Origin of the sequence: Streptomyces sp. M2CJ-2, from assembly GCF_016757295.1 — a bacterium.
In the GTDB taxonomy this organism is placed as follows: Bacteria; Actinomycetota; Actinomycetes; order Streptomycetales; family Streptomycetaceae; genus Streptomyces.
Genome location: NZ_JAESIF010000059.1, coordinates 1 through 41,062, shown reverse-complemented (window position 1 = coordinate 41,062; position 41,062 = coordinate 1). Strand labels below are relative to the sequence as shown.

The 41,062-nt window shown below is 71.2% G+C and carries 39 protein-coding genes, 3 tRNA genes and 4 pseudogenes; 29 read left to right on the top strand and 17 right to left on the bottom strand.

The genetic code is table 11. The features are described from left to right. Positions 1-69: 69 nt before the first annotated feature. On the bottom strand, positions 70-1,716 hold the full coding sequence (locus JL475_RS30405) for a CDP-alcohol phosphatidyltransferase (RefSeq protein ID WP_202281185.1): 1,647 nt from the start codon (positions 1,714-1,716) through the stop codon (positions 70-72). 749 nt (positions 1,717-2,465) lie between these two features. Here JL475_RS30405 and ppdK point away from each other — a divergent pair. Next, positions 2,466-5,159 carry a pyruvate, phosphate dikinase gene (gene ppdK / locus JL475_RS30400; RefSeq protein ID WP_202281183.1) on the top strand — a complete coding sequence of 898 codons (2,694 nt, stop codon included), beginning with the start codon at positions 2,466-2,468 and terminating at the stop codon, positions 5,157-5,159. Positions 5,160-5,320: 161 nt separating this feature from the next. On the opposite strand, the gene JL475_RS30395 is transcribed toward ppdK, so the two are convergent. The 4 genes from JL475_RS30395 to JL475_RS30380 all read right to left on the bottom strand — a co-directional run bounded on the left by JL475_RS30395 (position 5,321) and on the right by JL475_RS30380 (position 10,228). Continuing rightward, positions 5,321-6,406, bottom strand: a complete 1,086-nt coding sequence (locus JL475_RS30395; RefSeq protein ID WP_307825199.1) for an SDR family oxidoreductase — start codon at positions 6,404-6,406, stop codon at positions 5,321-5,323. Beyond that, entirely contained in the window at positions 6,403-8,205 is a 1,803-nt protein-coding gene (locus tag JL475_RS30390; protein WP_202281179.1) for a thiamine pyrophosphate-requiring protein, read from the bottom strand. Before JL475_RS30390 ends, JL475_RS30395 begins: the two co-directional genes overlap by 4 nt. Positions 8,206-8,421: 216 nt before the next feature. After that, positions 8,422-8,880, bottom strand: coding sequence for an excalibur calcium-binding domain-containing protein (locus JL475_RS30385; protein WP_202281178.1), 459 nt, complete (start codon positions 8,878-8,880; stop codon positions 8,422-8,424). A 190-nt stretch (positions 8,881-9,070) separates the two neighbouring features. Beyond that, positions 9,071-10,228 (bottom strand): alkaline phosphatase PhoX, encoded by a 1,158-nt coding sequence (locus tag JL475_RS30380; RefSeq protein WP_202281177.1) that lies wholly within the window; start codon positions 10,226-10,228, stop codon positions 9,071-9,073. 203 nt (positions 10,229-10,431) lie between these two features. Between JL475_RS30380 and JL475_RS30375 the strand changes: the two genes are divergently transcribed. Next, a complete protein-coding gene (locus JL475_RS30375) occupies positions 10,432-11,361 on the top strand; it encodes an oxidoreductase (protein WP_202281176.1) in 930 nt (309 codons plus the stop codon). A gap of 33 nt (positions 11,362-11,394) precedes the next feature. Here JL475_RS30375 and JL475_RS30370 read toward each other — a convergent pair. Next, a pseudogene (locus JL475_RS30370) lies at positions 11,395-11,549 on the bottom strand (nitrite reductase (NAD(P)H) small subunit); the annotation flags it as partial. 373 nt (positions 11,550-11,922) lie between these two features. Between JL475_RS30370 and JL475_RS30365 the strand changes: the two are divergent. Then, complete coding sequence (locus JL475_RS30365; protein WP_202281175.1) at positions 11,923-12,705, top strand: sulfite exporter TauE/SafE family protein; 783 nt, start codon at positions 11,923-11,925, stop codon at positions 12,703-12,705. Between the two features lie 77 nt (positions 12,706-12,782). Here JL475_RS30365 and JL475_RS30360 read toward each other — a convergent pair whose 3' ends face one another. From JL475_RS30360 to JL475_RS30340, 5 genes and pseudogenes are all read right to left on the bottom strand, one after another. Continuing rightward, a complete protein-coding gene (locus tag JL475_RS30360) occupies positions 12,783-13,433 on the bottom strand; it encodes a class F sortase (protein ID WP_202281174.1) in 651 nt (216 codons plus the stop codon). Positions 13,434-13,548: 115 nt separating this feature from the next. Then, the gene (locus tag JL475_RS30355) at positions 13,549-14,139 is read right to left on the bottom strand and encodes a hypothetical protein (protein WP_202281173.1); all 591 of its coding nucleotides are present in this window, start codon (positions 14,137-14,139) and stop codon (positions 13,549-13,551) included. A gap of 284 nt (positions 14,140-14,423) precedes the next feature. Further along, positions 14,424-14,716, bottom strand: a pseudogene (locus tag JL475_RS30350) (nitrite reductase); the annotation flags it as partial. Positions 14,717-14,837: 121 nt separating this feature from the next. Further along, positions 14,838-15,035, bottom strand: a complete 198-nt coding sequence (locus JL475_RS30345) for a hypothetical protein (protein ID WP_202281172.1) — start codon at positions 15,033-15,035, stop codon at positions 14,838-14,840. A gap of 29 nt (positions 15,036-15,064) precedes the next feature. Then, entirely contained in the window at positions 15,065-15,790 is a 726-nt protein-coding gene (locus JL475_RS30340; protein WP_202281171.1) for a vancomycin high temperature exclusion protein, read from the bottom strand. A 350-nt stretch (positions 15,791-16,140) separates the two neighbouring features. Between JL475_RS30340 and JL475_RS30335 the strand changes: the two genes are divergently transcribed. The 4 genes and pseudogenes from JL475_RS30335 (at position 16,141) to JL475_RS30320 (ending at position 22,160) form a co-directional block, all read left to right on the top strand. Then, entirely contained in the window at positions 16,141-17,427 is a 1,287-nt protein-coding gene (locus JL475_RS30335) for a deoxyguanosinetriphosphate triphosphohydrolase (RefSeq protein WP_202281182.1), read from the top strand. Positions 17,428-17,538: 111 nt separating this feature from the next. After that, a complete protein-coding gene (locus tag JL475_RS30330) occupies positions 17,539-18,804 on the top strand; it encodes an NAD(P)/FAD-dependent oxidoreductase (protein ID WP_202281170.1) in 1,266 nt (421 codons plus the stop codon). Between the two features lie 53 nt (positions 18,805-18,857). Next, the gene (dnaG, locus tag JL475_RS30325) at positions 18,858-20,792 is read left to right on the top strand and encodes a DNA primase (protein ID WP_202281169.1); all 1,935 of its coding nucleotides are present in this window, start codon (positions 18,858-18,860) and stop codon (positions 20,790-20,792) included. A 92-nt stretch (positions 20,793-20,884) separates the two neighbouring features. Further along, a pseudogene (locus JL475_RS30320) lies at positions 20,885-22,160 on the top strand (sigma-70 family RNA polymerase sigma factor). A 188-nt stretch (positions 22,161-22,348) separates the two neighbouring features. Here the strand turns inward: JL475_RS30320 and JL475_RS30315 are convergent. The 4 genes from JL475_RS30315 to JL475_RS30300 form a co-directional block, all read right to left on the bottom strand. Continuing rightward, positions 22,349-24,292 (bottom strand): ABC transporter ATP-binding protein, encoded by a 1,944-nt coding sequence (locus tag JL475_RS30315; protein ID WP_202281167.1) that lies wholly within the window; start codon positions 24,290-24,292, stop codon positions 22,349-22,351. Further along, positions 24,292-26,025, bottom strand: coding sequence for an ABC transporter ATP-binding protein (locus JL475_RS30310; RefSeq protein WP_202281166.1), 1,734 nt, complete (start codon positions 26,023-26,025; stop codon positions 24,292-24,294). Before JL475_RS30310 ends, JL475_RS30315 begins: the two co-directional genes overlap by 1 nt. Before the next feature lie 173 nt (positions 26,026-26,198). Next, positions 26,199-27,653 carry an FGGY-family carbohydrate kinase gene (locus JL475_RS30305; protein ID WP_202281165.1) on the bottom strand — a complete coding sequence of 485 codons (1,455 nt, stop codon included), beginning with the start codon at positions 27,651-27,653 and terminating at the stop codon, positions 26,199-26,201. Positions 27,654-27,714: 61 nt separating this feature from the next. Continuing rightward, positions 27,715-28,020 (bottom strand): YtxH domain-containing protein, encoded by a 306-nt coding sequence (locus tag JL475_RS30300; protein WP_202281164.1) that lies wholly within the window; start codon positions 28,018-28,020, stop codon positions 27,715-27,717. Between the two features lie 180 nt (positions 28,021-28,200). Between JL475_RS30300 and JL475_RS30295 the strand changes: the two genes are divergently transcribed. From JL475_RS30295 to JL475_RS30285, 3 genes are all read left to right on the top strand, one after another. After that, positions 28,201-28,273, top strand: a tRNA-Asn gene (locus tag JL475_RS30295). A 5-nt stretch (positions 28,274-28,278) separates the two neighbouring features. Then, positions 28,279-28,351 (top strand) — tRNA-Asn (locus JL475_RS30290). Positions 28,352-28,538: 187 nt separating this feature from the next. After that, positions 28,539-28,615: transfer RNA gene (locus tag JL475_RS30285), tRNA-Ile, on the top strand. A 71-nt stretch (positions 28,616-28,686) separates the two neighbouring features. Here the strand turns inward: JL475_RS30285 and xerC are convergent. Both xerC and JL475_RS30275 read right to left on the bottom strand, forming a co-directional pair. Further along, positions 28,687-30,258 carry a tyrosine recombinase XerC gene (gene xerC / locus JL475_RS30280; RefSeq protein WP_202281163.1) on the bottom strand — a complete coding sequence of 524 codons (1,572 nt, stop codon included), beginning with the start codon at positions 30,256-30,258 and terminating at the stop codon, positions 28,687-28,689. A 3-nt stretch (positions 30,259-30,261) separates the two neighbouring features. After that, positions 30,262-30,996 carry a helix-turn-helix transcriptional regulator gene (locus JL475_RS30275; protein ID WP_202281162.1) on the bottom strand — a complete coding sequence of 245 codons (735 nt, stop codon included), beginning with the start codon at positions 30,994-30,996 and terminating at the stop codon, positions 30,262-30,264. A 115-nt stretch (positions 30,997-31,111) separates the two neighbouring features. On the opposite strand from JL475_RS30275, the gene JL475_RS30270 reads away from it, so the two are divergent. The 19 genes and pseudogenes from JL475_RS30270 to JL475_RS30180 all read left to right on the top strand — a co-directional run. Next, positions 31,112-31,330, top strand: coding sequence for a helix-turn-helix domain-containing protein (locus tag JL475_RS30270; RefSeq protein WP_307825198.1), 219 nt, complete (start codon positions 31,112-31,114; stop codon positions 31,328-31,330). Then, positions 31,327-31,650 (top strand): DNA-binding protein, encoded by a 324-nt coding sequence (locus JL475_RS40450; RefSeq protein ID WP_307825197.1) that lies wholly within the window; start codon positions 31,327-31,329, stop codon positions 31,648-31,650. The genes JL475_RS30270 and JL475_RS40450 overlap by 4 nt, the downstream gene beginning before the upstream one ends. Positions 31,651-31,797: 147 nt before the next feature. Next, entirely contained in the window at positions 31,798-32,049 is a 252-nt protein-coding gene (locus tag JL475_RS30260) for a hypothetical protein (RefSeq protein ID WP_202281161.1), read from the top strand. A 149-nt stretch (positions 32,050-32,198) separates the two neighbouring features. Beyond that, on the top strand, positions 32,199-32,372 hold the full coding sequence (locus tag JL475_RS30255) for a hypothetical protein (RefSeq protein WP_202281160.1): 174 nt from the start codon (positions 32,199-32,201) through the stop codon (positions 32,370-32,372). Next, positions 32,369-32,623, top strand: a complete 255-nt coding sequence (locus JL475_RS30250; protein WP_202281159.1) for a hypothetical protein — start codon at positions 32,369-32,371, stop codon at positions 32,621-32,623. Before JL475_RS30255 ends, JL475_RS30250 begins: the two co-directional genes overlap by 4 nt. Before the next feature lie 85 nt (positions 32,624-32,708). After that, positions 32,709-33,563 carry a toprim domain-containing protein gene (locus tag JL475_RS30245; protein WP_202281158.1) on the top strand — a complete coding sequence of 285 codons (855 nt, stop codon included), beginning with the start codon at positions 32,709-32,711 and terminating at the stop codon, positions 33,561-33,563. Further along, the gene (locus JL475_RS30240) at positions 33,560-34,906 is read left to right on the top strand and encodes a hypothetical protein (protein ID WP_202281157.1); all 1,347 of its coding nucleotides are present in this window, start codon (positions 33,560-33,562) and stop codon (positions 34,904-34,906) included. Before JL475_RS30245 ends, JL475_RS30240 begins: the two co-directional genes overlap by 4 nt. 221 nt (positions 34,907-35,127) lie before the next feature. Beyond that, positions 35,128-35,349, top strand: coding sequence for a hypothetical protein (locus JL475_RS30235; protein WP_202281187.1), 222 nt, complete (start codon positions 35,128-35,130; stop codon positions 35,347-35,349). Beyond that, positions 35,346-35,687: a hypothetical protein gene (locus JL475_RS30230; protein WP_202281156.1), complete on the top strand. Its 342-nt coding sequence runs from the start codon at positions 35,346-35,348 to the stop codon at positions 35,685-35,687. Before JL475_RS30235 ends, JL475_RS30230 begins: the two co-directional genes overlap by 4 nt. A gap of 113 nt (positions 35,688-35,800) precedes the next feature. Continuing rightward, on the top strand, positions 35,801-36,322 hold the full coding sequence (locus JL475_RS30225) for a single-stranded DNA-binding protein (RefSeq protein WP_202281155.1): 522 nt from the start codon (positions 35,801-35,803) through the stop codon (positions 36,320-36,322). A 19-nt stretch (positions 36,323-36,341) separates the two neighbouring features. Further along, a complete protein-coding gene (locus JL475_RS30220; protein ID WP_202281154.1) occupies positions 36,342-36,542 on the top strand; it encodes a hypothetical protein in 201 nt (66 codons plus the stop codon). Beyond that, a complete protein-coding gene (locus JL475_RS30215) occupies positions 36,539-37,183 on the top strand; it encodes a hypothetical protein (RefSeq protein WP_202281153.1) in 645 nt (214 codons plus the stop codon). Before JL475_RS30220 ends, JL475_RS30215 begins: the two co-directional genes overlap by 4 nt. Positions 37,184-37,553: 370 nt before the next feature. Continuing rightward, on the top strand, positions 37,554-37,877 hold the full coding sequence (locus JL475_RS30210) for a hypothetical protein (protein WP_237408707.1): 324 nt from the start codon (positions 37,554-37,556) through the stop codon (positions 37,875-37,877). After that, positions 37,874-38,281, top strand: a complete 408-nt coding sequence (locus JL475_RS30205) for a hypothetical protein (protein WP_202281152.1) — start codon at positions 37,874-37,876, stop codon at positions 38,279-38,281. Before JL475_RS30210 ends, JL475_RS30205 begins: the two co-directional genes overlap by 4 nt. Then, positions 38,278-39,381 (top strand): hypothetical protein, encoded by a 1,104-nt coding sequence (locus tag JL475_RS30200; RefSeq protein WP_202281151.1) that lies wholly within the window; start codon positions 38,278-38,280, stop codon positions 39,379-39,381. Before JL475_RS30205 ends, JL475_RS30200 begins: the two co-directional genes overlap by 4 nt. Continuing rightward, positions 39,381-39,557, top strand: coding sequence for a hypothetical protein (locus JL475_RS30195; protein ID WP_202281150.1), 177 nt, complete (start codon positions 39,381-39,383; stop codon positions 39,555-39,557). Before JL475_RS30200 ends, JL475_RS30195 begins: the two co-directional genes overlap by 1 nt. Further along, positions 39,554-39,868, top strand: a complete 315-nt coding sequence (locus tag JL475_RS30190; RefSeq protein WP_202281149.1) for a hypothetical protein — start codon at positions 39,554-39,556, stop codon at positions 39,866-39,868. The genes JL475_RS30195 and JL475_RS30190 overlap by 4 nt, the downstream gene beginning before the upstream one ends. Before the next feature lie 2 nt (positions 39,869-39,870). After that, the gene (locus JL475_RS30185; RefSeq protein WP_202281148.1) at positions 39,871-40,047 is read left to right on the top strand and encodes a hypothetical protein; all 177 of its coding nucleotides are present in this window, start codon (positions 39,871-39,873) and stop codon (positions 40,045-40,047) included. Positions 40,048-40,129: 82 nt separating this feature from the next. Next, positions 40,130-41,062 (top strand): annotated as a pseudogene (locus JL475_RS30180) (ATP-binding protein); the annotation flags it as partial.

Below are 41,062 nucleotides of genomic sequence, written 5' to 3'. Positions count from 1 at the left end.
GGGACGCCCCGCACCACCGACCCGCACACTACGCCGCCGTTTTATTTACTTCCTTTGAGGAACGCAGCACTAGGGGTGCGGGACGGAGCCGTAGGCCTTCAGGAAACGGTCACGGAACGCGTCCATCTTCCACACGGGGGGGTCCTCGGCCGGCCGGAGGCCCTCCGTCCAGTTCCAGTCGGCGATCTTCTCCAGCACCTTCGGGTCCTTGGCGACGAGCGTCACCGGCACGTCCCGGCTCGCCCGCAGGCCGCTGACCCGGGCGAGGGGCTGGTGGTCGCCGAGGAAGACGAGGACGGTGTCGTCGGTGCCGTAGCGCTCCAGCCACCGGGTGAGGGCGGTCACCGAGTACGTGACCGACCTGCCGTACTCCTGACGGGACTTGGTGGCGTCCGTCATCAGGCTGCCGGGTTCCTTCCCCGCCTTCTGGATGGGGCCGAAGACGGAGCCGTCGCCGAGTTCGTCCCAGCCGACCATCTCGGGGAGGGGCGCCCAGGGCTGGTGGCTGGAGGTCAGGATGATCTCCGCCATCAGGTTCTTGCCCCGGTCGCGCTCCTTGCCGTGCTCCAGGCGCTGGAAGGCTTCGAGGGTGTACTGGTCCGGCATCGTCGACCAGCTGAACTTCGGCCCCTGGTAACCCAGTTGGAAGGCGTTGTAGACCTTCTCGAGGCCGAACCACTTCGCCTCGGGCCAGTTCTTCTGGACACCCGGCATGATGCCGACGGTGTCCCACGCCCCGGACTTCCCGAACGCCTTGGTGAGGGTGAGGCGGTCGTTCGCGGTGGCGGTGCGGTAGCGCTGCTGGTTGTCGATCCACAGGCCGGACAACGCCGTCGAGTGGCCGAGCCAGCTGCTGCCGCCGAACGTCGCCGACGTCAGCCAGCCGCTGCGGGCCCGGTACCCCGCCTTCGCGAGGGTCTCGGTGCCGGTGTCGAGGGTGCGGGTGACGCCGGGGGCGATCACCGGGTCCTCCAGGGCGGTGCGGCCGTAGCTCTCGATGAACGTGATGAGCACGTCCTTGCCGCGCAGGTCGGGCAGGAGCCCGCCGGGAGGTGTGGCCGCGAAGACGTCGGAACGCGCCACCTTCTCGAACTCCGCCTCGTCGCGCAGCGTGTCCACCACGCGCCGGGCCTGCGCCTTCGCCGCCGCGGAGGCCCGGTCCGAGGCGATCGGCGCACCGAGGACCTGCAGGCCGAGGGCGGTGCAGGTGATCCACACGGTGCCCGCGACGAGGGCGCCCCGGGCGGCCCGCGCGCGGTGCCGGGCCAGCAGCTCGCTCAGCCGGACGGCGGCCAGCGCCATCACGACCACCAGGAACAGGGCGAGGGCGACCGCGCCGACGGTGGCGGCCGTGGCGGTCGCGGGGCCCATCGAGTCCCCGACATAGGCCTGGGCGTCGTCGAGCAGCCCCCAGTCGAGGACCAGGTTGAAGCCCCGGCCCAGGTATTCGTTGAACCCGATGTCCAGCAGGTTCAGCACGGTCAGCACGGCGAGGCCGACCCCGTACAGCGCGGCCGCGACGATCCGGGGCCGGCGCGGCAGGGCGGGGAGCAGCGCGGCCCCGATGATCGCCTCGGCCGGTATCCGGGCGAACCGGTCGAGGCGCAGGGCGTCGGCGGTGTCGGGCAGCAGGAGGGCGCCGACGACCAGCAGGGCGGCGAGGACGTGCAGGGTCCGGCGGGCGGCGCGCGCGGCGCGGGGGTGCCGGTCGCGCAGAGCGGCGTAGCGGTTGCGGAAGGAGTGAAAGGCACGGAAGGCGCGGAGGGCGCGGAGGGTGCGGAGGGCTGGAGGGGTGGGGCGGGTCTCCTCCCTCTGCTTCTCGTCCCCTCGTTGCTCTTCGGTGGTCCGTGTCGGCCGGCGCAGGCGTGTGAAGACAGGCACCCGGAGGTCCTTCCGTGCAAAACCCGGTGAGGAGGCGGACCCGGCGTGGGGGTCCGGATCCGCCGCAGTTCCGTACGGGCGTGCCGACCGGTTCGTTCAACGGTCCGTCTCCCCGTGGGGACCGGAGGTACGGGAGACGTCCGCATGGTGAAATCCCGGCGACTGCGGCAGCGTGATTCTCGCCACCCTTGATAAGGGGTCCGCTCAAATGAGCGGATCATGAGTGGCTGCATTTCTCAAAGGGCGGCACCCAGTGCCACCCTTTGATCGTTCATCGAGCGAAATCAGACGTGCCGATCGTTGCTCAGGTGAGCGCGTAGAGCGCCCCAATCCGGAATCGCCACGTTCAAGAAGTGAACACATGAGGCGGCAATTTCTTGCCGAACCTTGACTTGTCTTTGACTTTTGATCCAGTGGCGGCGGAGGGGTCCCAGCCGCATGGTGGACGTGTGGACGTACCCATACGCCTTTGATCTGGGTATGTTCCTGCTCGTCAGGGCAGCCACCGCGTCCTCGAGGAGTCGAGACCCGTGTCGGAAAACAAAGATCTCCATGGAGCCCAGCAGGGCGGGAGCGTTGAGGGCGTGAAGTTCGTCTACGACTTCACCGAGGGCAACAAGGACCTCAAGGACCTGCTCGGCGGGAAAGGTGCGAACCTCGCCGAGATGACCAATCTGGGTCTTCCCGTCCCTCCCGGCTTCACCATCACCACGGAGGCCTGCAAGGTCTACCTGGACAGCGGTGAGGAGCCGGCGGCACTGCGTGACGAGGTGAGCGCGCACCTCGACGCACTCGAAGCGGCGATGGGCAAGAAGCTCGGCCAGCCCGACAACCCCCTCCTGGTGTCGGTCCGCTCCGGGGCGAAGTTCTCCATGCCCGGCATGATGGACACCGTCCTGAACATCGGCCTCTCCGACAAGTCCGTACAGGGTCTGGCCAAGCAGGCCGGCGACGACCGTTTCGCCTGGGACTCCTACCGGCGTCTCATCCAGATGTTCGGCAAGACCGTCCTCGGCGTCGACGGCGACCTCTTCGAGGACGCGCTGGAGGCGGCGAAGACGGCCAAGAAGGTCACGGTCGACACCGAGCTGGAGGCCGCCGACCTCAAGAAGCTGGTCACCAAGTTCAAGAAGATCGTCAAGACCGAGGCCGGCCGGGACTTCCCGCAGGACCCGCGCGAGCAGATGGACCTCGCCATCCACGCGGTCTTCGACTCCTGGAACACCGACCGGGCCAAGCTCTACCGCCGCCAGGAGCGCATCCCGCACGACCTGGGCACGGCCGTCAACGTCTGCTCCATGGTCTTCGGCAACCTCGGCCCGGACTCCGGCACCGGCGTGGCCTTCACCCGTGACCCCGCCTCCGGCCAGCAGGGCGTCTACGGCGACTACCTGCAGAACGCGCAGGGCGAGGACGTGGTCGCGGGCATCCGCAACACCGTGCCGCTCGCCGATCTGGAGCAGATCGACAAGAAGTCGTACGACCAGCTGATGCAGATCATGGAGACGCTGGAGAACCACTACAAGGATCTCTGCGACATCGAGTTCACCATCGAGCGCGGCCAGCTGTGGATGCTCCAGACCCGCGTCGGCAAGCGCACCGCGGGCGCGGCCTTCCGGATCGCCACCCAGCTCGTGGACCAGGGCCTGATCGACGAGGCCGAGGCGCTCACCCGCGTCACCGGCGCCCAGCTCGCCCAGCTGATGTTCCCGCGCTTCGACGACGAGGCGAAGGTCGAGAAGATCGGGCGCGGCATCGCGGCCTCGCCGGGCGCGGCGGTCGGCAAGGCGGTCTTCGACTCGTACACGGCCGTCAAGTGGTCCCGCTCCGGTGAGAAGGTCATCCTGGTCCGCCGCGAGACCAACCCCGACGACCTGGACGGCATGATCGCCGCCGAGGGCATCCTCACCTCCCGGGGCGGCAAGACCTCGCACGCCGCCGTCGTCGCCCGCGGCATGGGCAAGACCTGTGTGTGCGGCGCGGAGGAGCTGGAGGTCGACACCAAGCGCCGCCGGATGACCGTCCCCGGCGGGCACGTCGTCGAGGAAGGCGACCTGATCTCCATCGACGGCTCCACCGGCAAGGTCTACCTCGGTGAGGTACCCGTCGTGCCGTCCCCGGTCGTGGAGTACTTCGAGGGCCGGATGCACCCGGGCGCCGACGACGCCGACGAACTGGTCGAGGCGGTCCACCGGATGATGGCCTTCGCCGACCGCAAGCGCCGGCTGCGGGTGCGCGCCAACGCCGACAACGCCGAGGACGCGCTGCGCGCCCGCCGCTTCGGCGCCCAGGGCATCGGCCTGTGCCGCACCGAGCACATGTTCCTCGGCGACCGGCGCGAGCTGGTGGAGCGGCTGATCCTGGCCGACACCGAGGCCGAGCGCGAGGAGTGCCTCAAGGCGCTGCTGCCGCACCAGAAGCAGGACTTCGTCGAGCTGTTCGAGGCGATGGACGGCCTCCCGGTCACCGTCCGACTCCTCGACCCGCCGCTGCACGAGTTCCTGCCCGACATCACCGAGCTGTCGGTCCGCGTGGCCCTCGCCGAGTCCCGGCAGGAGCCGCACGAGAACGAACTGCGCCTGCTCCAGGCCGTGCACCGGCTGCACGAGCAGAACCCGATGCTGGGCCTGCGCGGAGTCCGCCTCGGCCTGGTCATCCCCGGCCTGTTCACCATGCAGGTGCGGGCCATCGCCGAGGCGGCGGCCGAGCGCCGGGCGGCCAAGGGCGACCCGCGCGCCGAGATCATGATTCCGCTGGTCGGCACGGTCCAGGAGCTGGAGATCGTCCGCGAGGAGGCCGACCAGGTCATCGCGGAGGTCGAGAAGACCACCGGCACGCGGCTGAAGCTCGCCATCGGCACGATGATCGAGCTGCCGCGCGCCGCCCTGACCGCCGGCCAGATCGCCGAGGCCGCCGAGTTCTTCTCCTTCGGCACCAACGACCTCACCCAGACGGTGTGGGGCTTCAGCCGGGACGACGTGGAGGCCAGCTTCTTCACGGCCTACCTGGAGAAGGGCATCTTCGGCGTCTCCCCGTTCGAGACGATCGACAAGGACGGCGTCGGCTCCCTGGTGAAGCTCGCCGCCGAGGCCGGCCGCGCCACCCGCCCCGGCCTCAAGCTCGGCGTCTGCGGCGAGCACGGCGGCGACCCGGAGTCGGTCCACTTCTTCCACCAGGTCGGCCTGGACTACGTCTCCTGCTCCCCGTTCCGCATCCCCGTCGCCCGCCTGGAGGCCGGCCGCGCCGCGGTCACCTCGAACGGCAGCGACCACCGCTGAGCCCTCTGGGGCGAGTCGAGCCCCGGAGCCGTCGCCTGTCACCCGACCACCCTCACCGATCGGCGACGGCTCCGGATCACGAAGGGAAACGGCGGCACCCGTGCGGGGGTGCCGCCGTTTCTCGTGCCTTCATGCCTTCATGCCTTCATGCCTTCATGCCTTCATGCCTTCATGCCTTCGGGGGAATACCGCCCCTCGGCCGCCGCCCTCCTCAGCAGCGGCGTGCCGCGCGGACGCCGAGAGCGACGACGGCCGCCCCCAGGGCGGTGGCGGGAGAGCCAGAACTGGAGGCTGCGCGGGTGGGCCTCGTCGTCGAAGACGCCGTGCGCGCCGTAGTCGGCCGGAGCGGTGTCGTCCGGCGGCTTCCAGAGGTTGACCGGCCGCGACGGATCGACGGGCCGGTCCGTCTGCTGCGCGTCGTAACCGGTCCGGGCCAGGTAGCGGTCCAGCAGCCCGGGGGCGAGTTTCTGCCCGAGCAGGGTGGCGACGGTGGACCCGCCGACCCAGTACTCGCGCCGCTCCGGATGGTCCGCGGCGTACAGGACCGCCTCGGCGGCGACCTCGGGCTGGTAGACGGGTGCCACGGGGCGCGGGTGCCGGGGCAGCCGGGTGAGGACCCAGCTGAACTGGGGCGTGTTGAGCCCGGGCATCTGGACCATGGTCACCCGCACCCCGCTGCGGTCGTGCAGCAGCTCGCAGCGCAGCGACTCGGTGAACCCCTGGATGGCGTGCTTGGCCCCGCAGTACACCGCCTGGAGCGGGACGCTGCGCCGGGCCAGGGCCGAACCGACCTGGACGATGGTGCCGCGATCGCGCGGCGTCATGTGCCGCAGGGCGGCCCGGGTGCCGTGCACGAAACCGAAGTAGGTCACCTCCGTGGCCCGCTTCAGCTCCTCCGGCCGGACCTCCTGGACGGGGGCGAAGACCGTCGTGAAGGCGGCGTTCACCCAGACGCCGATCGGCCCGAGTTCCTCCTCCACCCGGGCCGCGGCGGCGTCCACGGCCTGAGCGTCGGCGACGTCCACGACCAGGGGCAGTGCGCGTCCGCCCGCCTGCCGCACCTCGTCGGCCGCCCGCTGAAGGGCGTACTCGCCCCGCGCGAGCAGGGCCACGGAGCTTCCGCGCGCGCCGAAGGCCCGGGCGGTGGCCCGGCCGACCCCGCCGCTCGCCCCGGTGACGACCACGACCTCCCCGCCGCCCGTCCGGCGGCGGGGTCCACCGCGCGGGGTCCGCTGCGCGGCGCTCACTTCTTCCCCCGGCCTGGGAGGTGCTCGGCGTAGTCGGTGAGCTTCTGGCGTACGCCCTTGGTGGCGATGCCGGTGAGTTCCGGGTCGTGCAGCGCCGCCTTGGCCGCCTTCTTGGCCTGGGTCTTCATGATGTGCGGCGGGATCGGTGCGATCTCCGCGTCGACCTTGAACTCCAGGACCACGGGCCGGTCGGCGGCGAGCGCCTCGTCCCAGGCGGCACCGACCTTCTTGGGGCGGGTGCAGACGATGCCCTTGAGGCCGAGGAGTTCGGCGTAGGCGGCGTAGGGGACGTCGGGGATGGTCTGGGAGCCCGGGTACTTCGGGTCGCCGGCCATGGCGCGCTGCTCCCAGGTGACCTGGTTGAGGTCCTGGTTGTTGAACACGCAGAAGATCAGCGGGGCCGGTCCGGACAGGCGGTCCAGGTACCGCTTGACGGTGATCATCTCGTTCATGCCGTTCATCTGGAACGCGCCGTCCCCGATGAAGGCGATCACCGGCCGGTCCGGGTACGCGAAGCGCGCCGCGATCGCGTACGGCGTCCCCGGGCCCATGGTCGCCAGCGTGCCGGACAGCGAGGCCCGCATGCCGTCGCGGAGCTTGAGGTGGCGTGCCCACCAGTTGGTGCCCGAGCCGGAGTCGGCGGTCAGGATGGCGCCGTCCGGCAGCCGCGGCGAGAGTTCGGCGGCGACGGACTGGGGGTTGATGGTGTCGCCGAAGTGCTGGGCGGCCCACCGCTCGCACAGGTCGTTCCACTCGACGACGTCCTTCTCGATCTTCTTCCGCCAGGAGCGGTCCTCCTTGCGCCGGAGCAGGGGGATCAGGGCGCGCAGGGTCTCCTTGGAGTCGCCCACGAGGTGGGCGTCCATGGGGTAGCGGATGCCGATCATGCGGCCGTCGATGTCGATCTCCACGCCCCGGGCCTGCCCTTCGTCCGGCAGCCACTCCGCGTACGGGAAGCTGCTGCCGATCATGAACAGGGTGTCGCAGCCCTGGATCATGTTGTCGCTGGCCTTGCTGCCCAGCAGCCCGATGGGGCCGGTCACGAACGGCAGGTCGTCCGGCAGCACCTCACGCCCCAGCAGGGCCTTGGCCACGCCGGCGCCCAGCAGCTCCGCGGCCTCCACGACCTCGCTCTCGGCCTCCGCCGCGCCCTGGCCGACCAGCATGGCGACCTTCTTGCCGGAGTTGAGGACGTCGGCGGCCTTGCGCAGCTCCCCGGGGTCGGGGAGGACCCGGGGCCGGCTCCAGCCGACGCTGGAGAAGACCGAGCCGTGCGCCTTCGGCGGGGAGGGCATGGCGTCCTCCTCCTGCACGTCGTTCGGGATGATGATCGTGGCGACGCCCCGGGTGGTCAGCGCCGTCTTGAAGGCGCGGTCGATCACGTGCCGGACCTGGCCCGGGTGCACGACCATCTGGCAGAACTCCGAAACGTCCGCGAACAGTTGGTCGAGCGCGATCTCCTGCTGGTAGTGGGTGCCCAGCGACAGCAGCTTCTGCTGGCCGACCACCGCCACCACCGGCTGGTGGTCGAGCTTGGCGTCGTACAGACCGTTGAGCAGGTGCACCGCGCCCGGACCGGAGGTCGCCGTGCAGCAGCCGACCTCACCGGTGAACTTCGCGTGCGCGCAGGCCATGAACGCGGCCATCTCCTCGTGCCGCGCCTGGATGAACTCCGGGTCGCCGTCGGCCCGGTCGAACGCGCCGAGCAGACCGTTGATGCCGTCACCCGGATAGCCGTACACCCGCTTCACGCCCCACTCGGACAGGCGCTGGAGCACGTAGTCGGCGACTTGAGTCATGGGGGCTCTCCTGGGAGGGATGGAAGGCACTTTTGGAGTGCCTTCCCCGAAAGCCGGTGAACCGGGCGGCACTCACCCGTTCGGCCATCCACGGCAGCCGTGTGCGCACGGCCGGGGGAGACGCCCGCGGTGGTCGGACTCTCGTTCTGTTCGGAGCCCTGAGGACGCCGACGCGGCGGCGCCCCGGGCGGGGAGCCGCCGCGTCGAGGCTTCGGGTCAGTTCGTGCTGCGGCGCCTGCGGGAGGCGAGCAGGACGGCGCCGCCCGCGAGGACGACGGCCGCGCCGCCGGCCGCGAGGTACGGGGTGGCGCTGTTGCCGCCGGTCTCGGCGAGGTCGGTGCCGCCGCCCTTTTCGGTGGTGCCCTTGTCGCCGGCGTCGGAGCCGGTGGTGCCGTCGTCGTGCGAACCGCCGCCCTTGTCGTCGGCGGGGACGAAGCCCGCGGGCGCCTTGTCACAGCCGACGCCGTCGCCGTCGCGGTCCAGGTGCTTGCCGTAGTGCTCGTCGCCCACCTCGATGTCGGAGTACCCGGCGTCGTACGCCTCGGTGCAGTTCTTGAACGGGTGACTGCCCTCGTGGGCCGCGGCGGTGGTGACGGGCAGTGTGGCCAGTGCGAGCGCGGCGACGGTCACGGCGGCGGACTTGCAGGACAGGTTCACGGGGAAACTCCCAGCCATGTGCGGATATCCAGCAGCATGCCCCTGTCCGGGGCGGTCTGCCGGGTGTGAGCTGCCGACGGTAGGGGAGTGACCGGGGGAGGGTGTGGAGGTTTCGTGGACCCGTGACGCGAACGTGACGTGACCGGACGGTAGCTCTCCGCTCGTGCGGGCGCGTGCTGTGCACCGCGCCCGCACGGGCGGGAAGTGGCTAGGCGCGGAACGGGCCCTTCACCTCGTAGGTGATGCCGCCGGACGAACTGCCGCTCGTGCCGCGCTGGCTGGAGAAGTACAGGCGGGTGCCGTCCGGGGAGAAGGCCGGGCCGGTGATCTCCGAGCCGGACTGGCCGTCCACCCGGAGGAAGGGGGCCACGACGTCCTCGGGGGTGATCACGCAGATCTCCATGTTGCCGCCGTCCTCGGCCACGAAGAGGTCGCCCGAGGAGGAACCGGTGACGTTGTCGACGCCGGTCAGGGGAGCGGCGCCGCCCGGCACCAGGGAGTCGTCGTAGGCGAGTTCGATGGTCTGGGCGGACGCGTTGTACTGCCAGACGCGGTTGTCGCCCTTGGTGGTGAACCAGCAGGTGTCGTTCGCGTAGTGGCAGCCCTCGCCGCCGTTGAAGCGCTTGGCGCCGGAGACCTGGTTGCGGGTGGCGGTGGCGCCGGAGGGGTCGGGGACCCGCGCCCAGCCCACCGGGCCGCTGGTGCCGCTGCCCCCCACCAGTACCTCCAGCGTGCCGGAGGACAGGTCGCCCCACGTCGTCGGCCGGAAGCGGTAGAAGCAGCCGTCCGAGACGTCCTCGGTCAGGTAGACGACCCCGCGGACCGGGTCGGCGGCCGCCGCCTCGTGCTTGAAGCGGCCCATCGCGTCCCGGCGCACCGCCGCCTTCGTCCCCCACGGGTCGGTCTCGTAGACGTAGCCGCGGTCCACCTCCTCGCAGGACAGCCAGGTGTTCCACGGGGTGCTGCCGCCCGCGCAGTTCTGCCGGGTGCCGGACAGGATGCGGTACGCGCCCGTGACGGCGCCGGTGGCCGAGAAACGCACCGCGCCCGCGCCGCCGGACGGGTTGATCTCCGAGTTGGAGACGTAGATCCAGCCGCTGCCGTCCGCGTAACAGGCGCCGCCGTCAGGGGCGTTGTGCCAGGTGTACGAGGTGCCCGGGACCTGCTGGCCGGAACGGGCGATCACCCTGCTGGTGAACCCGGCCGGCAGCCGGATCCCGTTGGCGTCCGCCGTGCCGAGCGCACCGTACGGGCCCGTGCCGGGCTGGGCGGGCGCCGCGTACGCGGCGCTGTGCCAGAGTGCGCCGCCGAGGACCGCGCCGGTGCCGCCCATGGCGCTCGCGCGAAGGAAGGTACGACGTTCCATTGCCGCTCCCAGAGGTGTCGTGAACCGTCCTGCCGCCGGTCGGCGGCGGGGCCGTGCGGTGGGGAACCTAGGCGCATGGAATGAACATGCCATGGACGGGATCGTGCGGGGGGATGACCGGCTGCCGCGCGGCGGATGCCCGGCTCTCGTAGGCTGACCGCGGTGGTCCGTACAGGTGCGACGGTGGCGGAGGGAGTCCGGTCGTGTCCGGATGGAACGCGAACGACATTCCCGATCAGAGAGGGCGCCTGGCCGTCATCACCGGGGCCAACAGCGGGCTCGGTCTCGTCGCGGCGAGGGAACTGGCCCGTGCGGGGGCACGGGTGGTGCTCGCCTGCCGGAGCGAGGCGCGCGGCCGGGACGCCCTGAACCTGTTGCGCGGCGAGGTGCCGGGCGCCGAGGCCGAGGTGCGGCGACTGGACCTCGGGGACCTGGCCTCCGTACGGGAGTTCGCGACCGCCCTTTCGGACGAGCGGGTCGATCTGCTGCTCAACAACGCCGGGGTGATGGCGCTGCCCCACGGGACGACCGCGGACGGGTTCGAGACCCAGTTCGGGGTCAATCACCTGGGGCACTTCGCCCTCACCGGACTGCTGTTGCCGACGCTGCTCGCGGCGCCGGGCGCGCGGATCGTGACCGTGTCCAGCATGGCCCACGCGATGGCCAACATCGATGCGCGCGATCTCAACAGTGAAAGTGGCTACCGGCGTTGGGTCGCCTACGCCCGCTCCAAGTCGGCCAACCTGCTCTTCACGCACGAACTGGCCCGCAGACTGGCGGCACACGGCAGTGACGTGGTGGCGGCGGCCGCTCATCCCGGGTACGCGGCCACCAACCTCCAGATCGCGGGGCCGCGGGCCGAGGGACGCCGGACAGCCGAGCGGGTGATGCGGCTCGGCAACCGGATCGTCGCCCAGTCCGCCGAGGCCGGTGCGTTGCCCCTGCTGTACGCCGCGACCAGGCCCGGCATACGCCCCGATGCGTTCATCGGCCCCTCCTTCGCCCTGTGGCGCGGGGCGCCCGCACCGTCCTGGCGGGCACCCTGGACCCTCGACGACGCGATGGGGGAGCGGCTTTGGGCTGCCTCGGAGGAGCTGACGGGGGTGACGTACGAGGTGTCCGGTGTCCGGTGAGCCCCCGGGCCCCGACGGGCCCGTCCCGCCAGGTCAGGCTGCTTTCACCTGATGGGCCGTGACCCGGACCGTGTCGTCGTCCAGGCACCGGCCCGTCTTGAGGTCGAAGCGCTGCTTCAGGAGGGGGAGGCGGCGAAGGGGCGGCCGCGATGGGTGCCGGTCAGGCCGCGGGAGAGGACCGCCGCGCCGGCGCAGCGGACGCCGGTGTACCCGGCGAGCAGCGCGGCGAGCGCGTCGGCCTGTTCCAGGGCCGGGGCGGCGACCCCGTACACCGTGCCGGCGCGCTGCACGCAGTCGCCGATCAGCGTCACCGGCGTGCCGAGCTCGCCGAGCCGCCGGGCGAGACGTACGCCCGCGAGGCCGGCGTCGATCACCACCACACGCTCGTCCGAGGTCATGCCCCCGAGACCGCGGTGCGGGTGTCACCCGGTGACATCACCTCTGTTTCCCGCGCGGAACGCTGCCCTCAGCGGGGGCGAGGGGCGGGTGTGAGGAGGCTCAACCTCAGGAAACGCTCATCTCGATGGACGGCGCAACTATCCGGTCCATAGGGTCACGGCCATGCCCGACATCTCGCTGACCACCGTCGTCCTCCTCTGCCTCGCGGCGCTCGCCGCCGGCTGGATCGACGCCGTGGTCGGTGGCGGCGGACTGCTGCTCCTGCCGGCCCTGCTGCTGGGCCTGCCCGCCGGCACCCCGGCCGCGCACGCGCTGGGCACCAACAAGGCGGTCGCCATCGTCGGCACCACGGGCGCGGCGATCACCTACGCGCGCAAGGCCCCGGTGGACGTCCGTACCGCCGTACGCATCGGTCTCGCCGCCCTCGCCGGGTCGTCGGGCGGCGCCTTCCTCGCCGCCGGGATGAGCACCGAGGTCCTCAAACCGGTGATCATGGTGGTGCTGCTCGCCGTGGCCGCCTTCGTCATCCTCCGTCCGTCCTTCGGCACCGCGCCCGCCCCCGGCCCGGTCTCGCGCCGCCGCGTCCTCGCCGCGATCGGCTTCGGCGGCCTGGGCATCGGCTTCTACGACGGTCTCATCGGCCCCGGCACCGGCACGTTCCTCGTCCTGGCGCTCACCGCGCTGCTCCACCTCGACCTCGTCACCGCCTCCGCCACCGCGAAGATCGTCAACTGCTGCACCAACGCGGGCGCGCTGGCGATGTTCGCCTGGCAGGGCGCGGTGCTGTGGCAGCTGGCGGCCCTGATGGCCGTGTTCAACCTCGCGGGCGGCACGCTCGGCGCCCACACGGCCCTGAAGAAGGGCAGCGGCTTCGTCCGCGTCGTCCTGCTGACGGTCGTCTTCGCCCTGGTGGCGAACATGGCGTACGAACAGTGGCTGGCCTGAGGCCGCAGGGCCGCGGAACTTCAGACGGGCCGCGGAACTTCAGGCAGGGGGCCACGCGCGTCGCGCCCCGGCGTGCGTCAGTGGCCGCGGCTGCCCGTCAGGTGGGCGTAGACGACGACGTTGCCCCGGTAGCCGGTACCGCGTGACCAGCCGCCGCCGCAGGTGATGATCCGCAGTTCGGGCCGCTTCGCCGCGCCGTAGACCTGCTCGTCGGGGAAGTCCCTCGCGTCGTACACCTCCACGGCGTGCACCGTGAACACGGCGGTGCGGCCGTCCTGCCGGTCCACCTCGACGGTGCTGCCCTTGTGCAGGGCGCCCAGGGAGTAGAAGACGGCGGGGCCGTCGGCGTTGTCGACATGGCCCGCGACGATCGCGGTGCCCCGCTCGCCGGGCGTGGTGCCGGCCTCGTACCAGCCGGCCAGGTTCCTCCGCTCGGGCGGCGGCACGTCGAGGCTGCCGGTGCCGGTCAGCGAGAGGCCCGTCAGCGGCGCGTCCACGTCGATCGAGGGTATGCGGACCCTGTCCGGCGGGGAGGGCGGCAGCGCGGCGGGGCGGCCGGAGACGAGACCGACGCGCCCGGAGTGGGCCTGGGCGGCGGACGGCTGGGGCGGGGCGGGCGTCTCGGCCGCGTCGCGCAGCAGCCACAGCCCGCAGCACAGGGCGAAGACGCTCACGGAGGCTATGGCCGTGCTGCTCGGGCCGCCGGCCCGGCCGAACCTGTCGGGCATCGTGGACTGATCTCCTCGGAGTCGGCCCCGTGCCCCCCTCCGGGCCGCGAGGGGCGTCGGACCCGGAGGGGGAGGGGACATGCGGTACCGGTGGACGGGCAGCGGAGGGTGCCCGTCAGATCCCGTCGCCTCTCGCCCGGCGATGCAGGAGCCAGGTACCGCCCGCGGCGGCGACGGCGAGCGCCGCCACGCCGGCCGCGGTCTGTACGGGGTCGGCGCCCAGGGCACTGCCGACCCCCGTCTTCACACTTCCGTGCGGATACACCTGCTGGGCCGCGGACCTCAGTCTGACCACCAGGTCTCCGGTCACCCGCTGCCCGCCGGCGGAGCATTTCGCGACGATCTCGTACGTCCCCGGCTGCGCGCCCGGCGGCACCCGGAACCGGCCGATCGAGCCCCGCTCGTGCGCGCTCGGCGTCAGGGTGAAACGGCCGGCGCCCACGGCGGTGGCGTCCCCCGCGACCGTGTCGCGGTCCCCGCACGCCGCGGTGTTCACCGTCACCTGCGCGCCGGCCACGACCGAGGACGGGTACACCTCCAGGTCCCCGGACGCCGTGCCGTGGGAGTGCCCCGCCGGGGCGGCGTCCGCCTCCCCGGCGTACCCGGCGGGGGCGACGAGCAGCCCCACGGCGGCCAGAGCGAGCGCGGAGCCGGCCAGACCGGCCACACCGGGCAGGCAGGTCGGCAACCGGGCGATACCTCGCATCGATGCTCCCTCGAGCTCACGCAGGGGTCACGCCCGCAGCACCCCCATGTGCCGCCGTCAGTCGCGTCCCTGCCTGTCCGAGGTAAGTGCCACCGGGCACGGCGCGCTTCCTGAAGGAAGGTCAGGAATGCGGTGAACGGGTGTCGGGCCCGCCCGGCCGGGCCCTGCCCGCCTGCTGTTCCGGCAGGTCACCGACGTACGGTGACCCCGTCCGGGGGAAAGAAGCCGAAAGGCGCACCGCGCGCCTGTGAACGGGTGACCCGCTCACGGCGTCACCGCCTCCACCCGTACTCCGCACGCGCCCGCCCCGGCCCCTCGGAGACCCGCTCCAGCGCCTCCTCCCAGGAGGCCCCGGCACCAGCACACCCCCCTCGGACCGCACCAGCGGCGAGGCCGGCCGCACGCTCGACGACAGCACGGCGGGCGCCGTACGCCCCTTCCCGCACAGCGCCCCCCGGTTCACCGGAAAGTCCGCCCGCTCCCGCACCTCGACGGTCCCGGCCGCACCGGGCACCAGATTCATCCCGCACTGCAGCGCGCAGTACGGGCAGTGCGCGGGCGTCCCGGAACTCTCCATACCGCCCACCCCCTGCGCCCTCCGTGTTACGCCCCGCACCGCCCCCGGTCACACACCGGGTACGGCGACCTCCCCGAGACCGGGGGCGCGCGGTGAGACCGAGGGCGCGGGTGTCATCCGTTCAGACACGGCGGTCGGCGCCGGGCGTCCCGAAGATCCGGAAGCGAGCCTCGGCCGGCTCTTCCTCGGTGAAGGAGCCGTGCTCTTCCCGATGACGCACCAGGTCAGTGCCGAGCAACTGGTGTCGCAGTCGACGAGCCACCGCTTCGGCGAGTTGCTCGGTCGGAAGCGTCACCGTGATCCGCGCCGTGTCCGTCATGGCGTGGGCCTACGGCGACATGCGCGCCGTCAGTCCGCGGTTTTCGGGGCGTGGATGTCCGCCAGGGCCCGCTCCACCCCGGCCTCCTCCGGCCCGAGGAAGTACGGGTCCGGGCGGAACGCCGCGTCCGCCGCCGCCTTGCCCGCGGCGAAGATCTCCCGGACGCCCCCGTAGTACCAGGTGAGGTCGTGCCGGTCGTCGACCCCGACGCCGTACGAGGAGACTCCGGCCGCCCGGCACAGCGTGACCGCGCGGCGGATGTGGAAGCCCTGGCTGATCAGCACGGCCCGGTCCACGCCGAAGATCTTCTTCGCGCGGACGCAGGAGTCCCAGGTGTCGAAGCCCGCGTAGTCGCTGACGATCCGTGCGTCGGGCACGCCGTGCCGGGTCAGATAGGCGCGCATCGCGTCCGGCTCGTCGTACTCCTCACGGCTGTTGTCGCCGGTGACCAGGACCACCTCGATCCGGCCCGTCCGGTACAGCTCGGCCGCCGCGTTCAGCCGGCGGGCGAGATACGGCGACGGCTCCCCGTCCCACAGGCCCGCGCCGAAGACCACGGCGACGTCCGTGCGGGGCACGTCGGCGGTGGTGCGCAGCCGGCCGTCCGCGGCCGTGTGCATCCAGGTCGCCGGCAGCAGTGCCAGGACGCACGCCGCCATCCCCGCCTGCACCAGCCGCCGCCGCCCGGTACGGGTGCGCGGCAGGCGCGGTCGGCGGAACCCGCGGGTCCTCACACGGCGCAACAGGTCAAGCATCGGACGGCACCCTCCCCGGTCGGTCCTCGACCTCGGAGACGCATCGGCGCGCCCTCCGGTTCAGTCGCGCCCCGTGATCGGTTTCACGGTGGGCGAGGGAGGGGGAGCAGCGGCTCGAACGGGCTCACGCCGTGTGCGGGCCGTGCCATGGCCCTTCTCCTCCACTGCCACGACCAGGCCCGGACGGCCCCCGCCCCCGCGCCGACGAGCCTGCCCCCGGCTGCCCGACGCCGTACGGGCGTGCCCGGGCTGTCGTGCCCGCTGTCACCGCGTGGCCGTAGTGTCGAAACATGGCAGGCACCGGCACCCCCGTCCCCACCGACCCCGCAGCGCAGGAACAGACGCAGGAGATGGCGCAGGAGCGGCGGAACCACACCCCGCCCCCCGGCTACGCCCCGGCCTCGGTCGCCCGCTGGGCCGCCGAACCCGACAAGCGCCCCGGGCGTACCGCCTTCCAGCGCGACCGCGCACGCGTGCTGCACTCCGCGGCCCTGCGCCGCCTGGCCGGCAAGACCCAGGTCGTCACCCCCGGAGCGGCCAGTCCGGTCTGGGACGCCAGTCCCCGCACCCGCCTCACCCACTCCCTCGAGTGCGCCCAGGTGGGCCGCGAGCTCGGTGCCGCCCTCGGCTGCGACCCGGACCTCGTGGAGGCCGCCTGCCTCTCCCACGACCTGGGCCACCCGCCCTTCGGCCACAACGGCGAACAGGCGCTGAACGAGTTCGCCGAGGACTGCGGAGGCTTCGAGGGCAACGCCCAGTCGCTCCGCCTCCTCACCCGCATCGAACCCAAACGGTTCACCCCCGAAGGCTCCGTCGGCCTCAACCTCACCCGCGCCGCCCTCGACGCCGCCACCAAGTACCCCTGGCCCCGAGGGAGCCACCCCGCCGACCCGGCCTCCCCGAAGTTCGGCGTCTACGAGGACGACCGCCCCGTCTTCGACTGGATCCGCGAGGACGCCCCCGAAGGCCGCGTCTGCTTCGAGGCCCAGGTCATGGACTGGGCCGACGACGTGGCCTACTCGGTGCACGACGTGGAGGACGGCCTGCACGCCGGCCACATCGACCCCAACCTCCTGCACGCCGAGCCCGAGCGGCAGGCGGTCTTCGCCGTCGCCGTCGGCCGCTACACCGACCCCGGCACCGACCCGGAGGAACTCGCCGAGGCCCTCGACCGGCTCCTCGCCCAGGAGTGGTGGCCGCACGGCTACGACGGCACCGCGGTCGCCCAGGCTCGCCTCAAGGACGCCACCAGCCAGCTCATCGGCCGCTTCTGCCTCGCCGCCGAGGGCGCCACCCGGCAGCGGTTCGGCAGCGGCCGCCTCACCCGCTACGGAGCCGAGCTCGTCGTTCCCAGGGGGACCCGGATGGAGTGCGCCGTCCTCAAGGCGGTGGCCGACCGGTACGTCATGCAGCGCGCCGAGCAGGAACTGCTCCGCGCCGACCAGCGGGTCGTCGTCGCCGAACTGGCCGAGGCGCTCACCGCCCGCGCCCCCGACGGCCTGGACCCGCAGTTCCGCACGCTGTTCGCGCGGGCCCCGGACGACCGCGCCCGCAAACGGGTGATCGTCGACCAGATCGCGTCCCTCACCGACGCCTCGGCCCGCTCGCTTCACACCCGTCTGACGGGGCAGGGTTGAGGAGGAGCCCGAAGGTGGCCGTCCGTGGCCTGATCGGGTCACTCCCCCTTCCCGCACCACCCGGTGTGCGGGACGCTCACAGGTGGCGGCACCCTGAAGAGGAGGCATCACGTGGTCGACGCGGATCAGACATTCGTCATCGTCGGAGGCGGACTGGCCGGCGCGAAAGCGGCCGAAACGCTGCGAACGGAGGGCTTCACCGGCCGTGTCCTGCTGATCTGCGACGAGCGCGACCACCCGTACGAGCGGCCGCCCCTGTCCAAGGGCTACCTCCTCGGCAAGGAGGAACGCGACAGCGTCTTCGTGCACGAGCCCGCCTGGTACGCGCGCCACGACGTCGAGCTGCACCTCGGCCAGACCGTCGACGCCGTCGACCGCGCCGCGAAGACCGTCCGCTTCGGTGAGGACGGCACCACCGTCCGCTACGACAAACTGCTGCTGGCCAACGGCGCCGAGCCCCGCCGCCTGGACATCCCGGGCACCGGCCTGGCCGGCGTCCACCACCTGCGCCGCCTCGCGCACGCCGAACGCCTCAAGGGCGTCCTGGCCTCCCTCGGCCGTGACAACGGCCACCTGGTGATCGCCGGCGGCGGCTGGATCGGCCTGGAGGTCGCGGCGGCGGCCCGTGAGTACGGCGCGGAGGTCACCGTCGTGCACCGTGGGCAGACCCCGCTGCACTCGGTCCTCGGCCCCGAGCTCGGCCAGCTCTTCGCCGACCTGCACAGCGAGCACGGCGTCCGCTTCCACTTCGGCGCCACCCTCACCGAGATCACCGGGCAGGACGGCATGGTCCTCGCCGCCCGCACCGACGACGGCGAGGAGCACCCGGCGCACGCCGTCCTCGCGGCGATCGGCGCCGCCCCGCGCACCGGCCTCGCCCAGGCGGCGGGCCTGGAGATCGCCGACCGCGCGGACGGCGGCGGCATCCTGGTCGACGAGCGGCTGCGCACCTCCGACCCGGACATCCACGCGGCCGGTGACGTCGCCTCCTTCCCGCACGCCCTGTTCGGCACCCGGATGCGCGTCGAGCACTGGGCCAACGCCCGGGGCGGCGGCCCGGCCGCGGCCCGCGCGATGCTCGGCCGGGAGGTCACGTACGACAGGGTGCCGTACTTCTTCACCGACCAGTACGACCTGGGGATGGAGTACTCCGGCTGGGCACCGGCGGGCTCCTACGACCAGGTCGTGCTCCGGGGCGACTCGGGCAAGCGGGAGTTCATCGCGTTCTGGGTGAGGGAGGGCAGGGTCCTGGCCGGGATGAACGTCAACGTGTGGGACGTCACGGACCCGATCCAGCGGCTGATCCGCTCCCGGACCCCGGTGGACACGGACGCCCTGGCCGACCCGCACGTCCCGCTGGAAAGCCTCGCCCCCTGACCGGGGCGGACGCCTCGGAACCGGCTCCCGGCGGACCACCGTAGACTTCCAGCGTGGCTGGACGGATCAACGACGAGGACGTGAAGGCGGTACGGGACGCGGTCCCGATCGACGCCGTGGTGTCCGAGTACCTCCAGCTGCGCGGCGCCGGCGGCGGCAACCTCAAGGGCCTGTGCCCGTTCCACGACGAGAAGTCGCCGTCCTTCCAGGTGAGCCCGAGCAAGGGACTCTTCCACTGCTTCGGCTGCCAGGAGGGCGGCGACACCATCACGTTCGTGATGAAGGTCGACCACCTCTCCTTCTCCGAGGCGGTCGAACGCCTGGCCGCCCAGGCCGGCATCACCCTGCGCTACGAGGAGGGCGGGTACAACCCGGCCCACCAGCGCGGCGAGCGCATCCGCCTGGTCGAGGCCCACCGGATCGCCGCCGACTGGTACGTGGAGCAGCTCGCGACCTCACCCGAGGCGGACACCGGCCGCGCCTTCCTCGCCGAGCGGGGCTTCGACCAGGAGGCCGCCCGGCACTTCTCCGTCGGCTACAGCCCCCAGGGCTGGGACCACCTCACCCGCTTCCTGCGCGGCAAGGGCTTCACCGACAAGGAACTGCTGCTCTCCGGCCTGTCCCAGGAGGGCCGCCGCGGCCCCATCGACCGCTTCCGCGGCCGGCTGATGTGGCCCATCCGCGACATCGGCGGCGAGGTCGTCGGCTTCGGCGCCCGCAAGCTCTACGAGGCGGACAACGGCCCCAAGTACCTCAACACCCCCGAGACGGCGATCTACAAGAAGTCCCAGGTGCTGTACGGCATCGACCTGGCGAAGAAGGACATCGCCAAGTCGTCCCGCGCGGTCGTCGTCGAGGGCTACACCGACGTCATGGCCTGCCACCTGGCCGGCGTCACCACCGCCATCGCGACCTGCGGCACCGCCTTCGGCAACGACCACATCAAGATCCTGCGCCGGCTGCTGATGGACAACGGCTCGGCCCGGGTGATCTTCACCTTCGACGGTGACGCGGCCGGCCAGAAGGCGGCCCTGCGCGCCTTCGAGGACGACCAGAAGTTCGCCGCCGAGACCTACATCGCCATCGCGCCCGACGGCATGGACCCCTGCGACCTGCGCCTCGCCAAGGGCGACGACGCGGTCGCCGACCTCGCCGAACCCCGCACCCCGCTCTTCGAGTTCGCGCTCCGCCACATCGTGAGCCGCTACGACCTGGACACCCCGGCCGGCCGCGCCGCCGCCCTCGACGAGGCCGCGCCGATCGTCGCCAGGATCAAGAACAGCGGCGCCCAGCACGAGGTCGCCGTCCAGCTCGCCGGCATGCTCGGCATCCTCGACACCCAGTTCGTGGTCAAGCGGGTGGCGCAGCTCGCCCGCTGGGCCCGCGACCGCGGCGGCAAGGGCCCCGCCGCCCCCGACCGGCAGCAGCGCGGCGGCGGGGGCCCGCAGCAGTACGCCTCCGGCCCGGCGCCCGCGCTCCCGCGGGGCCCCGCCCTCAACCTCCGCAACCCCGTCTTCGCCACCGAACGGGAACTGCTCAAGCTCGCCCTCCAGCACCCCGCGCTGGTCTCCCCGGCCTTCGACGCCTACGGCGTCGACGAGTTCACCGCCCCGGTCTACGCGGCCGTGCGCCAGGCCGTCCTGGAGGCGGGCGGCGCGGAGTACGGCGCCCAGGACCCGCAGGAGTACCTGATCCGGGTCCGCGACGCCGCCCCCGACGACACCGTCCGCGCCATGGTCACCGAACTCGCCGTCGAGGCGATCATGCTGCACCGGGGCGTCAAGGAGGTCGACGAGAACTACGCGGGCGCCCAGCTGGTCACCGTCCGCCGCCGAGCCGTCGAGCGCCGCGTCCGCGAGATCGCCGGCCGGCTGACCCGCCTCGCCTCCCAGGGCGACCCCGCCGAACTGGCCTCCGTGCAGAACGAACTGTGGGTCCTCCAGCAGTACGACCAGTCCCTGCGGGAACACGGAGCGGCGGCCCTGTAGGCGGGATGTGACCGCCGGGTCACCGCGTGAACGCAAAAAGTCATCGCACGCCCCTCGTGGGGACGATGTGTCGTACCCCACACTGGGGTGCGGTGCCTGAGTCCTCGGAGCGCGGCCGACCCGTCCTCGACGGGTCCGGGACCCCCGCGGCCCCGCTCATCGCGTACGGGACGGACAGCGGCGAGGCCGCCGACTCCGCTCCCGAAGTACCGCTGCCGCCCTCCCCGGCAGCGATCATCCTGGAGGTCGCCCCCCGTGCAGACCCAGATCCAGAGCCTCACCCAGACCCACACGAGCACGGTCGGCGCGCGGCCGGAGGCGGACGTCCTGGTGGCCATGCCCGCGCAGAGCCGGGCCGCGCACCACCCCGAGACGGAGCCCGAACCGCCGTCCGCGGCGCTCGGGCCGGCCGAGCACGTCGAGCCGGCCCCGCCGCCGGCCCGCGCCGAGTCCGGCAGCCCCTCCTCGGACCTGTTCCGCCAGTACCTGCGGGAGATCGGCCGCATCCCCCTGCTCACCGCGGCCGAGGAGGTCGAACTCGCCCGCCGCGTCGAGGCCGGGCTGTTCGCCGAGGAGAAGCTGCGCCGCACCCCCGACCTGGACAGCAGGCTCGCCCTCGACCTGGACCGGCTCGTCGTCATGGGCCGGATGGCCAAGCGGCGGCTGATCGAGGCCAACCTGCGGCTCGTCGTCTCCGTCGCCAAACGGTACGTGGGCCGCGGGCTGACCATGCTGGACCTGGTGCAGGAGGGCAACCTCGGCCTGATCCGGGCCGTGGAGAAGTTCGACTACGCGCGCGGCTACAAGTTCTCCACCTACGCCACCTGGTGGATCCGCCAGGCCATGTCCCGCGCGCTGGCCGACCAGGCCCGCACCATCCGCGTCCCCGTGCACGTCGTCGAGCTCATCAACCGCGTCGTCCGCGTCCAGCGGCGCATGCTGCAGGAACGCGGCTACGAACCGACCGCGAACGAGGTCGCCGACCACCTCGACCTGGCCCCCGAGCGGGTCGGCGAGGTGCTGCGGCTCGCCCAGGAACCGGTCTCCCTGCACGCCCCGGTGGGCGAGGAGGACGACGTGGCCCTCGGCGACCTCATCGAGGACGGCGACGCCGCGAGCCCCGTCGAGTCGGCCGCGTTCCTGCTGCTCAAGGAGCACCTGGAGGCGGTCCTGTCGACGCTGGGGGAGCGGGAGCGGAAGGTCGTGCAGCTGCGGTACGGGCTGGTCGACGGCCGCCCCCGCACCCTGGAGGAGATAGGCCGCATCTTCGGCGTGACGCGGGAACGCATACGCCAGATCGAGTCCAAGACCCTCAACAAACTGAGGGACCACGCCTTCGCCGACCAGCTGCGCGGCTACCTGGACTGACTTTTCCCGCCCCCGCCGCCCCTTTCCTTTCCCGTCCCCTGGGGCTGCGCCCCAGACCCCCTTTGGCCCTACGGGCCTCGTCCTCAAGCGCCGGACGGGCTGAAATCAGCCTCTCCGGCGTTTGAGGAGCGGGGTCTGGGGCGCAGCCCCAGGTCGGGAAGGGAAGGGGCGGCGGGGGCGAAAGAAGCTCAGTCGACCTCCGCGACCGCCTGCGCGAACTGGGCCTTGTACAGCCGGGCGTACGCCCCGTCCGCGGTCAGCAGCTCCTGATGCGAGCCCTGCTCCACGATCGCGCCGTTCTCCATGACGAGGATCGTGTCCGCGTCCCGGATCGTGGAGAGCCGGTGCGCGATGACGAACGACGTACGCCCGTGCGCCAGTTTGGCCATCGCCTTCTGGATCAGCACCTCGGTACGGGTGTCCACGGAACTCGTCGCCTCGTCCAGCACCAGGATCACCGGATCGGACAGGAACGCCCGCGCGATGGTGATGAGCTGCTTCTCACCCGCGCTGACCCCACCGCCCTCGGCGCCCTCGGCCCCCTCGTCGGCGAGCACCGTGTCGTACCCGTCGGGCAGGGTACGGATGAACCGGTCGGCGTGGGCCGCCCGCGCCGCCTCCTCGATCTCACCGCGGGTGACCTCGCGTGCGGCCCCGTAAGCGATGTTCTCCGCGATGGTGCCGCCGAACAGCCAGGTGTCCTGGAGCACCATGCCGATCCCGGCGCGCAGTTCGTCCCGGGACATGCGCGCTATGTCGACGCCGTCGAGCGTGATGCGCCCGCCGGACACCTCGTAGAACCGCATCAGCAGGTTGACCAGCGTCGTCTTTCCGGCGCCGGTCGGGCCGACGATGGCCACCGTCTGCCCCGGCTCGACCGTCAGCGACAGGTCCTCGATCAGCGGCTTCTCGGGGTCGTAGCGGAACGCCACGTGCTCCAGCGCCACCCGCCCGCGCGGCTCGGCCGGCCGCTCGGCCGGCGAGACGTCGGCCGACTGCTCCTCGGCGTCGAGCAGTTCGAAGACCCGCTCGGCCGACGCGACCCCCGACTGCACCAGGTTCGCCATCGAGGCGACCTGCGTCAGCGGCATCGAGAACTGCCGCGAGTACTGGATGAACGCCTGCACGTCACCGATGGACAGCGAACCCGACGCGACCCGCAGCCCGCCGACGACCGCCACCAGCACGTAGTTGAGGTTCGACACGAACATCATCAGCGGCTGCATGATGCCGCTGTTGAACTGCGCCTTGAAACCGGCCTCGTACAGCGCGTCGTTCTGCTCGGCGAACTGCTTCGCCGACTCCTCCTGCCGCCCGAACACCTTCACCAGGGTGTGCCCGGTGTACATCTCCTCGATGTGCGCGTTGAGCGTTCCGGTCGTACGCCACTGCTGCACGAAGTGCGGCTGCGACCGCTTGCCCACGCGGGTGGCGACCACGAACGACAGCGGCACGGTGACCAGCGCGACCAGCGCCAGGATCCAGGAGACGTAGAACATCATCACCAGCACACCGACGATGGTCAGCACCGAGTTGATCAGCTGGCCCATCGTCTGCTGGAGCGTCTGCCCGAGGTTGTCGATGTCGTTGGTCGCCCGGCTCAGCACCTCACCGCGCTGCCGCTTGTCGAAGTACGACAGCGGCAGCCGCGACAGCTTCGCCTGCACGTCCTCGCGCATCCGGTACATGGTGCGGTTCACGGCCCCGTTCACCAACCGCGTCGCGACCGCCATCAGCAGACCGGCGACCCCGAACACCGCCAGCGCGAGCCCGAGGACACCGCCCACGGCGGTGAAGTCGATGCCGTGGCCCGGGGTGAAGTCGGTGCCGCGGAGCATGTCGGCGACATCGCCCTCACCGCGTGCCCGCATCGCGTCGAGCACCTGCTCCTTGGTGGCCCCGGACGGCATGTCCCGTCCGACGACGCCCTCGAAGACCAGGTCGGTGGCCCGGCCGAGGATCTTCGGCCCGACCACGCTGAGGCCCACGCTCAGCACCGTGCAGGCCAGCAGCACCCAGAGGGTCAGGCGTTCCGGCTTGAACCGGGCGACGAGCCGTCTGCCCGACTCCTTGAAGTTCAGCGACTGCTGGTCGGGGCCGCCCCCGGCCATCATCCGCGCTGCTCCCGCCATCAGGCGGCCTCCGCTTCCGTCAGCTGGGAGAGCACGATCTCCCGGTAGGTCTCGTTGTCCGCCATCAGTTCGTGATGCCGGCCGGTGCCGACGATCCGGCCCTCGTCCAGGACCACGATCCGGTCGGCGTCCCGGATGGTCGCCACCCGCTGGGCGACGATCACCACCGTCGCCTCGGCGGTCTCCTCGGCCAGCGCCGCGCGCAGGGCCGCGTCGGTGGCGTAGTCGAGCGCGGAGAAGGAGTCGTCGAAGAGGTAGATCTCCGGGCGCCGCACCAGCGTCCGCGCGATCGCCAGGCGCTGGCGCTGACCGCCGGACACATTGGTCCCGCCCTGTGCGATCGGCGCGTCGAGCCCGCCCTCCAGCCGCTCGACGAACTCCTTGGCCTGCGCCACCTCCAGCGCGTGCCACAGCTCCGCGTCGGTGGCGTCCGGATCGCCGTACCGCAGGTTGGTCGCCACCGTCCCCGCGAACAGGTACGGCTTCTGCGGCACCATCCCCACCGTCCTCGCCAGCAGCGCCGGGTCGAGGTCCGCGACGGGCACGCCGTCCACCAGCACCTCGCCCTCGGTCGCGTCGAACAGCCGGGGGACCAGCCCGAGCAGGGTGGACTTGCCGCTGCCGGTCGAACCGATGACGGCGGTGACCTCACCGGGACGGGCCACCAGGTCGACCGACTTCAGCACCGGCTCCTCGGCCCCCGGGTAGGAGAAACCCCCGCCCCGGATCTCCAGATGACCGTGCCGGCGCAGCTCGGTGACGGGCGCGGCGGGCGGCACCACGCTCGAGGAGGTGTCCAGCACCTCCTGGATGCGCTCCGCGCACACCTCGGCCCGCGGCACCATCATGAACATGAAGGTGGCCATCATCACCGACATGACGATCTGCATCAGATAGGCGAGGAACGCGGTCAGATCACCGATCTGCATCCCGCCGCTGTCGATCCGGTGCGCACCGAACCACACCACCGCGATCGACGACAGGTTCACCACCGTCATCACCACGGGGAACATCAGCGCCAGCAGATTGCCGGCGCCCAGCGACACCTCGGTCAGCTCGGCGTTGGCCTTCTCGAACCGCCGCTGCTCGTACGCGTCCCGGACGAACGCCCGGATCACCCGGTTGCCGGTGATCTGCTCGCGCAGCACCCGGTTCACCGTGTCGAGCCGCTCCTGCATGGCCCGGAACAGCGGACGCAGCCGCCGCACGATCAGCGTCACGCAGATCCCCAGCACCGGCACCACCCCCACCAGCACCCCGGACAGCGGCACGTCCAGACCGAGCGCCAACACGATGCCGCCCACGCACATGATCGGCGCCGACACCATCAGGGTGAACGACATCAGCACCAGCATCTGCACCTGCTGGACGTCGTTCGTCGTGCGGGTGATCAGCGAGGGCGCGCCGAAGTGACCGAGCTCACGCGCGGAGAACGACTGCACCCGGTCGAACACGGCCCCCCGCACGTCCCGTCCCAGGGCCGCGGCGGTCCGGGCGCCGTAGTACACAGCACCGATGTTGCAGACGACTTGCGTCAGCGAGATGCCGATCATCAGGGCACCGGCGGACAGGATGTAACCGGTGTCCCCCTCGACGACACCGTCGTCGATGATGTCGGCGTTGAGGGTGGGCAGGTAGAGCGTGGCGCAGGTCTGCAGGAACTGCAGCAGCACCAGGAGGACGATGGGTCTCTTGTACGGCCTGAGGAAGGTCCGTAGAAGTCTTATGAGCACGCTGAATCTCTCGGCTGGCCGGCGGGAGCGATCGGTTGCCCCTGGCCCCTATCGTCGGACACCCCACCGGCGTTACCTCAAGTGAATTTAATCCGCCACGCGCGCTCCTGACGCGAACCTCCTGACGCGAACCTCCTGACGTGGGCCTCCTGACGTGGACCTCCGGCCCGTGGTCAGGTCCGGAACGCCCCCGGGTGGGTCTGCTCGCGCACCGACACGAACTGCTGGCGCACCGCCTGCCCCACCGCCAGGTCCTCGCCGGGCTCCAGCACCTGCGCCGCCGCGCCCTGCCAGAGCGGCGGCGTACGCGGGTCGAGGGTGCCCTGGGACACCCCGAGCGCCCAGGCCGCCTGCCGGGCGGCGCCGATCGCCGCGTAGTCCGCGGGCTGCGGCACCACCACCTGCGCCCCGAACAGCGAGGGCGCCGCCGCCTGCACCGCGGGCAGTTCCGCGGCCTGCCCCAGCAGGAACACCCGCCGGACCTCCACACCCCGGCCCCGCATCACGTCCAGCGCGTCCGCGAGCCCGCACAGCATGCCCTCGAACGCGGCCCGCGCCAGGTGCTCCGGCTTCATCGACTCCCGCCGCAGCCCCGACAGGGTCCCGGCGGTGTGCGGCAGGTTCGGCGTCCGCTCACCCTCCAGGTAGGGCAGCAGCACCAGCCCGTGCGAACCCGGTGTCGACTTCATCGCCAGGTCGGACAGACTCTCCAGATCGGGCAGCCCGAGCAGCTCCGCCGTCCCGCGCAGGGTCCGCACGGCGTTCAGCGTGGTGACGACCGGCAGATGCATCCCGGTGGCGTCCGCCAGCGCGGTGATCATGCCGTTGGGGTCGTAGAGGGCCTCGGGGTGGACGGCCATGACGGACCCGGAGGCACCCAGCGAGACGACCGCGTCGCCCAGCCCGATCCCGAGCCCGAACGCCGCCGCCATCGTCTCCCCGGTGCCGGCCGAGATCAGCAGCCCCTCCGGCGTCGCGCCGGCGGCCTCGGCCGGGCCGATCACCTCCGGCAGCATGGTCTGGTGCCCGAGCGCCAGCTCCACGAGGTCGGGCCGGTAACCGCCGGTCGCCGCCGCCCAGTAGCCGGTGCCGGAGGCCCCGCCCCGGTCGGTGGTCCGGCGCACCGGACGGCCGAGGAGCTGCCACACCAGCCAGTCGTGCGCCTGCAGCAGCACGGCGGTGCGTGCCGCGTTCTCGGGCTCGGTACGGGCCAGCCAGCGCAGCTTGGTCACCGGGTGCGCGGCCTGCGGCACACACCCCACCGCCTGCGCCCACGCCTCCCGGCCGCCCAGCGCGTCGATCAGATCGGCCGCGGCGACCTGGGTCCGCTTGTCGGCGCCGACCATGGCGGGCCGCACGGTGTTGCCCTGGGAGTCCAGCGGCACCAGCGCGTTCGCCTGCGCGGAGACCCCGATGGCCTGCACGCCCTCCAGCAGCCCGCCGCCCGCCGCCTCGCCCAGCGAGTACAGCCAGGCCTGCGGGTCGACGTCGGACGGACGGCCCGTGCCCTGGGGGTTCTCCACCGGATGCGGCGCGTACCCCTGTTTGAGCACGGTTCCGGTGTCCGCGTCACAGACGACGATACGAGTGAAATCGGGCGCACTGTCCAACCCGGCGACTATCCCCATGGCCGAAATTCTGCCGTACCCGGCGACATCACGACTCAGGACCCGTGTCGCACCGCGGACCCTAGGTGTTGCTGGTGCCCCAGTCGTCCTCGCCGGCGCCCTGCGCGGTGCGCTCGCGCAGGGTGCGCACCCGCTGCGCCACCGAGTCGGGCATCCGGTCCCCGACCTTGTCGCTCACCGCGTGGTACGCCTTGCCCGCGAGGTCGCGGCCCTGCTGCGCCGCGGTCTCCGCGGTGTTGCGCACGGCGGGGTTCTGCGCGATCTGCCGTGCGGACTTCTTCAACTGCTCGTAGCGTTCGCGCCCGGCCCTCGTGCCCAGCACGTAACCCAGGACGACTCCGGCGACGAACGTGAGCCGGTAACGCATGGCGGCCACCCTTCCCTCGTGTAGGACTGTGTGCGGGACGGCACAGGTCTTCGGTGCGGCGACAGTGCCGAGGAGTACCGATTGGCAAAGCACCCCCCTGCTTGCGCTAATGTATGTGTCGCAGCGAGCGCGCGCCCTCTGGCGAATACCCAGGGAGGTGCGTTCGATGCAACGAGGCATTCCTCCGTAGCTCAATTGGCAGAGCAGCCGGCTGTTAACCGGCAGGTTACTGGTTCGAGTCCAGTCGGGGGAGCTCGGTCCTCCGTAGCTCAATTGGCAGAGCAGCCGGCTGTTAACCGGCAGGTTACTGGTTCGAGTCCAGTCGGGGGAGCATGCTGAACGAGGACCCCTCAGGGGTCCTTTTTCATGCCTGTTCGCTGTCCGGGGGAACCGTGCGGGACCGGAAACGGTCCTCATGGTCACGAAGGCCGTGCGTAGCCGACCGTCGAGGCGGGAGATCGTATGACCGGCTATGCTGCGGCAGACGGCGCGCACACCTGTACGCGACACGCCGCTATGGGGCGGTAGCTCAGCCGGTTAGAGCAACGGACTCATAATCCGTCGGCCGTGGGTTCGAGTCCCACCCGCCCCACCAGGACACCTGTTCGAAGAATCGGCGTCACCAGCGATCCGAGCGCCCCGACTGGTTTAGACCAGAAGGGGCGCTCAGTCGCTTCCAGCGTCCTGCGTGAGCGATGCGTGAGCGGCCGTGTCAGACGACAGCGGACGACGGGCGCGCGGCACGATGCTCTCGGCGTTCCTTGCCACCTCCTGGTCGACCTGGGGGAGGAGGCTGGTGTACGTGTCGGACGCTAGCTGAATCGTCCCGTGCCGCAGCGTCTCCTTGATCGCGTGGAGGTCACCACCACCCGCATGGATCAGCGTTGCGGCCACGTGGCGCAGATCCCGGAGGTTGATCGGAGGTAGCGCCGCCTCCCGGCACAGCCGCCGGAACGTATCCGACACCTTCTCTGGGTGCAGCCAGCCGCCGTCCTCGTCGACGAACACCTTCCCCGTCTCCTGCCAGGGGAGGCCCTTGTCGAGGTACGCCTGACGCTCGGCCTGCTGCCGCACGCGGTGATCGGCGAGAACCTGCAGCGTCGCCGGGCCCAGCGCGATCGTCGCCGCGCTGCCCTCCGTCTTCGGGTCGCTCTCCACCGGCGTCCACCCATCCTGGATGATCGTCTTGGAGACCGTCAGGCGAGCCTTGGCGAAGTCGATCCCGGCCCAGTCCTGCCCGACAGCCTCACCGCGGCGCAGGCCCCGGAACGCGATCAGGTGGAACAGGGCATATAGACGGTCAGGCTCGGCGTGGTCGAGGAACTCGCCGACCTGAACCGGCGTCCACACCATCACCCCTGACGGCTTCTCACCGGTCTGCCGCCACCGCTCCACATGCTCCGGCGTCCACAGCACGGCCTTCGGCCGCTTGCCCGAGGCGAGCTCGACATGCGCAGCCGGATTGAACGTCAGCAGCTGCTGGGAGATCGCCGCGTTGAGCGCGGACCGAAGCGTCGCCCGGATCCGCTGCTGGGTCGCCGGGCCGGTCACCCGCCGGTACGGGGGGAGTGCCTCCAGCTTCGCCCGCTCAGCCGCCAGCCGGGCCGTCTCCGACGCCGGCGGCCGGGACCGCTTCCCCCACGTCGCACGTGCCTGCTGCTCACGGCGCTGCTGGTTCTCCGCCTCGATCGTCTCGTTCGCCGTGTCGATGGCGTCGAAGAACTCCACCAGATGCCCGACGTTCAGACGGTCCAGCAGGATGTGCCCGATGCCCGGCTTGAGGTGCACACGGATATGGGAGCTGTACCCGTTGAGCGTGCTCTTCTTCCGCTTCTTCGACTCCCACCACTCGTCCAGCCAGTCCCCGACGGTCAGTTTCGACGTGAGCGGCTGGCCGGCGCGGAACCGGCGGCGCGTCTCGCCGAGGTCGGGCAGCGGGGCGTTCTTGTTCTTGCTGACGGCCTCGAGCAGGTCACCGATCTTCGTCTGTGCTTCCTGGTCATCGCCGGGAGCGAGGGCGAGCAGGGCGCGCACGGCGTCGAGGGCGTCCTGTGCTTCCTTGGCGGTGGCGTAGCCCGAGCGGGAGAAGGAGCGCCGGCCGCTGTCGGCGCGCGGCGGAAGCTCCTGACGTACAGCCCACACCCCGTGGCGTCGGCTCGACAGTTGCGGGCAGCTCTTGCCCATGACCTTGCCGTTACCGTCCCGGCAGTAACAGCGTCGGTACGTCGAGCCCTTCACCGGCTACTCCTCGTCGTTTTGGATCCCGAGGCGTCGCTCAAGATCCTCAATGTTCTTCAGCAGGACCTCGCGATCCCTGCTATTCATGGTGGTCGTCGACTGTGCCAGCTCTCGCATTTTTTCGAGATGTTGGTGACTCCATTCCTCGATCTGTTCACGCGTGATCGGAGGATGGATGCTCATTTTCTCACGCCACCGAGGGCCGTATTTTGCGTTCAGTTCGGACTGCCGATTCAAGGAAGTCCGGGTCATCTCTCGTAGCACCCTCTCGGCCTCTTCTAGTTCTGCTGCCACCCGCGCTGCCAGTGCAGCCGCACCGGCAGTGCGGGTCTGCGCAACGTGCATCTCCTCCCTCGCGCGAGCCTCCTCTGCTCGCACTGCAGCCAACTGCACGGCGAGCTCGTCTCGGCGCCGCTGTGCAGCCTTAGCTCCCGCAATGAGTTCGTCGATATCCATTTTGGCGGGGCTTCCCGTGGCATCCCCAATAGATCTCGACAACATTTGAGAGACGGTAGTTCCGAGGGCCTGCGCGATGAGGTCTGCCTCTTGTAGCCGGACAGCTCTTTGGCCGGATTCGATCTTGGCGATCGTCTGCTGGTAAAGGCTGCCTCCTAGCTCCGCCACTCGTTCTGCCAATTCCGCCTGGGACAGGTCGAGAAGCGCCCGGCGCCGCCGCATCTGACGCACGAACACATCCTCGGCTACGCGGCCCGCGGCCGCCTTCTCCTCAGCGCTCAACGCAATCAACATCCTTCATGCACAACACGCTACAACCGGATGTTGTTGTTGCGCTACACCGCCACCGGGTACATACTCATGGTGTTCAACACCAACACCATGAGGGGGTTGAGCGGTGTCTGAGCTGCTCACCAACGAGGCCACTACGTACCTGACCACGGAAGACGTGGCTGCCAGGTATCGCACGGCGCCCAGCACCATCCGCTACTGGCGGCACATCGGCAGCGGCCCAAGGGGCATCAAAGTCGGTCGCCGAGTCCTGTACTCACTCGCCGAGCTCGAACGCTTCGAGAGGGAGCTGGCCGACCAGCCGGCCAAGAAGGAATCCGCGTGACAACCGCGGCCCTGACAATCGCCGAGATCCTCGACCAGCCCGCCGTCGTCCCCCTGTGGCCGACCGTCGGGAAGGCCCTGGGCCTCGCCGAGTCCACCACGTACCAGCTGGCGGCTGAAGGCCGCCTTCCGATCGAGGTCATCCGCCTCGGGCGTCGACGGGTCGTCCGGACGATCGACCTTCACCGCTTCCTCGGGCTCGCCCCGCAGGAGAACGGCGCCGCTCTCGCGTACCAGGCGAGAGCGTCCGCCGGAAACGACGAAGAGGCCGGGTACCAGCCGGCCTCTCCAGTCGAGCAATCCGCATCTACCGCGAAGTAAGAAACGAGACGCTCTGTGTTCCACCTTCCCACGACTGCAACGGCGCAGTCGACTCAGCCCACCGTGCCCGCCCTCGTCAATGGGGTTCAGGTCCCCGTTGCCGAGAGCGCCGCTGCCCTCACCCCGGAGCAGGTCTGTGACCTGCCGATGAGTGAACTGCTCGCCCAGGTCGATGTCACCCTCGGCACGACGGAAATAAATGAGCCGAAGTTCTTCGGCTACATAGAGGTCCGCGCATCCGGCAGCGCGACCGTCTACCTGCCGTCGCAGGCCTGCGACCTCGAGCGCGACATAGCCACCCGCTTCCTCATCACCAAGTTCCTCGGGCTGCCGGCGCACCTCTTCCCCGACGTCCTCCAGGCCACCGTCTACGACGCGAACGGCGAGGAGCAGGCGTGACCAGCGCACGCAACGCGCCGGCGTCCGGGGGTGTGGCAACACCCCCGGGCCGCCCGGTCCGCTCCGCCGACCCCGAGCGGGGGGAACACGTCGCCGATTCTGTGCTGTCCTTGACCACAGGCGCGGGGCCTAAGAACGTGGAGGAATCCATGCTTTCGCAGCGTCGCCCGGCCCGGCCCGTGCGCTTCGACGACCCGGCCCACAACGCCGCCTACTGGGCGCGCATCGACCGCATCGTCGACGCCGCGCCCCCGCTGGACGACACCCAACGCGCGGTGATTCGCACAGCCTTCAGCCAGCCCGCAGCGCGGGAGGCGGCGTGAACGAGCGCCGCCCCGGTCAGTGGCCGGTTGACCAGCCCGTCGACCTCGACGCGTCGGCACCAGACGTCGATGAGCTGTACGTGCAGCGGCAGGAGGAACGCGCCCTGCACGAGATGGTCCTCGACTCTATCCGGCACGACCTCGAGCAGCAGCCCAGCCCGCTCACCGTGCTCACCGCCGCGCGGAACTGGTGCACCCGCATCACCGCCGCCGCAGACGAGATCGCCCAGGCCAAGCGCAGAGCCGCCTGACCGCTGGCGGGCGCCGCTACTCCCCCCGCGGCGCCCGCCAGCACCCACGAACCATCCGATCCAGCTCGCAGAAGAGAGCACGTTCGTGACTGACGCAATCGCCTTCAATCGGCTCGCGGATCTCCTCCGTGACCGGGGCGAGCCCACGCGATACCAGGGCGGCAAGCTCCGCACGCGCGGCATCTGCCACGGCGGTGACGCCCCCGACACCGTCGCCATCACCCGTACCAACGACGGCGTCGCCGTCTTCTGCCACAAGTGCCAGGGCAACGAGGAGTTCCTCGCTGAGATCGCCTGGACTATGGCCGACCTGTTCGACAAGCCCCTCGAGCGCCCCCGCGACCGGCCGGCCGATGACCTGTGGATCCCGTGCCAGCGCCATGGCCACAAGCGGGTCGCGCAGTACGTCTACAGCGACGAGAACGGCGCCGTCGTCCACGGCGTCACCCGCTGCGACCACAAGGACTTCGCGCAGTGGCGGCCCGACCCGGCCACGAAGTCCGGGCGCCGCTGGTCCCTCAACGACGAACGCGGCAACCGGCTCGTGCCACTGGTCCCGTACCGGCTGCCCGAGCTGCTCGCCGCGAAGGAAGCCGACCAGGTCATCTGGATCGCCGAGGGCGAGAAGGATGTCCACGCGCTCGCCGACCACGGCCTGCCCGCCACGTGCAACGCGGGTGGCTCCGGCAAGTGGGCCGCCGAGCACGCCCAGTACCTCGAGGGAGCCGACGTCACCATCGTCGCCGACCGCGACGAGAAAGGCCGTGAGCACGCCCTCGCGGTCGTCGAGTCGCTGCGCGGCCTGGCGCACTCCGTCTACGTCGTTCAGGCGAAGACCGGCAAGGACGCCGCCGACCACTTCGCCGCTGGCCACAAGGACTCCGAGTTCAACCAGGTGTGGGCACCCGTCCCGTACCCCGGCGACCCGGTGGCAGCATGAGCACCGCAGCAGCCTGGATGCCGGACGTTCACGAGGCCGACCCCGCGGTCACCAACCGGCCCGGGCGTCTACCCGAAGAGTTCTGGTCAGCGCGGCCGCTGTTCCAGCACATCCGTCTGGCCGCGCACTCCGAAGGCTGCTCTGGCGACGTGCTGTTCTACAGCAGCCTCGCCCGCCTCTCCGGCATGATCTCCCACCACTACCGGGCGGTCACCGGCATCGGCGGCCGGGCCTCGCTGAACATCTTCTCGGCGATCGTCGGCAACTCCGGTGCAGGCAAGTCCACCGGGTCCTCCCTGACGCGGGCCCTGATGCCCGCGTCGGACGAAGAATTCCGTGACGGCCTGCCCGTGGGCAGCGGCGAAGGTATCGCCGAAGCCTTCATGGGCACCGTCGAGGAGCCCACCGGGGAGCTGCACACCCACGGCAAGAACAAGGGCGACCCCGTCATGCGACGGGTCCGCAAGCAGGTCCGGCACAACGCCTACTTCTACGTCGATGAAGGCCAGACCATCGCCAAGCTCGGCGAGCGCAACGGTTCCGTCCTCGGCGAGACCCTGCGCCGGGCCGCCGTCGGCGAAACCCTGGGGCAGACCAACGCCAGCGAGGAACGGACCCGTTACATCCCGGCCGGCTCATACAGCCTGGGGCTCCTCGTTGGCTTCCAGCCCAGCACCGCCGTGCCAGTCCTCGCGGACGCCAGCACGGGCACCCCGCAGCGGTTCCTGTGGGGCTGGGCAGACGACCCGGCCATCCCCGACACCCCGCCGGAGCAGCCCGGGCCGGTGACCATGCACCCCGGCACCCGACGGCTCAGCGAGCCACGAGACCTGAAGTTCCCCGAGCGGATCCGGCAGCTCCTGTGGTCCGAGAGGATCGCCCGCAACCGCGGCGAGATCGAAGTCCCGGAACTCGACGGCCACGCCGGGCTGATCAAGGTCAAGGTCGCCGCCATGCTCGCGCTCCTCGACAACCGCGAGCACGTCACCGAAGACGACTGGGCGCTCGCGGAGATCGTGTGGACGGCGTCGTGCGGAGTGCGCGATCACCTGGTGGAGCGGGCGCAGCGCGAGGCCGCTGCCGAGCGGGAGCGCGAGGAGACGGCCAAGGTGCTGCAGGTCGTTCGTGAGCACGAGGCGAAGGCGGAATCCAGCGTCGCTGTGGAGCGCGTGGCCCGGCTGGTACGGAAGCACGCTTCGCAGGTCGGCGGCATCACCTGGGGCGAGCTCAACCGCCGTATGGCGAGCCGGGACCGGAAGGTTCTCCGCAAGGCCGTCGATCTCGCGGAAGCCCGGGACTGGGTGTTCGGCGAGGGCGACCGCGTATGCGTGAAGACGGACTAACCGGACGTGCCGGGGTGTGGACACGCGAGCCGATGTGGACACGTGGACGCCTGTCCACACCCCCCCGTCGTGAGACAGACCGCCCCTTTAAGACCCCTCCAAATAACAACAAATAGGACATGCGTGTTCACTCGCGTCACACGCGATGGGGGGACGTGGACACGCGTCCACATGTCCACGTCCACATGTCCACAGTCCACGTCCACCGGAGGCACCCATCCATGAACGGCGACGACATCGTCGCGGAGAAGATCGCCGCCGCCCGCCGCCGCGCCGAGAACGCCAAGCGCCGGCGCGCAGCCCTCAACTCCGCCCGGCAGCGCGGCCTCGCCCAACGGCACGCCGCCAAGCTCCGCAACCAGGCTTCCGCCCGCACGACGGACGGAGACGACAGGCCGACACCCCGTCGGTCTGTGAACGACACCACCGAGGAGAACCAGTGACCCAGTACGACGCCATCCTCATCGACGAAGACGGCACGATTGTTGTGATCAACCTGCCCGCCAACCGTGAGCACTTCGCCGAGTACGCCGCCGCCGTCCTCCGCTGCTCCAGCGTCGAGCCCTTCGACCTCACGACCGGCGTCGCCATCTGGACCGATGAGGACGGCCACGGACGGTGGGGCTACAACGCGCTCGCCGACGGCCTCGTCGACCGATACGGCCACACCAACAGCCTCTCCGGCCCTGTGCTGATCACCGGCTACGGGACGCACGTCAAGGCCCTCACCCCCCAGGACGCCAGCCGCATCCTCCGGGAGCTCAACGACATCGCCGCCTGACCGCACGTCACCGGCCGGGCCCGCGGGACTCGGGCCCGGCCACCCGCCCAGATAACCACAGCTCAGCCAGCTTCCCCGATCGGGGAAAGTTCCCCATCCCGAAGGAGTCCGCCATGGCAGGCGAGACAGTGATCACCGTCGTCGGCAACCTGGTCGACGACCCCGAGCTCCGCTTCACCCCGTCCGGCGCCGCGGTCGCCAAGTTCCGCATCGCGTCCACCCCGCGCGTCTTCAACCGGGAGACGAACGAGTGGAAGGACGGCGAGAGCCTGTTCCTCACCTGCTCGGTGTGGCGGCAGGCCGCTGAGAACGTCGCCGAATCCCTCGCCCGCGGCACCCGGGTGATCGTGCAGGGCCGGCTGAAGCAGCGGTCCTACGAGGATCGTGAGGGCGTCAAGCGGACGGTCTACGAGCTGGACGTCGACGAGGTCGGCGCCTCCCTCGCTTACGCCACCGCGGCCGTCACCAAGAAGACCGGCGGCGGCAACCGTGGGGGAACGCCCACGGATGACGCGTGGGCCAACGCGAAGCCCGCCAACGGCCAGCAGCAGGGCGGCGGCTGGGGCAGTACCCCGCCCGCCCAGCAGCCGCCCGCGCAGCAGGGCGCGGGCTACTCCGACCAGCCCCCTTTCTGAGCAAGGAGTCGACATGACCATGAACGAGATACAGATGCTCGCTATCGGCCTGGTCCTCGGTGCCTGGATCGTGGCCGTCTGGCACGCGTCCCTCAACTTGCGGGACGCGCGCCGCAGCCTCGATGAGTCCCGCCAGGCCCGCCGCCGCGCGGCCGGTGGCCACTTCCTGAACAGCCTGGAGCTGTACCAGGTCCAGCAGCGCTACGGACTCGTGCCGTGACCGCCTGCGAGCTGTGCGGCGAGGAGACCGCGGGCCGGTACCTGTGCGAGCGGCACATCGTCCAGCTGGCCAAGCGGCTGGACGAGCTGCCCAAGGTGTACGACGAGGTTGGCCATTGCCTGGTGCCCCGCGGTCACGGGTGGGGCGAGATCGTCGCGACCCGGGGTGCGGCCGGCCCTCGGTCGCCGATCGACGAGGACGTCCTGGACACAGTGAACTGGGTTCGCGCGGCTGAGGTGATGCGGCTGTGGCGGGTGGACGTGCAGCGTGAGCGGTGGCCGCAGCACTCGCCGCCGCCCCCGCCGGCGGACCTCGCCGGAGACTGCCGCTGGCTGGCCATGGAGCTGGACTGGATCGTCGACCACTACCCGGGGACCGGGGACCTGTTCCGCGAGGCGGCCGAGCTGGAATCGCAGGCCCGGACGATCGTCGGCGATCCGGCACCGCGGCCGCAGCGGCTCGGGACGTGCGTCGCGGTCGACAGCGACGGCGTCGTCTGCGGTGCGGTCGTCTCTCGACTGCCTGGGCAGACGCGGGTGCAGTGCCGTTGGTGTAGCTACAGCTACGAGTCGGAGCAGGACTGGCTGCTGCTGCTCCACTTCCAGCCGAAGGACGGCGACAGCACGTGGGAGGCGGCGTGAATGCGTTGCCTAGGACACTGGGTCCTAGTAGTCTGGTCTGCGTGCCAACCTCCAATTGGCGCGAGCGCGTTGCTGCCGAAACCCGGCGGCAGCGTGACCTGCAAGCGGAGATCGCGGCCAGCGCCCGCCGGAGAGCGGAAGCGTTCGAAGAGGGCGTCCGAGAACTCGGCAGCAAGTCAGCTGTCGCCCGCGAGATCGGGATCGACGTCAGCGCAGTCAGAAGATCCATCCGCGAGTACGGACCCGGGACCCTACCCCCGCCGGACTCCCCGACCACAACCGCATAGGCCCGTAAAGCGGGCAGCCCCCGGCTAGCCGACCCTACCGGCCGCCGGGGACCACCACTTGACCACAGGAGATGAGCCCTCCCATGGACCACCAGAACCTTAGCGCGCCCAAAAGCGCGCAGATCAACCCGGCCGAGCCCCTCTACGGGGCCGCCTCTCTCGCCATCCGCGACCAGCTGCGCGAGCCCGCCGCCTCCTACGACCCGCTGCACGACCCGGAGAAGGACGCGCACGTCGGCGTCCCGTCGCTGACGCAGGCCATCGACCGGGCCCGGAAGGCCCTCGACGAGAAGGCCCAGGCGAACATTCACGACCAGGACGCGATGATCCGCGCCGCCTACGGCCTCCACTACGTCCTGCACGACCTGCTCGCCGCGCTGGACGCCGAGCGGGGTGAAACCCGATGAGCACCGCCCCCCGTAAGCAGAGCCCGCGCTACCGGGACCGCGTCGTCGTCCTCGACACCCTCGACTCCGGCGAGGTCACCGTGCCGGAGCCGGCATGGTGCGTGGGCCACGACGACGACACCGTCGGCTACCTCGCCGACATCACCCACAACGGGGCGACCACCACGGTCGCCGCCGTCACCGCCCGGTACGGCCACCTGCCGGTCATGGACGCGCGCATCACCCAGGCGCCGCACGGCCAGCAGCAGCCCGAGCTGCTGCCGCTCCTCGCGATCCGCGTGGACGTCGACGCCACCGTCGACCTCGAGGACGGCCGCCACCTCACCCAGGCCCTGCGCGCCGCCGCCGTCCGCATCGACCGCGCCCTCGACGAGGTCGCACGCCTGCGAGGTGAGCGCCGATGAGCACCCGCACCCTCACCAAGGGGCAGACGGCCGTCCTCACGGTCGCCGCCGTCCTCATGGTCGCCGTTGGCGTCTTCGGCGGCTGGGGTACCTACACCAACGCCCTCGCCCAGTTCGACCGGGCCGCCACCGCGGCCGGCGTCGTCGCCGCCGGAGAGGGCCTCACCCTGATCCTGGCGATGGTGATGCTCGGTCGGACGATGCTCGGGCAGTCCTCCCCGGCCGTGGTCCGGGTCGGCATGTGGCTCGCCCCGGTGTCCGCCAGCTGCATCGGCATCACCATCGCCAGCACCGTCCGCGAGGCCGCGGTGTACGCGGTCACCCCGCTCGCCATGTCCGGCGCTGCCGAGGGGCTCGGGTTCATTGCCAGGAGCGTCGTCGTCTACCGCACCGGCGTAGATGCCGAGGTGATGCGCCGCAACGCGGACGCTGCCCGGCAACTCGCCTTCCACCGGGCGGTCGCCGACGGCCACCCCGGCAAGTGGCAGCGCAAGATGGCCGTCCGCCGCTACTGGCGGCTCGCCCGATACGTCGGCGTCGGCGACACCGAGCTCGGCGCCGGCCTGGTCGACGTCCAGCGCGTCCGCATCACCGGAGGAGCCGATGCGGCCCTCGCCACCATGTACGGCGCCCCCGCCGCAGCCGCCATCGAGGAGCCGCCCGCGCGGCCCCGCCCGGTGTCCGCCACCGAGGCGCTCCGCTCCCACTTCGCCGACATGGATCCGGCGGATGCGATCCGGCTCGCACATGATGCGCGACCTGATGCGCCCCCGGCCGAACTCGCCACTCTGCTGGGCACCTACGGCCTGTCCGTCGACCCCGTCGCCATCGCCCTGGTCCTCGGTGACCAGCCCGCCGAGTACGACGTCCAGCGCGATGATGCGGATGATGCGGAGCAGGTCAACGCGCTGCCGCGGGGCGCCAAGACGGCAGCGATCCGCGGGGCCGCATCATCGCTCGGAGATGATGCGCGAGCCGAGGACATCGTCCGGGAGGTCGCCGAACGGCACCAGATCACGGTCGGCGAGAACTACGTCCGCGCCGTGCTCTCCCGGAAACCCAAGGCCAAACGCGACCCGGGGAACGGGGACTACGCGTGATGATGCGCATCATCTTCGGCGCCGCCCTGGCGCTGCTCGTCCTCTACCCGAGCCTGCTGTCGATCGTCGTCACCGTCGTGGCCGTCGCGGTCACCCAGCCCGCCGTCATCGCGTTCGCGGCCGGCGCCTGGGCGTGGCCCCGCATCGCCCGCCGCATCAAGGGGTGGACGGCATGAGCGACGCCCTGCAGAAGGCGGAGGCTGCCGTCAGCGAGGCGCAGACCAACACCGCCGCCGTACAGCTCGCCCTGGCGGCCGTTGAGCTCGCCAAGGCGGCCCAGGCCCAGCAGCAGCCCGCCCCGGCCTGCCAGCACCAGCACAAGCCCGGCCGCAGCGCCGGCGAGTGGCTCGGTATCGGCTGCGCCGTATGCGTCGGCGGCATCGGCCTGGCCCTCGGCTTCATCGCCGTCGCCATCGCCGCCTGCTGCGCCACCGGCTGCTTCGTGATCCTCCGCCACATCGTCCGCGACATGCAGAAGGGCCGCTGACCATGGCATTCACCGACAAGGACCCCCACAACCTCTCCGAGATCGCCCGCGTCGTCGCCCTCGGCGTCCAGATCCAGAGGCGTAAGGCCCGCGGCAAGAGCACGAAGGCGCTCGAGCGGCGCGTCGACCAGATCCGCGAGCGCGCCGAGGCTCGCGAGAACGCGCGCCGCACGAAGTAGCCCGCCCTGGGGCGGCCGTCCACGACCAAGCGACCGGCCGCCCCGGGCCTCCCAACCCCAGCAAGAGGCAGGAAGCCCCAGCATGACAGTGCACCTGATCAAGGCGCCACACAACGACACCGAGGCGCCCTCCAGTCATCGCGAGCGGCGCCGGGCCCGGTTCCGCACCGTCGCCCGCGCCGCCCTGCAGGACGAGCGCATCCGCGCCGCAGGACGCCTCACCGTCCGCCACGGCGCCTACATCACCGGCGGGGCCCGCATCGTCGCCCGCCGCGCCTGGGACGGCCGCACCGCCTCCCGATACGAGCGCATGATCCGCGCCGCCGAAGCCGCCGGCCTCATGGACGAGGTCAAGGAGTGGGAGCAGCGCGCCCAGGCCTACCGAGCTGCCCGCCACAAGCGGCGCCTCGAACTGCTGCAAGCCATGGTCCACGCGCCCAAGGCCATCGCCTACGGCACCGCCGGCGGCACGGGGATCCTGCTGATGATCGGCATCATGCTCGCCTGGGGCTCCGGCGACGTCCGCGACGTCCTCACCCCCATCGAAGCCGTCATCGAACTGGTCAGCTGGGCCGCATTCGTCGCAGGCGTCGTCTGGGGCCCGTTCCTGTTCGCCGCCCCGTGGATCGGCCTCGCCGCCGTATGGGCCGTCGGCCAGCAGCGCCACACCGCCCCCCAGTGGGCGCTGCCCGCCCAGGCCCGCGACCTGGGCGCCGCCATCACCCCGTCCATCGTCGTCGTCGCCTTCCGCGACCTGGGCATCTCCCCGCTGCGCAAGGCCATCGACGCGATGGGCGACGTCGGCGCCGCCCTGCTCGGCCCGATCCGGATCGCCGGATGCGGCGTCGAGGTCGACGTCCACCTCCCCTCCGGTGTCTCCACCGCGGAGATCCAGGCCAAGCGCCGCAAGCTCGCCGAGAACCTCAACCGCCACGAGCACGAAGTGTTCATCACCATCCCGCCCGCCCCGCGCACCGTCCGCCTGTGGATCGCCGACTCCGGCGCCCTCGACGAG

Bases quoted from the DNA above. Each gene is read 5' to 3' on its own strand.
- JL475_RS30345 (WP_202281172.1), bottom strand. From the start codon at position 15,035: ATGACGGACACGGCGCGGATCACGGTGACGCTTCCGACCGAGCAACTC.
- JL475_RS30185 (WP_202281148.1), top strand. From the start codon at position 39,871: ATGGCATTCACCGACAAGGACCCCCACAACCTCTCCGAGATCGCCCGC.
- JL475_RS30300 (WP_202281164.1), bottom strand. From the start codon at position 28,020: ATGCGTTACCGGCTCACGTTCGTCGCCGGAGTCGTCCTGGGTTACGTG.
- JL475_RS30305 (WP_202281165.1), bottom strand. From the start codon at position 27,653: ATGGGGATAGTCGCCGGGTTGGACAGTGCGCCCGATTTCACTCGTATC.
- JL475_RS30315 (WP_202281167.1), bottom strand. From the start codon at position 24,292: ATGGCGGGAGCAGCGCGGATGATGGCCGGGGGCGGCCCCGACCAGCAG.
- JL475_RS30390 (WP_202281179.1), bottom strand. From the start codon at position 8,205: ATGACTCAAGTCGCCGACTACGTGCTCCAGCGCCTGTCCGAGTGGGGC.
- JL475_RS30355 (WP_202281173.1), bottom strand. From the start codon at position 14,139: ATGCGAGGTATCGCCCGGTTGCCGACCTGCCTGCCCGGTGTGGCCGGT.
- JL475_RS30255 (WP_202281160.1), top strand. From the start codon at position 32,199: ATGCTTTCGCAGCGTCGCCCGGCCCGGCCCGTGCGCTTCGACGACCCG.
- JL475_RS30340 (WP_202281171.1), bottom strand. From the start codon at position 15,790: ATGCTTGACCTGTTGCGCCGTGTGAGGACCCGCGGGTTCCGCCGACCG.
- JL475_RS30225 (WP_202281155.1), top strand. From the start codon at position 35,801: ATGGCAGGCGAGACAGTGATCACCGTCGTCGGCAACCTGGTCGACGAC.
- JL475_RS30380 (WP_202281177.1), bottom strand. From the start codon at position 10,228: ATGGAACGTCGTACCTTCCTTCGCGCGAGCGCCATGGGCGGCACCGGC.
- JL475_RS30205 (WP_202281152.1), top strand. From the start codon at position 37,874: ATGAGCACCGCCCCCCGTAAGCAGAGCCCGCGCTACCGGGACCGCGTC.
- JL475_RS30220 (WP_202281154.1), top strand. From the start codon at position 36,342: ATGAACGAGATACAGATGCTCGCTATCGGCCTGGTCCTCGGTGCCTGG.
- JL475_RS30240 (WP_202281157.1), top strand. From the start codon at position 33,560: ATGAGCACCGCAGCAGCCTGGATGCCGGACGTTCACGAGGCCGACCCC.
- JL475_RS30200 (WP_202281151.1), top strand. From the start codon at position 38,278: ATGAGCACCCGCACCCTCACCAAGGGGCAGACGGCCGTCCTCACGGTC.
- JL475_RS30260 (WP_202281161.1), top strand. From the start codon at position 31,798: ATGAGTGAACTGCTCGCCCAGGTCGATGTCACCCTCGGCACGACGGAA.
- JL475_RS30195 (WP_202281150.1), top strand. From the start codon at position 39,381: ATGATGCGCATCATCTTCGGCGCCGCCCTGGCGCTGCTCGTCCTCTAC.
- JL475_RS30365 (WP_202281175.1), top strand. From the start codon at position 11,923: ATGCCCGACATCTCGCTGACCACCGTCGTCCTCCTCTGCCTCGCGGCG.
- JL475_RS30385 (WP_202281178.1), bottom strand. From the start codon at position 8,880: ATGGCTGGGAGTTTCCCCGTGAACCTGTCCTGCAAGTCCGCCGCCGTG.
- JL475_RS30190 (WP_202281149.1), top strand. From the start codon at position 39,554: ATGAGCGACGCCCTGCAGAAGGCGGAGGCTGCCGTCAGCGAGGCGCAG.
- JL475_RS30210 (WP_237408707.1), top strand. From the start codon at position 37,554: ATGGACCACCAGAACCTTAGCGCGCCCAAAAGCGCGCAGATCAACCCG.
- JL475_RS30360 (WP_202281174.1), bottom strand. From the start codon at position 13,433: ATGCCCGACAGGTTCGGCCGGGCCGGCGGCCCGAGCAGCACGGCCATA.
- JL475_RS30235 (WP_202281187.1), top strand. From the start codon at position 35,128: ATGAACGGCGACGACATCGTCGCGGAGAAGATCGCCGCCGCCCGCCGC.
- JL475_RS30335 (WP_202281182.1), top strand. From the start codon at position 16,141: ATGGCGCAGGAGCGGCGGAACCACACCCCGCCCCCCGGCTACGCCCCG.